This window comes from Dactylosporangium sp. CS-033363, from assembly GCF_050942475.1.
Lineage (GTDB): Bacteria > Actinomycetota > Actinomycetes > Mycobacteriales > Micromonosporaceae > Dactylosporangium.
Genome location: NZ_CP192032.1, coordinates 8,586,441 through 8,641,838 on the forward strand (window position 1 = coordinate 8,586,441; position 55,398 = coordinate 8,641,838).

The 55,398-nt window shown below is 72.1% G+C and carries 56 protein-coding genes and 1 pseudogene (2 of these 57 running past the window's edge); 25 read left to right on the forward strand and 32 right to left on the reverse strand.

Going from position 1 to position 55,398, the window contains the following annotated elements; translation table 11 throughout:
* The 5 genes and pseudogenes from ACQPZ4_RS39485 to ACQPZ4_RS39505 all read right to left on the reverse strand — a co-directional run.
* On the reverse strand, positions 1–185 hold the 5' portion of the coding sequence (locus ACQPZ4_RS39485) for a chaperone modulator CbpM (protein ID WP_433047937.1). It extends 109 nt beyond the left edge of the window; only the first 185 of its 294 coding nucleotides appear in the window; it begins with the start codon at positions 183–185; the stop codon falls past the left edge of the window.
* The gene (locus tag ACQPZ4_RS39490) at positions 182–1,009 is read right to left on the reverse strand and encodes a DnaJ C-terminal domain-containing protein (RefSeq protein ID WP_433047938.1); all 828 of its coding nucleotides are present in this window, start codon (positions 1,007–1,009) and stop codon (positions 182–184) included. The genes ACQPZ4_RS39485 and ACQPZ4_RS39490 overlap by 4 nt, the downstream gene beginning before the upstream one ends.
* Complete coding sequence (locus tag ACQPZ4_RS39495; protein ID WP_433047940.1) at positions 999–1,463, reverse strand: nucleotide exchange factor GrpE; 465 nt, start codon at positions 1,461–1,463, stop codon at positions 999–1,001. The genes ACQPZ4_RS39490 and ACQPZ4_RS39495 overlap by 11 nt, the downstream gene beginning before the upstream one ends.
* Positions 1,463–3,286 (reverse strand): molecular chaperone DnaK, encoded by a 1,824-nt coding sequence (gene dnaK, locus ACQPZ4_RS39500; RefSeq protein WP_433047942.1) that lies wholly within the window; start codon positions 3,284–3,286, stop codon positions 1,463–1,465. The genes ACQPZ4_RS39495 and dnaK overlap by 1 nt, the downstream gene beginning before the upstream one ends.
* Positions 3,287–3,330: 44 nt before the next feature.
* Positions 3,331–3,567 (reverse strand): annotated as a pseudogene (locus ACQPZ4_RS39505) (hypothetical protein); the annotation flags it as partial.
* A 1,025-nt stretch (positions 3,568–4,592) separates the two neighbouring features.
* Here ACQPZ4_RS39505 and ACQPZ4_RS39510 point away from each other — a divergent pair.
* Complete coding sequence (locus tag ACQPZ4_RS39510) at positions 4,593–4,919, forward strand: class I SAM-dependent methyltransferase (protein WP_433047945.1); 327 nt, start codon at positions 4,593–4,595, stop codon at positions 4,917–4,919.
* Here ACQPZ4_RS39510 and ACQPZ4_RS39515 read toward each other — a convergent pair.
* Genes ACQPZ4_RS39515 through ACQPZ4_RS39525 form a run of 3 tightly spaced genes read right to left on the reverse strand, consistent with a single transcriptional unit; the run spans position 4,916 to position 8,592 of the window.
* Entirely contained in the window at positions 4,916–6,169 is a 1,254-nt protein-coding gene (locus ACQPZ4_RS39515) for a glycoside hydrolase family 3 N-terminal domain-containing protein (protein WP_433047948.1), read from the reverse strand. The two genes, ACQPZ4_RS39510 and ACQPZ4_RS39515, sit on opposite strands and share 4 nt — an antisense overlap.
* Before the next feature lie 48 nt (positions 6,170–6,217).
* Positions 6,218–7,882 carry a sulfatase-like hydrolase/transferase gene (locus tag ACQPZ4_RS39520; protein WP_433047951.1) on the reverse strand — a complete coding sequence of 555 codons (1,665 nt, stop codon included), beginning with the start codon at positions 7,880–7,882 and terminating at the stop codon, positions 6,218–6,220.
* The gene (locus ACQPZ4_RS39525; RefSeq protein WP_433047954.1) at positions 7,882–8,592 is read right to left on the reverse strand and encodes a CDP-alcohol phosphatidyltransferase family protein; all 711 of its coding nucleotides are present in this window, start codon (positions 8,590–8,592) and stop codon (positions 7,882–7,884) included. The genes ACQPZ4_RS39520 and ACQPZ4_RS39525 overlap by 1 nt, the downstream gene beginning before the upstream one ends.
* A gap of 107 nt (positions 8,593–8,699) precedes the next feature.
* Here ACQPZ4_RS39525 and ACQPZ4_RS39530 point away from each other — a divergent pair, with 107 nt between their 5' ends.
* The 7 genes from ACQPZ4_RS39530 (at position 8,700) to ACQPZ4_RS39560 (ending at position 15,023) form a co-directional block, all read left to right on the forward strand.
* On the forward strand, positions 8,700–9,668 hold the full coding sequence (locus ACQPZ4_RS39530; RefSeq protein ID WP_433047957.1) for a dehydrogenase: 969 nt from the start codon (positions 8,700–8,702) through the stop codon (positions 9,666–9,668).
* A gap of 123 nt (positions 9,669–9,791) precedes the next feature.
* Positions 9,792–10,190 carry a 6-pyruvoyl trahydropterin synthase family protein gene (locus ACQPZ4_RS39535; protein ID WP_433047960.1) on the forward strand — a complete coding sequence of 133 codons (399 nt, stop codon included), beginning with the start codon at positions 9,792–9,794 and terminating at the stop codon, positions 10,188–10,190.
* A gap of 58 nt (positions 10,191–10,248) precedes the next feature.
* The gene (locus tag ACQPZ4_RS39540) at positions 10,249–11,262 is read left to right on the forward strand and encodes a glycosyltransferase family 4 protein (protein WP_433047963.1); all 1,014 of its coding nucleotides are present in this window, start codon (positions 10,249–10,251) and stop codon (positions 11,260–11,262) included.
* Between the two features lie 55 nt (positions 11,263–11,317).
* Complete coding sequence (locus ACQPZ4_RS39545; RefSeq protein ID WP_433047966.1) at positions 11,318–12,253, forward strand: lysylphosphatidylglycerol synthase transmembrane domain-containing protein; 936 nt, start codon at positions 11,318–11,320, stop codon at positions 12,251–12,253.
* Between the two features lie 19 nt (positions 12,254–12,272).
* Positions 12,273–12,905: a GTP cyclohydrolase II gene (locus ACQPZ4_RS39550; RefSeq protein WP_433047969.1), complete on the forward strand. Its 633-nt coding sequence runs from the start codon at positions 12,273–12,275 to the stop codon at positions 12,903–12,905.
* Positions 12,906–12,984: 79 nt separating this feature from the next.
* Complete coding sequence (locus ACQPZ4_RS39555; protein ID WP_433066835.1) at positions 12,985–13,641, forward strand: RibD family protein; 657 nt, start codon at positions 12,985–12,987, stop codon at positions 13,639–13,641.
* Positions 13,638–15,023 (forward strand): ferredoxin reductase family protein, encoded by a 1,386-nt coding sequence (locus ACQPZ4_RS39560; protein ID WP_433047972.1) that lies wholly within the window; start codon positions 13,638–13,640, stop codon positions 15,021–15,023. Before ACQPZ4_RS39555 ends, ACQPZ4_RS39560 begins: the two co-directional genes overlap by 4 nt.
* Here ACQPZ4_RS39560 and ACQPZ4_RS39565 read toward each other — a convergent pair.
* The 3 genes from ACQPZ4_RS39565 to ACQPZ4_RS39575 form a co-directional block, all read right to left on the reverse strand.
* Positions 15,020–18,925 (reverse strand): UvrB/UvrC motif-containing protein, encoded by a 3,906-nt coding sequence (locus ACQPZ4_RS39565; RefSeq protein WP_433047978.1) that lies wholly within the window; start codon positions 18,923–18,925, stop codon positions 15,020–15,022. The two genes, ACQPZ4_RS39560 and ACQPZ4_RS39565, sit on opposite strands and share 4 nt — an antisense overlap.
* 86 nt (positions 18,926–19,011) lie before the next feature.
* Positions 19,012–19,470: a chromosome partitioning protein gene (locus ACQPZ4_RS39570; protein WP_433047981.1), complete on the reverse strand. Its 459-nt coding sequence runs from the start codon at positions 19,468–19,470 to the stop codon at positions 19,012–19,014.
* 748 nt (positions 19,471–20,218) lie between these two features.
* Complete coding sequence (locus ACQPZ4_RS39575; RefSeq protein WP_433047984.1) at positions 20,219–21,130, reverse strand: ATP-grasp domain-containing protein; 912 nt, start codon at positions 21,128–21,130, stop codon at positions 20,219–20,221.
* A 125-nt stretch (positions 21,131–21,255) separates the two neighbouring features.
* Here ACQPZ4_RS39575 and ACQPZ4_RS39580 point away from each other — a divergent pair, with 125 nt between their 5' ends.
* On the forward strand, positions 21,256–21,561 hold the full coding sequence (locus ACQPZ4_RS39580) for a hypothetical protein (protein ID WP_433047987.1): 306 nt from the start codon (positions 21,256–21,258) through the stop codon (positions 21,559–21,561).
* Here the strand turns inward: ACQPZ4_RS39580 and der are convergent.
* The 3 genes from der to ACQPZ4_RS39595 form a co-directional block, all read right to left on the reverse strand.
* A complete protein-coding gene (gene der, locus ACQPZ4_RS39585; RefSeq protein WP_433066838.1) occupies positions 21,527–22,867 on the reverse strand; it encodes a ribosome biogenesis GTPase Der in 1,341 nt (446 codons plus the stop codon). The genes ACQPZ4_RS39580 and der overlap by 35 nt on opposite strands.
* Before the next feature lie 38 nt (positions 22,868–22,905).
* Positions 22,906–23,577, reverse strand: coding sequence for a (d)CMP kinase (gene cmk / locus ACQPZ4_RS39590; RefSeq protein ID WP_433047990.1), 672 nt, complete (start codon positions 23,575–23,577; stop codon positions 22,906–22,908).
* 72 nt (positions 23,578–23,649) lie between these two features.
* Positions 23,650–24,189 (reverse strand): MarR family winged helix-turn-helix transcriptional regulator, encoded by a 540-nt coding sequence (locus tag ACQPZ4_RS39595; RefSeq protein WP_433047993.1) that lies wholly within the window; start codon positions 24,187–24,189, stop codon positions 23,650–23,652.
* 89 nt (positions 24,190–24,278) lie between these two features.
* Between ACQPZ4_RS39595 and ACQPZ4_RS39600 the strand changes: the two genes are divergently transcribed.
* Positions 24,279–24,842, forward strand: coding sequence for an NADPH-dependent FMN reductase (locus ACQPZ4_RS39600; RefSeq protein WP_433047996.1), 564 nt, complete (start codon positions 24,279–24,281; stop codon positions 24,840–24,842).
* Here the strand turns inward: ACQPZ4_RS39600 and ACQPZ4_RS39605 are convergent.
* Positions 24,839–25,816 carry a helix-turn-helix transcriptional regulator gene (locus tag ACQPZ4_RS39605; RefSeq protein ID WP_433047999.1) on the reverse strand — a complete coding sequence of 326 codons (978 nt, stop codon included), beginning with the start codon at positions 25,814–25,816 and terminating at the stop codon, positions 24,839–24,841. The genes ACQPZ4_RS39600 and ACQPZ4_RS39605 overlap by 4 nt on opposite strands.
* A gap of 61 nt (positions 25,817–25,877) precedes the next feature.
* Here ACQPZ4_RS39605 and ACQPZ4_RS39610 point away from each other — a divergent pair, with 61 nt between their 5' ends.
* A complete protein-coding gene (locus ACQPZ4_RS39610) occupies positions 25,878–26,810 on the forward strand; it encodes an ATP-binding cassette domain-containing protein (protein ID WP_433048002.1) in 933 nt (310 codons plus the stop codon).
* Positions 26,811–26,819: 9 nt separating this feature from the next.
* Positions 26,820–27,554, forward strand: coding sequence for an ABC transporter permease (locus tag ACQPZ4_RS39615; protein ID WP_433048005.1), 735 nt, complete (start codon positions 26,820–26,822; stop codon positions 27,552–27,554).
* Positions 27,555–27,597: 43 nt separating this feature from the next.
* Here the strand turns inward: ACQPZ4_RS39615 and ACQPZ4_RS39620 are convergent, their stop codons facing one another.
* The 4 genes from ACQPZ4_RS39620 to ACQPZ4_RS39635 all read right to left on the reverse strand — a co-directional run bounded on the left by ACQPZ4_RS39620 (position 27,598) and on the right by ACQPZ4_RS39635 (position 31,465).
* Entirely contained in the window at positions 27,598–28,392 is a 795-nt protein-coding gene (locus tag ACQPZ4_RS39620) for a pseudouridine synthase (protein ID WP_433048008.1), read from the reverse strand.
* Entirely contained in the window at positions 28,379–29,503 is a 1,125-nt protein-coding gene (gene scpB, locus ACQPZ4_RS39625; RefSeq protein WP_433048010.1) for an SMC-Scp complex subunit ScpB, read from the reverse strand. The genes ACQPZ4_RS39620 and scpB overlap by 14 nt, the downstream gene beginning before the upstream one ends.
* Positions 29,500–30,444, reverse strand: coding sequence for a segregation and condensation protein A (locus ACQPZ4_RS39630; RefSeq protein ID WP_433066841.1), 945 nt, complete (start codon positions 30,442–30,444; stop codon positions 29,500–29,502). Before ACQPZ4_RS39630 ends, scpB begins: the two co-directional genes overlap by 4 nt.
* A gap of 85 nt (positions 30,445–30,529) precedes the next feature.
* Positions 30,530–31,465 carry a ParA family protein gene (locus ACQPZ4_RS39635; protein WP_350621314.1) on the reverse strand — a complete coding sequence of 312 codons (936 nt, stop codon included), beginning with the start codon at positions 31,463–31,465 and terminating at the stop codon, positions 30,530–30,532.
* Between the two features lie 165 nt (positions 31,466–31,630).
* Here ACQPZ4_RS39635 and ACQPZ4_RS39640 point away from each other — a divergent pair, with 165 nt between their 5' ends.
* From ACQPZ4_RS39640 to ACQPZ4_RS39655, 4 genes are all read left to right on the forward strand, one after another.
* Complete coding sequence (locus ACQPZ4_RS39640; RefSeq protein WP_433048013.1) at positions 31,631–32,938, forward strand: protein kinase domain-containing protein; 1,308 nt, start codon at positions 31,631–31,633, stop codon at positions 32,936–32,938.
* 173 nt (positions 32,939–33,111) lie between these two features.
* A complete protein-coding gene (locus ACQPZ4_RS39645; protein ID WP_433048016.1) occupies positions 33,112–33,756 on the forward strand; it encodes a SigE family RNA polymerase sigma factor in 645 nt (214 codons plus the stop codon).
* Positions 33,686–34,867, forward strand: a complete 1,182-nt coding sequence (locus ACQPZ4_RS39650) for a hypothetical protein (protein WP_433048019.1) — start codon at positions 33,686–33,688, stop codon at positions 34,865–34,867. The genes ACQPZ4_RS39645 and ACQPZ4_RS39650 overlap by 71 nt, the downstream gene beginning before the upstream one ends.
* Before the next feature lie 226 nt (positions 34,868–35,093).
* Positions 35,094–35,312 (forward strand): hypothetical protein, encoded by a 219-nt coding sequence (locus tag ACQPZ4_RS39655; protein ID WP_433048022.1) that lies wholly within the window; start codon positions 35,094–35,096, stop codon positions 35,310–35,312.
* Between the two features lie 6 nt (positions 35,313–35,318).
* Here ACQPZ4_RS39655 and ACQPZ4_RS39660 read toward each other — a convergent pair whose 3' ends face one another.
* The 4 genes from ACQPZ4_RS39660 to ald form a co-directional block, all read right to left on the reverse strand.
* Complete coding sequence (locus tag ACQPZ4_RS39660; protein ID WP_433048025.1) at positions 35,319–36,029, reverse strand: hypothetical protein; 711 nt, start codon at positions 36,027–36,029, stop codon at positions 35,319–35,321.
* Between the two features lie 54 nt (positions 36,030–36,083).
* Entirely contained in the window at positions 36,084–36,653 is a 570-nt protein-coding gene (locus tag ACQPZ4_RS39665) for a TetR family transcriptional regulator (RefSeq protein WP_433048028.1), read from the reverse strand.
* 134 nt (positions 36,654–36,787) lie between these two features.
* Positions 36,788–37,729 carry a site-specific tyrosine recombinase XerD gene (locus ACQPZ4_RS39670; protein WP_433048031.1) on the reverse strand — a complete coding sequence of 314 codons (942 nt, stop codon included), beginning with the start codon at positions 37,727–37,729 and terminating at the stop codon, positions 36,788–36,790.
* 6 nt (positions 37,730–37,735) lie between these two features.
* Positions 37,736–38,851, reverse strand: a complete 1,116-nt coding sequence (gene ald / locus ACQPZ4_RS39675) for an alanine dehydrogenase (RefSeq protein ID WP_433048034.1) — start codon at positions 38,849–38,851, stop codon at positions 37,736–37,738.
* Positions 38,852–39,004: 153 nt separating this feature from the next.
* Between ald and ACQPZ4_RS39680 the strand changes: the two genes are divergently transcribed.
* Positions 39,005–39,715, forward strand: coding sequence for an RICIN domain-containing protein (locus ACQPZ4_RS39680; RefSeq protein ID WP_433048037.1), 711 nt, complete (start codon positions 39,005–39,007; stop codon positions 39,713–39,715).
* Between the two features lie 52 nt (positions 39,716–39,767).
* On the opposite strand, the gene ACQPZ4_RS39685 is transcribed toward ACQPZ4_RS39680, so the two are convergent.
* Positions 39,768–40,244, reverse strand: a complete 477-nt coding sequence (locus ACQPZ4_RS39685) for a DUF1772 domain-containing protein (protein WP_433048040.1) — start codon at positions 40,242–40,244, stop codon at positions 39,768–39,770.
* An 81-nt stretch (positions 40,245–40,325) separates the two neighbouring features.
* Between ACQPZ4_RS39685 and ACQPZ4_RS39690 the strand changes: the two genes are divergently transcribed.
* Complete coding sequence (locus tag ACQPZ4_RS39690) at positions 40,326–41,264, forward strand: AraC family transcriptional regulator (RefSeq protein ID WP_433048043.1); 939 nt, start codon at positions 40,326–40,328, stop codon at positions 41,262–41,264.
* The gene (locus tag ACQPZ4_RS39695; protein WP_433048046.1) at positions 41,261–41,638 is read left to right on the forward strand and encodes a YchJ family protein; all 378 of its coding nucleotides are present in this window, start codon (positions 41,261–41,263) and stop codon (positions 41,636–41,638) included. Before ACQPZ4_RS39690 ends, ACQPZ4_RS39695 begins: the two co-directional genes overlap by 4 nt.
* Here the strand turns inward: ACQPZ4_RS39695 and ACQPZ4_RS39700 are convergent.
* Positions 41,620–42,198: a GNAT family N-acetyltransferase gene (locus tag ACQPZ4_RS39700; protein WP_433048049.1), complete on the reverse strand. Its 579-nt coding sequence runs from the start codon at positions 42,196–42,198 to the stop codon at positions 41,620–41,622. The genes ACQPZ4_RS39695 and ACQPZ4_RS39700 overlap by 19 nt on opposite strands.
* Before the next feature lie 9 nt (positions 42,199–42,207).
* Entirely contained in the window at positions 42,208–42,618 is a 411-nt protein-coding gene (locus tag ACQPZ4_RS39705) for an ATP-binding protein (protein ID WP_433048052.1), read from the reverse strand.
* A gap of 115 nt (positions 42,619–42,733) precedes the next feature.
* Here ACQPZ4_RS39705 and arfB point away from each other — a divergent pair, with 115 nt between their 5' ends.
* From arfB to paaI, 6 genes are all read left to right on the forward strand, one after another.
* The gene (gene arfB, locus ACQPZ4_RS39710) at positions 42,734–43,159 is read left to right on the forward strand and encodes an alternative ribosome rescue aminoacyl-tRNA hydrolase ArfB (RefSeq protein ID WP_433048055.1); all 426 of its coding nucleotides are present in this window, start codon (positions 42,734–42,736) and stop codon (positions 43,157–43,159) included.
* Positions 43,160–43,169: 10 nt separating this feature from the next.
* The gene (locus ACQPZ4_RS39715; protein WP_433048058.1) at positions 43,170–43,880 is read left to right on the forward strand and encodes a hypothetical protein; all 711 of its coding nucleotides are present in this window, start codon (positions 43,170–43,172) and stop codon (positions 43,878–43,880) included.
* A 17-nt stretch (positions 43,881–43,897) separates the two neighbouring features.
* Positions 43,898–44,545, forward strand: a complete 648-nt coding sequence (locus tag ACQPZ4_RS39720) for an epimerase (RefSeq protein WP_433048060.1) — start codon at positions 43,898–43,900, stop codon at positions 44,543–44,545.
* 122 nt (positions 44,546–44,667) lie between these two features.
* Positions 44,668–46,374: a CTP synthase gene (locus ACQPZ4_RS39725; protein WP_433048063.1), complete on the forward strand. Its 1,707-nt coding sequence runs from the start codon at positions 44,668–44,670 to the stop codon at positions 46,372–46,374.
* A complete protein-coding gene (locus tag ACQPZ4_RS39730) occupies positions 46,371–46,958 on the forward strand; it encodes an NUDIX domain-containing protein (protein WP_433048066.1) in 588 nt (195 codons plus the stop codon). Before ACQPZ4_RS39725 ends, ACQPZ4_RS39730 begins: the two co-directional genes overlap by 4 nt.
* A gap of 737 nt (positions 46,959–47,695) precedes the next feature.
* On the forward strand, positions 47,696–48,085 hold the full coding sequence (paaI, locus tag ACQPZ4_RS39735) for a hydroxyphenylacetyl-CoA thioesterase PaaI (RefSeq protein ID WP_433066843.1): 390 nt from the start codon (positions 47,696–47,698) through the stop codon (positions 48,083–48,085).
* 89 nt (positions 48,086–48,174) lie between these two features.
* On the opposite strand, the gene ACQPZ4_RS39740 is transcribed toward paaI, so the two are convergent.
* The 6 genes in view from ACQPZ4_RS39740 to steA are tightly spaced (at most 16 nt apart) and all read right to left on the reverse strand, a layout consistent with a single transcriptional unit that may run on beyond the window.
* Positions 48,175–50,301: a hypothetical protein gene (locus tag ACQPZ4_RS39740; protein ID WP_433048069.1), complete on the reverse strand. Its 2,127-nt coding sequence runs from the start codon at positions 50,299–50,301 to the stop codon at positions 48,175–48,177.
* On the reverse strand, positions 50,301–51,398 hold the full coding sequence (locus tag ACQPZ4_RS39745) for a glycosyltransferase family 4 protein (protein WP_433048072.1): 1,098 nt from the start codon (positions 51,396–51,398) through the stop codon (positions 50,301–50,303). Before ACQPZ4_RS39745 ends, ACQPZ4_RS39740 begins: the two co-directional genes overlap by 1 nt.
* Entirely contained in the window at positions 51,398–53,005 is a 1,608-nt protein-coding gene (gene murJ / locus ACQPZ4_RS39750) for a murein biosynthesis integral membrane protein MurJ (protein WP_433048075.1), read from the reverse strand. The genes ACQPZ4_RS39745 and murJ overlap by 1 nt, the downstream gene beginning before the upstream one ends.
* Positions 52,960–53,769, reverse strand: a complete 810-nt coding sequence (locus tag ACQPZ4_RS39755) for a hypothetical protein (RefSeq protein WP_433048078.1) — start codon at positions 53,767–53,769, stop codon at positions 52,960–52,962. The genes murJ and ACQPZ4_RS39755 overlap by 46 nt, the downstream gene beginning before the upstream one ends.
* Positions 53,759–54,709, reverse strand: a complete 951-nt coding sequence (locus ACQPZ4_RS39760; RefSeq protein WP_433048081.1) for a copper transporter — start codon at positions 54,707–54,709, stop codon at positions 53,759–53,761. Before ACQPZ4_RS39760 ends, ACQPZ4_RS39755 begins: the two co-directional genes overlap by 11 nt.
* Before the next feature lie 16 nt (positions 54,710–54,725).
* On the reverse strand, positions 54,726–55,398 hold the 3' portion of the coding sequence (gene steA, locus ACQPZ4_RS39765) for a putative cytokinetic ring protein SteA (protein ID WP_433048083.1). 500 nt of this gene lie beyond the right edge of the window; the window shows 673 of its 1,173 coding nt (coding positions 501–1,173); its start codon lies beyond the right edge, outside the window — the gene reads right to left on this strand; it ends in the stop codon at positions 54,726–54,728.

Consider the following 55,398-nt stretch of genomic DNA (forward strand, 5'->3'; position numbering starts at 1 on the left):
AGCCGCTGCACCCGGGCCAGCCGCGCGAGCTGCGCCGCCGGGAACTCGGGCTCGCCCCCGGCCCCCGCGACCGGGTCGAGCAGGCCCAGCGCCACGAACCGCGTGACCAGCACGGGGTGCACGCCACCCGCGGCCGCGAAGGCGTCCAGGGTCAGGACATGGCGGTGGACGAGGGCCAGGGTCATACCGCGCTCCGGGGGTTGTAGCTCGATGTACGGGCCAGTTCCTCGAACAGCCGCCGTTCGTCGGCCGTCGGGTGTGGCGGGACCATGACCCGGACCTCGGCGAAGAGGTCGCCCGGCGGCTGCCCCGGCAGGCCCTGACCGCGCAGCCGCAGCCGGCGGCCGGACGGGGAGCCGGCCGGGATGTCCACGCGGCGGGTCTCGCCGCCCGGCGTGCGCAGCGGGACCTTCGCCCCGAGCGTCGCCTCCCACGGCGTGACCGGCAGCCGGACGGTCACGTCCCGGCCGTCCACGGTGTACCGCGGGTCGGCCGCGAACTTCACCACCAGCTGCAGGTCGCCGCGCGGGCCGCCGCCGAGGCCGCCGGAGCCCTGGCCGGCCAGCCGCAGCCGCTGCCCCTCGGTGACGCCGCGCGGGATGGTCACGCCGAGCCGGGTGCCGTCGGAGAGCGTGACGGTGCGGTGGCCGCCGCGGTACGCGTCCTCCAGCGGGATCGTGATGACCGCCTCGCTGTCGGCCCCGCGCACCGGCCCGAACCCGAACAGGTCCCCCAGATCCCCCAGGTCCGCGAACCCGCCCGGCCCGCCCTGGAAGCCTTGGAAACCGCCGCTGGGGGGCACCGTCGCGCGGGCGTCGTACTCCCGGCGGCGCGCGGGGTCGGACAGCACGTGGTACGCCTCGGTGATCTCCTTGAAGCGGTCCTCCGCGCCCGGCTCCTTGTTGACGTCGGGGTGGCTGCGCCGGGCGAGGGTGCGGTACGCCCGCTGGATCTCCTCGCCCGTCGCGCCCTTCGCCACCCCGAGCACCTCGTAGTAGTCACGCGCCATCGGCGGTCCGCTCGTCCGGTCCGACCGCCACGGCGACCGCGGCCGGGCGCAGCAGCCCGTCGGGGCCCTCGTAGCCGGGCCGGATCACCTGCGCGACGGTGCCCGGCCCGCCCTCGCCCGCGGCGACCGAGGTGACCGCCTCGTGCCGCGCCGGGTCGAACGCCTCGCCCGGCTCCCCCACCGGCGCGAAGCCGAGCCGGCCCAGGATCGCCAGCGCCTCCGCGCGCACGTGCTCGACGCCCTGCACGATCGCGGCGGGGTCGGCGGCGGCGTGCGCGAGGGCCAGGTCGAGGTGGTCGAGCAGCGGCAGCCAGGCGGCCGTGCACCGCGACCGCTCGGCCGCGGTGCGCTCGGCGACCAGCCGCTCGCACCGCTTCCGCGCGTTGTCGGCGTCGGCCTCGGCCCGCCGCCACCGCTCCTCCCAGTCCGTGCCCTCCATCGAGCCGTCCTCCATCACGAGAACTCGGCGTCGACAACGTCCTCGTCGGCGGGCGTCGACGCGGCGGCCCCGGTCAGCGCGTACGCCAGCTGCCGCAGGTCCTCGGTCAGCGGCCGGACCTGGTCGTCCCGCGCCGACTTGGCCTGCTCCAGCAGCATCTCCGCGCGGCCGCGCTCATGCTCCGGAATCTGGCTCCCGCGCTCTTCCAGCAACCGCCGCACCTGGTACGCCGCGCCGTCGAGCTCGTTGCGCGCCTCGACCGAGCGGCGGGTGGCCTCGTCCTCGTTGCGGTACCGCTCCGCCTCCTGCACCATCCGCTCGACGTCGGCCTTGTCCAGCGTGCCGCTCTCGGTGATGGTGATCTGCTGCTCCCCGCCGGTGTCCCGGTCCCGCGCGGACACGTTGAGGATGCCGTTGGCGTCGATGTCGTAGGTGACCTCGATCTGCGGCCCGCCCCGCGGCGCCGGCCGGATGTGCTCCAGCCGCAGCCGGCCCAGCACCCGGTTGTCCGCCGCCCGCTCGCGCTCGCCCTGCAGCACCACGACCTCCACGGCCGGCTGGTTGTCCTCGGCCGTCGTGAACGTCTCGGTGCGCCGTGTCGGGATCGTCGTGTTCCGCTCGATGACCCGCGTCATCAGCCCGCCCAGCGTCTCGACGCCGAGCGAGAGGGGCGTGACATCGAGGAGTACGACATCGCGCACATCGCCCTTCAAAACCCCGGCCTGGATCGCCGCTCCGAGCGCGACCACCTCGTCCGGGTTGACGCTCATGTTGGGGTCCTTGCCGCCGGTGAGCCGCCGCACCAGCGCCTGCACCGCGGGCATGCGCGTCGCCCCGCCGACGAGAATCACCTCGTCGAGGTCGCCCTCCCCGACCTTGGCATCGCTCATCGCCTGCCGCACCGGCGCCAGCGTCCGCTCGAGCAGGTCGTGCGTGAGATCCTCGAACACGGCCCGCGTCACGGTGCTGGTCAAATGCTTCGGCCCGTTCGCGTCCGCCGTGATGAAGGGCAGATTCACAGTCGTCTGCGGTACCGTCGACAGCTCGATCTTCGCCCGCTCGGCCGCCTCGATCAGCCGCTGCAGCGCCTGCGGATCCTTGCGCAGGTCGATCCCCTCGTCCCGCTTGAACTCCTCGGCGAGATGGTCGACCAGCCGATGGTCGAAGTTGTCGCCGCCCAGATGCGTATCGCCCGCCGTGGCCCGCACCTCGACGACCCCGTCCCCGACGTCGAGAATGCTGACGTCGAAGGTCCCGCCCCCGAGGTCGAACACGAGCACCGTCTCGTGCCCCTGCTTGTCCAACCCATACGCCAGCGCCGCGGCCGTAGGCTCGTTGATGATACGAAGGACCTCGAGCCCGGCAATCCGCCCGGCGTCCTTGGTGGCCTGCCGCTGCGCATCGTTGAAGTACGCGGGCACCGTGATGACCGCCTCGGTCACCTTCTCGCCAAGGTACTTCGCGGCGTCGTCGGCGAGCTTGCGCAGTACCTGCGCGGAAACCTCCTCGGGCGAAATCTGCCGCCCGCGCACATCGAACCGAACGGCCCCCTCCGGCCCGGGCGCCACCGCGTAGGTGACGGTGGCCGCTTCTTCGGCAATCTCATCGAACCGCCGCCCGATGAACCGCTTGGCGGACGTAATGGTCCCCTCAGGATTGAGCGCCGCCTGCCGCCGCGCGAGATGCCCGACAAGCCGCTCCCCACCAGCCGTATACGCCACAACGGACGGGGTGGTCCGACTCCCCTCAGCGTTGGGAATCACCGTCGGCGAACCACCCTCGAACGCGGCGATCACCGAGTTGGTCGTGCCGAGGTCAATACCAACTGCCCTGGCCATGGCCGATCCTTCCGACGCGGGTGACGTCCTGCCGGATCCAGCCTTCAGCGGATGCAGGGCATGAGCGTCCTGCCCACCGGATGACTGACCCGACCCAGCGTTTTGCCGACGTCCCCGCCCGGCCCCACTCGGGCAATCACGCCGGCCAGATGAAGCCCATCCGGCAAGGCGGCCCCGTCGAACACCACGTCCCCCGCGAAGCCCACCTGCGCGAACCCGGACTTCCCCCAGAACGTGGCCCCTTCGAAGTGCGCCGCGTCGAAGCGCGCGTCCACGAACCACGCATCGCCCGCGAAGTGGCAGTCCCGGAAACGAGCTGCTCGGCCGACTTCACGTGCAGCTCGGCGACCCGCTTCTCGGCCGCGTCATGCTCAATGCCCACGGCAGCCGCATCCCCACCCGGGTCGCACCGCCCAGCCGCCGTCCCTTCCAGCACTTCGACAGCTACGGGTGCGCCCAGTTCCGGCACGGCGGGCTCCGGCACGGCGGGCTCTGGCTCCACGGATGCGACCGGCTCAGGTTCGACCACGGCGGCCGCGCGCTCCAATGCCAACCGCCGCAACTTCTCAGCATGCCGCCGAGCAAGTCCTCAATCCCGATGCCGCTTGTGCTCGCGACGAAATGCCTCGTTCGTGGGCGAGTAATTCCGCCGCCGAGTCGTATCCCGCATAGAAGCCAATTCCGCCCGACCAAACAATGACATCTGCCCCACCCAACAATTGTCCCACCAGTCCCGCATAAACCCCAGACGACTCCATATAAAGCAAATTCCTGAGTTGTACCACCGATCGTCGACCACGACGAACCCGGCAGTCCCCAACGGTCTGGACCACCTCCCCGTAAGCAGCGTCGAACCGCGCCCACTTAACCCCGTGGGCCGCCGACAGGCGGGCCGAACCATCGGCCGAGCGCACTGCTGCGGTGCCCATCGGTCCGGCGCACGCTTTTTTCCACCCGACCGATGGGCAACCACATATGTGCCCTCGTCCGATGGTCCCCGGCCGCCTGCGGCGGCCGGAATGTATAAGCGTGGTCCCGGAGACGACTTTGGTCACCGTTCGGTGGTCCAGACCGTAAATGAAGGAGTCGGATCCGCCGTGGTCGACGTTCGGTGGTCCAGGAGGAGAATTTTGGAAAGAATGGGAAGCTGAATGACGGAGACCTCGCGGCGGACCCGGACGCCGTTCGCTGATCTGGGCGAGGACCTCGATGCCTTCCGGGCGGCGCTGCCGGCGGGAGCGCTCGTGGCGGACATCGGGTGCGGATGCTGCTGCTCGGCGATCGATCCAGCGCCACGCTAGCCGACATGCGCGCGCTGCCCTTCCAGGCCGGCAGCCTGGACGGCGTATGGTGTCAGGCCGCGCTGCTGCACGTGCCGCTCGGTGGCGTGCCCGCCGTCCTCGCCGAGTTCGGGCGGGTCGTCCGGGCCGGCGGGCCGTGGCAGCTCACGGTCGCGGAGGGCGACGGCGAGGGCTGGCAGTCGGAGCTGTACGACGGGAACCCCCGCTGGTTCGCACACCATCGCGCCGATTCCCTCACCGCGATGCTGGCCGACGCCGGCTTCGCCGCCGGACGGGTGCGGCGGCGGTCGGCGAACCGGGAGTGGCTCGCCGTGCGGGCCCGCAAGCGCTAGCCGCAGGTTGCCAGGCCGGCGTTCACCTTGCTGCGCACGACCCGGGTCGCCGACTGGGTCACGCGCTTGGCGAAGTTCGGGTCCGCCTTCGCCGCTGCGACCAAGGCGTCCGTCATCGGCTGGGCGTCGGCCAGCCGGACGCTCAGCGGCATGTCCCCGCCGGCCTGGACGAACTTCACGGCGCGCTGGCCTACCGGGACCGAGCCGACCGCGACCGCGGCGCCCAGGTCGTCGGACATGACCAGGCCGTCGAAGCCGAGTTTGCCGCGCAGGAGGTCGGTGATGATCGGGGAGGAGAAGGCGGCCACGTTGTGGGAGTCGAGCTTCGGGTACGTGGCCGACGAGATCATCACCGCCGTCGAGCCGGCCTTGATGCCGCTTGCGAAGGGCTTCAAGTAGGCGTCGTCGGCGGTCATCACGGTGTCCTGGGCGCCGGTTGACGTGTCGGTGTTCACGCGGACCCGGCCCAGGCCCGGGAAGTGTTTCAGGGTGGTCTGCACACCGGCGCCCTGGATCGCGGTCACCACCGTCGTGATGTCCTCGGCCACCGGGTCGGGGGTCGAGCCGTACTGGCGCTCGAAGCCGCCGATCGGCGGGTTGCTCTTGCCGATGTCCGCCGGGACGACATCCGCGACCGGGGCCAGGTCGATCGTGATGCCGACGTTCTTCAGGCGGCCGGCCCACTCGGCCGTGCGGGCCTTCAACGTTGCCGCATCCAGTTTGCCCTGGTTCACGGCGGTCGGGATGGCGGGGAAGTCGTCGCCCTTCAGGGTCTGGACCTGGCCGCCCTCCTGGTCGATGCCGATCTGCAGGGCCAGGCCGCCGTTCTGCTTGGCCGCGTCCTGCAACTGGGCGATCTGGCTCCGCAGCGCTGCCGCCGAGGTCGAGGAGCGACCTGCCAGGAAGAGCCCACCCAGCTTGTACTTCCCCAGCGTCGACGTCGCGCCCAGCGGGGAGCTCAGCGGGGTGCCGATCATGAGCAACTGGGCCGCCTGCGCTTCGAGCGGCAGCTTGGCGACCAGCGACTCGGCGCAGCCCACCGAAGCGGACGGCGCGGCACCCGCGGTCGGGCGTGCCGAACCACCGGGAGCCGCCGCGCCGTCGCCGGTAGAACCAGAGGAGCCGGAGGAACCCGAAGAGCCGGAGAAGCCCGCGTACGCGACCCCGGCCCCGACGAGCACCACGACGACCACCGCGACGATCGCCCACACCCGCCACGGCTCGGCGTTCCGGCGCGATCCTCGCGGCATCCGCTGTGCTCCCTCCAAAGGCCCCGTCCGGACCCGAGGATACGGCGTCTAGCGGTACGCGGTCAGGAACCGGTCGCGGAACTGATCCATCCGCCACACCGGCGCGCCGTCGGCCGGACGCAGCCCGTCCTGCCAGCCCCACCCGGAGATCTTCGCGAGGACGGCGGGATCGCGAGCCACGATCGTGATGGGCACGTCGTGGCTGGCGGTGTCGCCGACGATGACCGGGGACGGCTGGTGGTCGCCGAGGAAGACGACCACGAGATTGTCGTCGCCGTACGTCTCGATGTAGGAGATGAGCGAGCTGAGCGAGTAGACGATCGAGTTCCGGTACGCCGTGCGAATCTTGTCCGACGTGCGGATGACCGAGTCCGGCGGGTCGCCCTCGGTGCTCATGGTCTGATAGACGGTACCGTCGCCGATGTCTTTCCAGTCGACCAGCTGCGGGATCGGCGTCCACGGCGCGTGGCTCGACACGAGCGGGATCTCGGTGAAGCCCGGCTGGTGGCCCGGCTGGCGCTCCAGGCGCTGGTACGCCGCGAGCGTGAACTGGTCCGGCACGGGGACGTAGCTGAACTTCGGGCCCTTGTAGCCCATGTTCCGCGAGTCGTACAGGTCGTGGTACTGGAAGAACTTGCCCTCGGGCCAGTCGCGGTCGTTGGCCGGCATGATCCCGCCGACGTGCCAGCCGCCGCGGCGGAACGCGGCGTTGAGCGTGAACCGGTCGCCGGCCAGCAGCGACGAGCTGCGCTGGTTGTTGTCGACCCACAGGCCGGACAGCAGCGTCTCGTGCGCCATCCAGCTGCCGCCGCCGGTGATCGGGGAGGTCAGGAAGGCGGAGCGGGCCGAGAAGCCGGCCGCGGCGAGGCGCTTCGTGCCGTCGTCGAGCACCGCGCTGACCTGCGGCGCGTACTGCGGATTCTGCACCGCGTCCCGCCCGTAGCTCTCCACGAAGGTGAGCAGCACGTCCTTGCCCCGCAGCGCGGTCAGCAGCTGCGAGCCGGGCACGTCGCGGAACGCGTCGATCTGGGCCTGCTGGCCGAACTTCTCGCCGTCGTTGATGTCCCGCCGGACCAGCCCGACCTGGTCGCCGAGCGCGGCCACGGCCCCGTCGGAGGCGACGAGCAGGCCGCCGGTCTGCACGCTGAACACCGCGCACACGGCCCACACCCCGGCCAGCACGGCGGTCCCGCGGGTGGTGGCGACCTGGTGGCGCACGGCGAGCCGGGCGAGCCGGCGCAGCGCGAGCGTCATGACCACCGGCACCGACAGCACGACCAGCCCGAGGATGACCGTGAGCACGACCGCGGCCGTCTTGCCCAGCGAGGACTCGACCAGCCCGAACGCCGGGTCGAGCAGCACCCAGTCGAGCACCGGGTCGAACGGGCGGGACAGCGCGGTGTAGAAGCCCAGGTTGAACAGCCGGATGATCAGCAGCAGGCCGAGGACGACCCCCGCCACGCTCAGCACGACGGTCCGGGCGCGGCCCCGCACGGCCAGGAACACCGCGACCAGCAGGAGCCCCTCGATCGGAATGCGCAGAAACGCCATCCAGGTGTACTGCGTGAGCGAATCGGGCGTCACCAGCGTGAACAGCACCACGGCGGCGCCGAGCAGTGTGCCCAGCCAGACGAACCCGGTGCGCAGCCAGTGCCGGCGCGGCTTCGCAGGAACAGCGGCGGGGGCCTCCGCGGGTGGGGACAGGACCGCCATCAGGAGGACACCGCCACTCGCAGCGACTGCCGCCGCCAGCGCCACAGCACCTCGGAGCCGAACGACTCGACGAGGAACAGCAGCGCGATCGCCACGAGCGCGGTGGTCACGGCGAGCGGCAGCAGCCCCGTCGCGGCCACGGCCAGGGTCACGCCCTGCATCGCGGCGACCACCTTCCGCCAGTACCGTGGCGGCACCGGACCTCGCAGCCAGGGCACCAGCCACCCGGCGAAGCCGATCACGTAGCGCATGAGCCCGATCGCGAGCACCCACGGCCCGACGGACTCGGCCACGTAGACGCTCAGCACCAGGATGAGCCAGGCGTCGGCCTCCATGTCGAACCGCGCCCCGAGCGGCGTGCAGCCCCCGGTGCGCCGGGCGATCTGGCCGTCGACCGCGTCCAGCGCGAGCGCGACGGCGGCGAGCACGCACAGCACCGCGATCGGCGCCGGCCGGGTGAACGAGTCGGCGGTGAGCGCCGCGACCCCGCCGGCCAGCGCGGCCCGGGTCTGCGTCACCCAGTTGGCCGCCCCGAACGCCGCGGCGCCGGAGCGCTGCAGCCCGTACTCGAGGGCGACGTACGTGACGAGGCCGCTGACCAGACCGATCGCCCATCCCGCCGTACCCAGCCCGACCGTCCCCGACAGGACGGCGAGCACGGCAACATGGAAGATCAGTCCAGTGACCGGACCGGTTCGAACCTTCGGCATCGTCACTCCGTGTACGAGGCTGTGCTAGCTGACCATGAACCCGACAGTGGTGCATACGCGCATTCGGCGTTCACGGTTCGATCCTCACCATTTCAAGGAGCGGCCCCATGCGCACGGCGAACGCGTTCTGGACCACCGGCGCCGGAGGTGAGCTCCGCCGCGCCGAGGTGCCCGCGCCGGGTGACGACGAGGTGCTGGTCCGCACGCTGTACTCCGCTGTGAGCCGCGGCACGGAAACCCTCGTCTTCGCCGGGAAGGTGCCGCCCGACCAGCACGACGTCATGCGCGCGCCGTTCCAGGAGGGTGATTTCCCGTTCCCGGTGAAGTACGGCTACCTCAACGTCGGCGTGGTCGAGGAGGGGCCGGAGGACCTGCGCGGCCGGGCGGTGTTCTGCCTGTACCCGCACCAGACCGAGTACGTCGTGCCGCGCTCGGCCGTGGTGCCGCTGCCGGACGGCCTCCCGCCGCGCCGGGCCGTGCTCGCCGGCACCGTGGAGACCGCGGTCAACGCGCTGTGGGACGCCGCCCCGCTGATCGGCGACCGGGTCAGCGTGATCGGCGCGGGCATGGTCGGCTGCAGCGTGGCCGCCCTGCTGGCCCGGCTCCCAGGTGCCGAGGTCGAGCTGATCGACGTCGACCCGGCGCGCGCCGCGGTCGCGGAGGCGCTCGGCGTCCCGTTCCGCGCGCCGCAGGAGGCGGAGGGCGGCCGCGACCTGGTCATCCACGCCAGCGCGACCGAGCGCGGGCTGCGGCGCGCGCTCGAGCTGCTCCGGCCCGAGGGCACGGCGATCGAGCTCAGCTGGTACGGCGACCGCCCCGTCACCCTCGCGCTCGGCGGCACGTTCCACTCGGGCCGCCTGACCATCCGCAGCAGCCAGGTCGGTACCGTGTCGCCGGCCCGCAGCTCGTCGCGGACCTACGCCGACCGCCTGGCCCTCGCCCTGCGCCTGCTGCGCGACCCGGCCTTCGACGCGCTCATCACCGGCGAGTCCCCGTTCGACCAGCTGCCGGCGGTGCTCCCACGGCTCGCCGACGGCTCACTCCCAGCGCTGTGCCACCTGATCACCTACGCCTGATCGCCTGCCTCTGATCGCCTGCCTCAGGTCGCCTGCCTCAGTTCGCCTGCCTCAGTTCGCCTGCCTCAGTTCGCCTGCCTCTGATCGCCTGCCTCAGTTCGCCTACCGCAAGGAGTATGAAGCGTGTTCAGCCTCACCGTCCGTGACCACATGATGATCGCCCACAGCTTCCGCGGCGAGGTCTTCGGACCCGCCCAGCGGCTGCACGGCGCCACGTACGTGGTGGACGTGACGTTCTTCCGCCGCGACCTCGACGCCGACAACCTGGTCGTCGACATCGGCCTGGCATCGCAGGAGCTCAAGGACGTCCTGGCCGCGTTCAACTACCGCAACCTCGACGACGAGCCCGACTTCAGCGGGATCAACACCTCGACCGAGATGCTCGCCGCGGTGGTCGCCGACCGGCTGGCCGATCGGATCACCGCCGGCGGCCTCGGTCCGGGCGCGTCCGGCCTGGAGCGGCTGTCGGTGACGCTGCGCGAGTCCCACGTGGCCTGGGCAACCTACGAGCGCACGCTGTGATCGACGTTCACGCGCTCGCCGAAAGCAACCTACGAGCGTTCACGCTGATCGCTGTCCCGTGATCTTCGTCCTCCCGAATGACATCGATGATCCGGCCGCGCCGAGCGGCGGCAACCGGTACGACCGCGAGGTCTGCGCCCGGCTGAACGCCGACGAGCGGCCGGCGTTCGGGGCGTGGCCCACCCCGGCCGCCGAGGAGCTCGCGGCGCTCGACGCCCTCCTCGCGGACGTCGCCGACGGCGCGCCGGTGGTGATCGACGGCCTGATCGCCTCCTGCGCGCCGGCCGTGCTCGAGACCCACGCGGCCCGGCTGCGGCTCGTGGTGCTCGTGCACATGCCGTTCGGCGACGACGACCCGGCGGCCCGGCCGGCGGAGGCGAGGGCACTGCGTGCGGCTCGCAGTGTCATCGCCACCAGCGACTGGACCGGTCGCCGTCTGCACCAGTTGTACGCCCTGCCCCCGGACCGGATCCACGTCGCTACTCCCGGTGTCGATCAAGCCCCGCTCGCGCCCGGCTCGGGCGGGTCCGGGGCGCTGCTCACGGTCGCCGTCCTCGGCCCCCACAAGGGCCAGGACGTGCTGGTCGAGGCCCTCGCCCAGGTCGCCGACCGGGACTGGACGATGACCTGCGCCGGCGCCAAAGACCGCGATCCGGCGTTTGTCAAGGCCGTCACCGAGCGTATCGACACCCTCGGCCTCGGCGGCCGCATCCACCTTGTCGGCCCCAAAACCGGCCCCGCCCTCGACGCGCTCTACGCGGGCGCCGACCTGCTGGTCCACCCGTCGCGGGGCGAGACCTACGGGATGGTGGCGGCGGAGGCGCTCGCGCGCGGGGTACCGGTGCTGGGAACGACCGCCAAGGGACTCCCGGACGCCGTGGGCAACGCCGGGACGCTCGTGCCGCCGGGCGATCCCGATGCGCTCGCGCACGCGTTGAGGCGATGGTTCGACGAGCCCGAACTGCGGTATGAGCTGCGGACGGCCGCCCGCGCGCGGCGGGACATGCTCACGGGGTGGGACGGCACCGCCCGTACCGTGGAAGCGGTTTTCCGGAAGGTGATCACGGACTGAACCCGATCGCATTCGGCGGCGTATGTCTTAAGAGATCGTCCGGAAAGGATTCGTCATGTCGAGCGTCGCCGCGCCGCGCCGGGCCGTGAACTGGGGCCTCGTGCGCACCGTCGCGGGCATCGCCGTGCTCGCGCTGCTGGTCTGGCGCGTCGGCAGCGGCCCGTTCCTGGCCGGCCTGCGCATGATCGACGCCTGGGCGATCCTGGCCGCGGTCGGCGTCGGGGCGGCCACCATCGTCGCCTGCGCGTGGCGGTGGCAGCTGGTCGCGCGCGGCCTCGGCATGCGCCTGTCCCTGCGCACCGCGATCGCCGAGTTGTACCGTGCGGTGCTCATCAACTCCACCCTGCCCGGCGGCGTGCTGGGCGACGTGGACCGGGCCGTCGGGCACGGCAAGGCCGACGGCGACCTGGGCCGCGGCATCCGCGCCGTGGTCTGGGAGCGCACCGCCGGCCAGGTCGTGCAGATCGCCCTCGCCGTCGCCCTGCTCTGGGCGCTGCCCTCGCCCGTGCGGCCGTACGTGCCGCGCGTCGCCGCCGCCGTCGCCCTGTTCGCGCTGGTCGTGGTGGTGCTGGCGCTGGTCGCCGGCCGGCGCGGGCCGCAGTGGTGGCGCCGGGCCGTGGACACGCTGCGCGCCGACGTGCGCGAGGTGCTGCTCACCCGGCGGATCTGGCCCGGGGTGGTGTTCTTCTCCGCCGTCGCCGTGGCCGGTCACCTGATCACGTTCCTGGTCGCCGCGCGGACCGCCGGCCTGACCGCGCCGGCCTCCCAGCTCCTGCCGCTGACGCTGCTGGCCCTGCTCGCCATGGGGGTGCCGGCCAACATCGGCGGGTTCGGGCCGCGCGAGGGCGTCGCCGCCTGGGCGTTCGCCGCCGCCGGCCTGACCGCCGCACAAGGGGTCGCGACGGCGACCGTCTACGGGGTACTGGTGTTGGTGTCCAGCCTCCCCGGCGTCGCGGTCCTGCTCTTCCGCCGCCGCGCCGTGGCGGGTTGACCCGAGACAAAGGAGCGGAATGTTCGAAACACTGCCCGGGGCAACGATGCGCACGCAGGTGACCGTGCCGCTGCGGCTCCTCGACGGGTACTCCACCACCGCCCGCCTGTTCTCGTTCAACGGCCTGGTCGACGGCCGCGAGCACGTCGCCTTCGGCCTCGGCGACTGGGCGGACGCGGCCCGGCGCAGCGCCGGCGACGGCGCCGCGCCACTGGTCCGCCTGCACAGCGAGTGCCTGACCGGGGACATCTTCGGCAGTGAACGCTGCGACTGCGGGCCGCAGCTGCGCGAGGCGATCGAGCGGATCTCCGACGCCGGGGGATTTGTTTTGTACCTGCGGCAGGAGGGGCGGGGCATCGGCCTGTACTCGAAGCTCGACGCCTACGCCCTGCAGGACACCGGCCTGGACACCTTCGAGGCCAACCTGGCCCTCGGGCACGCCGAGGACGAGCGGGACTACTCCGCGGCGGCCCAGATGCTCGACGCGCTCGGCGTCCCCCGCATCCGGCTGCTGACCAACAACCCGGACAAGGCCGACCAGCTCGGCAAGCTCGGGGTGACGGTCGACAGCGTGGTACCGACGGGGGTATTTCTGAGCAAGGCGAACGCGGGCTATCTCGCGGCAAAGGCGAGCCGTGCCGCCGCGAGGTGAGGCAAGCACGCTCGCCCCTTGGGACAATGCGGCCGTGCAGTCTCCCCGCCCCCGGCCCTACGTGCTGCTGAGCTGCGCGATGTCCCTGGACGGGTACCTCGACGACGCCAGCGACGAGCGCCTGGTCCTCTCCAACAGCGAGGACCTCGACCGCGTCGACGCCATGCGGGCCGGCTGCGACGCGATCCTCGTCGGGGCCAACACGATCCGCCGGGACAACCCCCGCCTCATGGTGCGCGCCCCCGAGCGGCGCGAGCGGCGGGCCGAGAACGGTCTCCCGCCGCTGCCGGCCAAGGTCGCCATCTTCGGCCACGGCGACGTCGACCCCGACTCGCGCTTCTTCACCGACGGCGACACCGCGAAGATCGTGTACTGCGCGACGACCACCGCCCGCCGCCACCGCGCCCGCATCGGCGAACGGGCCGAGGTCGTCGACGGCGGCGAGCCCGTCGACCTCGGACTGGCGCTGGCGGATCTCGCGGCTCGGGGAGTACGACGGCTGCTTGTGGAAGGCGGCAGTCAGATCCACACCATGTTCCTCACCGCCGGCCTCGTCGATGAGCTGCAGCTCGTGATCGCCCCGTTCTTCGTGGGCGACGGCCGCGCCCCGCGCTTCGTCGGCGACGGCGACTTCCCCTGGCACCCGGGGCATCGTGCCACGGTGGTGGATGTACGCCAGATGGACGACGTGGTACTCCTGCGCTACGCCCTCTCCGACCGATTCGAGGCCACATGATCGACGCGCCCTTCCACGTCCCGGACGCGCGGGCCGCCGTCTCGGAACGCGTCCAGCGCCACAGACGCCCGCGCGGCGGCAACGGCCCCCAGCGCGCGACGTTCGCGCTGCTGGCGATCGCCCTCGTCAACGCCGCGATCGTCGAGGTCCTGTTCTGGACGGCGTCGGACGCCCCCAACACGATGCTGTCGGTCGGGCGCTTCCTGGGCCTGCACGCGGCGGTACTGCTGGCGCTGCAGCTGGTGCTGGTGGCCCGGGTCCCCTGGCTGGACCGCCGGCTGGGCATGGGCCAGCTGACCGCCTGGCACCGCTGGGTCGGCATCGGCCTCGCCTGGACCATCGTCGTGCACGCCACCCTGGCCTCGTGGGCCTACGCGATGATCAACAACTGGCCGTTCAGCACCCTGGCGTCGAAGTGGCTGGGCTCGCTGGGCACGCTCGCCGGCATCATCTCCGGCACCGTGCTGCTGCTCGTCGTCCTGTTCTCGACCCGCGCGATGCGCCGCCGCCTGCCGTACGAGCTGTGGCACCTGATCCACCTCGGGACGTACGCGACGGTGGCCTTCGCGATCGTCCACCAGACCATCGAGAACCCCATCTCCCAGCCGGCCACCTGGGCCAAGCTCTACTGGTGGCTCCTGTGGACGGTCGCCATCGGCCTGTTCGTCTTCGGCCGGATGCTGCTGCCGATCTACCGCAACCTCCGCCACAACCTCCGCGTCTCGGCCGTGGTCCCGGAAGCCGACAACGTGGTGTCCGTCTACGTCACCGGCCGCGCCCTGCACACCCTCCCGGCCGAGGCCGGCCAGTTCTTCCTGTGGCGCTTCCTCACCCCGACGAGGTGGTGGCAGGCGAACCCGTGGTCGCTGTCGAAGGCCCCCGACGGCCAGGCCCTGCGCCTGACCGCAAAGGCCGTGGGCGGGGGCAGCGCGGGTTTGCGGAACCTGCGAGTCGGCACCCGCGTGATCGTCGAGGGCCCTTACGGCTCCTTCACGAGCAAGCACCGCACCAAGTCGGCCACCCTGCTCATCGCCGGCGGCGTGGGCATCACGCCGATCCGGTCGCTGCTGGAGGAGCTTTCCGGTTCGATCATTCTCTTGTACCGCGTCCGCTCCGAATCCGAGGCAACCCTCCAATCCGAACTCCGCGACCTGGCCCGCGCGAAGGGCGCACAACTCATGCTGGTCGTCGGCCGCACCCGCGACTCGAACCCACCGCCGCTGAGCGCGGAGCACCTGCTGAAGATCGTCCCGGACATCAAGCAGCGCGACGTCTACGTCTGCGGCCCGACGGCGATGACGAACGCGGTCCTCGCTTCACTGCGCAAGCTCGGCGTTCCGAAAACCCAGCAGCACGCCGAAATCTTCGCGATGGCCGACTAGCCTTCCTCCAGCGCCCGATCGAGGTCGGCTCCGAGGGCCGTGACGGCCTCGGGCGCGATCCGCACGACGACGTCGAGGTAGTCGGTCCACCGCGAGGTGGTCAGCGCCAGAGCCACGAGCCGCCCGACGGACGTGGCCGTCGCCTGATCCAGCCGCCGGGCGATCGCCCGGCTGAGGTCCTCGTGCAGGCCGCTCCTGCGGTCGGCCTCCACGGCGGTCATTGCGTCGAGGAACACCCGGTCGCTGCGTGTCCACTGCCGTGCGTGCGCCAGGGCCACGGCCACCGCGCCGGCCGCGATCGCGCGGTCCGGCACATCCTCGATCCGGCCAACGGCGGCCTCGGCCCGGTTGAGGATCTTGCTGGCGAGGCCCGAATGCCCCACCGCCGTGGCCAGCTCGGCCAGGCACTCGACGGCCTGCGAAGTGCGGGTGTCGATCTCCGCGGCGACGCGTTCGGCGTCCTCGATCTCCCCGGTCTCAGCGATCCGCTGGGCGAGCGCGGCGAGGATGCGCGGCCTCGTCCCGCCGTCGCCATCGGCGGCGAGCATGCCGCATCGCGCGAAGACGCGCACGGCGTGCACGGTGTTGCCGGCGTGCGCCAGATGCCGGGCGACGAGGGCGAGAGCGCGGGCCCGGTGGAGTTCGTCGTCGATCGAAAGGGCGGCCCGCTCGGCCTCGGCGAGGCCGGCGGGGTGCTCGGCGAGGCCGGCGACGAACGCGTACTGCGCCCGGCCGCGGTGCCCGGGGTCAGCCACGGACCGCCACAGCACGTCGGCCGTGGCCAGGTCGCCGGCGTTGCTGTACCCGATGGCGAGATCCGCCGTGGCCGCATCGCGGTGAAGTCCATCCGGGATGGCGGCCAACACTCGGCCCGCCACATCCAACCGGCCCTGCTCGACCGCCGCCGTGACGATCTCGGCCAGGACGCTGTTCCTGGAATGGAGACGATCCCCGTGGGTGAAGAGGTAGACCGAGTGCGATTCGTCGGGGACCGACCTCGCCACCGTCTCGGCGTCGCCGAGCGCGCCCGCCTGCGCCAGCGCGATGGCCGCGATCGTCGGCAATCCGTCGGTGTTCTTGCCGAGCCGTTCGATGTATCCGGTCAGAACCTCCAACTCGCCGGCCCGGGCGTAGGCGATGGCGAGCCACCCGTTGACGGTGAGCCTGTGGGCAGGGAAGTTGATCAGCTTGGCGAGCCGGGCCGGCCGCTCGAGATCGCCCGTTCCGGCCAGCGCGATGGCGATCGGCCCGAGCGCGGCGAGCTGACGGGTGCGGCCCTCGGTCCGGGCGGCGAGATCCAACTCCTCCACGATCGCTCGGGCCCGCGCCGCCAGACCGGCGTCGAGGCATCCGTGGGCGACGCGGACCAGGTAGGGGGCCCAATTCCACTCCGCGGTCGACCGGACCAGATGCTCCGCCTCGGTCAGCAGCGCGCCGGAGCGCTCCCGATCGGCGTCGGCGACGGTGCTCGCGACCGCCACCAGCGCCCAGGCCGACAGCAACGGCACGGCCACCGCCCGCGCGGACTGCTCCGCCTCCGACAGCGCCGCGCCGGCCTGATCCGGCGCGGCGGCCGCGAACCAGGCCTGAGCCACCGCGACCAGGTGAACTGCCAGCGCGAACGGATCCGTGAACGCGTTCCGGACCTGCTCGTCGGCGAGCAGCACGCGCGCGTGATGGACGAAGCCGGCGCGGGCGAGGTCGCGCGCCGTGGCCACCAGACCGGGTGTGTCGCCGAGCCGGCGCAGCGCCGCCTCGGCCGAGGCCAGCTGCCGGGCCGCGGGGCCGGCATCAAGCAGTGGCGCGGCCGCCGCCAGGGCACGGGCCGTGCGTTGTTCGTCCTCGTCCTCGGCCTGGCGCGCTGCATGCATGGCGCCCACGAGCGGTGCGACCCACCGCGCGCGGTCGGGCTCGGGCCATTGACGGATGGTCTCCGCGAGCGCATCGACGCGATCGGCGCCGCCGGCGATGGTCCCGGCGAGCTTCTGCGCGTCTCGCATGAGCGCCTCGGCCCCGTCCCGTGCTCCGGCCGCGGCCATCCGGGCGCCGGCGAAGGCCATGGCCCGGGCGAGCGAGCCCGTCGCGAGCCGGTCCCAGCGCTGATCTGCGGACGGCTGCCGGTCCACCAGGCGCTTCTCCTCGTCGCGCAGCTTCGCGGCGAGCTCGAACTCTTGTGCGTCGATAGCCGATTCCTTCAGCGTCCGGACCTCGACGAGCCGGTCGTCGACGCCGAAGAGCTCCGACGGCCGGACCATGGCTTCGATCTGGACGCGGACGCCGGTTTCCGCAGGCCGGCCGAGGACCTGCTCGAAGTCGTGGTCCGGTAGGCGGTCGGCGCCGGAACGCAGGAGAGCCTCGGCGCGGGCCGGGTCGCCCGCCCCGGCATGACCGACCGCGACCACCGCGAGCGCCACGGTTCGCTGCGGCCGGTCCGAGATCCGCGGGATGAGGCTCTCGGCCCAGCCCAGCTTGCCGTCGCACACGAGGCAGGCGACGATCCGCAGCATCTCGGCCCTGGTGGGACTCGCCGGCGAGGCCCCGGCCAGCCCCTCGGCGCGCACGTGATTACCGAGACGGGCCCACAGCACCGGGAGTTCGTCCGGCACGGTCGAGTTGCGGTCCTGCAGCTGTTGGGCCCGCAGGGCGATCCTGACCAGCGCCGTGAGATCCCGGTGCTCGTCGCCGAGCAGGTGGCGCTGCACGGCGACGATCTCCGCCAGTGCGGCCGAGTCGCCGTCGGTGACATCCAGCATGCGGTCGTGGCGGGCCGCGTCCAGGGCGAGGCCGAGCAGGCGGGGCGTGTCGGCGGTGGCGAGGACCATCCGGAAGTAGCCGCTCAGCAGGTACTCCGAGGTGCCCGGCGGCCACCCCCGCTCCCGGGTGCGCTGCGCCCAGGCGTGCAGGGTCTCGCGGTAGGCCGGCAACCGGTCGCCCAGGTACTCGCCCGCGGCGACCTGGAGCTGCTCGTGGGCCAGCAGATAGAGCGCCGATCCGCCGTCGGGGTCCCATCGGCTGCCGCGCCGGGAGAAGGTCCGGCCCGCCGGGCCGTGGAGGATCTCCTCGACCTCCCACAGCGGGCGGTCGGTGAGCTCCGCCAGGTCGTTGCCGCTGAGGCCGCCACCGGCCGCGACGAGGAGGCCGACGAGCGCCGCCTGCACCGGGGTTCCGTGCAGCAGGTGCCGGAGCTCCTGCTGGGCCATCACCCGGACGCGCTGGGCGCGGTCCGAGGGCGGCAGGGCGCGCACGATCGCCGGGTCGCGCAGCGGGTGCCAGGGCGGCACGTCGTCCGGGATCGGCGGGTCCGGCCGGCCGGCCACGATCACGCGCATTCCGGCCGGCGGCTCGGCCGGGAGGAGTGCCGCGATGCTGTGCGAGGCGGGTCCGGTGGTGACACCCCGGTCCTCGTCCAGGCCGTCGACGACGAGGACAAGTCGCTGTCCGCGGTCGCGGCAGGTTCGGGCGGCCCGGTCGAGCAGGTCGAGCAGGTGGGCGTCGCGGGTGGCGTCGGTGAGCAGGCGAGGCGGCTCCTCGTCGAGCAGGGCCACGAGTTGCTCGATCACCACGTCGGCGAAGGCGCGGCGGTCGTCCTGCGCGGCCAGCCGGGCGGTGATGCAGAACGCGATGACGACGACGCCCGGCGGAGGGCGTAGCGCGAAGGTGGACATCAGCGCCGTCTTGCCGGCCCAGGCCCCGGCCCGCCACCAGACGTAGGCGGCGCCGTCCGGGGCCGCGCAGAACTCGGCCAGCTCGGCGAGCTCGGCGTCGCGGTCGACGAGCTGGGGCGGCGCGATGCGCTGGAGCTGCCGGCGGTACGCCGAGCGGATCGCCACCCGTCCGGCCCCGAGGTGCATGATGTTGATCGAGCCGACCGCGATGCCGCCGCTGTGGGCGGAGACCTGCACGCCCGCCACGTTGGGCGGGTCTTGCGCGTCCGGTCTGGACGACGTTGCCTCGCCGCCGGGTGCGGCCCGCCGCGTCTCCGCCCCGGCTACGAAGGGTCCACCGGTGGCCGGGGGCCGACGGTGCCGATGGACCAGGCCGCGACGCCGCCGGTCTCGGCACGGATCTCGACGTTGCCGGCGATGGCGGCCCCGTCGCGACCGACCACGGCCGACCGCTCGCCCGCACCCTGCAGCCGCCGCACCTCGTCGAGCAGCGACGTGAGGCGGGCGGCGAACTCGGCGTCCTCCTCGATCGCCTCCTCCAGCGAGAGCTCGACGCGGCGGCGGGTCCGCTCGTTGACCTCGGCCCGCTCGCCGGCCTCCCGCTGCAGCGCGACCAGCGCGGTGTCGTCGCCCAGCTTGCCGGTGACCGCCTCGTGCAGCCGCTCCAGGCCATGGTCCAGCGCGGTGTCGAGGTCGGCGTCGACCGCGCGGCCGACCCGCTTGGCCTTGCCGACGACCCAGGCGACCAGATACCCGACCACGACGCCAGTCTCGATGACCACGACCACACCTCTTCGACATGGACAGCAGCGCGAAGCACGGACAGCAGCGAAAGTCTGCACGGGCGAACGACACCACGACATCGGCTGCGCAGCCGACCGCCGATCGACCCAAACGACGAGGCGTTCCGATCACGCGCCAAGCGGGTCACCCAAGCGGCGACCCATTCTTGCTTTCTGTCCTTCTTTCCGAACTCCTCGCCCCGGCGGCCGGGGACCATCGGACGAGGGCGCATATGTGGTTGCCCATCGGGCGGGTGGGAAAAAGCGTGCGCCGGACCGATGGCCAACCGCTCAGTGCCCTCGTCCGATGGTTCGGCCCGCCTGTCGGCGGCCCACGGGGTTAAGTGGGCGCGGTTCGACGCTGCTTGCGGGGAGGTCGTCCAGACCGCTGGGGGCTGCCGGGTTCGTCGTGGTCGACGATCGGTGGTACAACTCAGGAATTTGCTTTATATGGAGTCGTCTGGGGTTTATGCGGACCTGGTGGGACAATTGTTGTGTGGGGCAGATGTCATTGTTCGGCCGGGCCGAATTGACCGCCATGCGAGATACCACTAGGCGTCGGAATTACTCGCCTACCAACGAGGCATTTCGTCGGGAGCACAAGCGGCACCGTGATTGGGGACTTGCTCAGCGGCATGCTGAGAAGTTGCGGCTGTTGGCGTTGGAACGCGCGGCCGCCGAGATCGAACCTGAGCCGGTCGAACGCGTCGTGCCGGAGCCGGTCGCACCCGAGGTGTTCGGGGATCGGTCATCGTGCGATGCCGACCCGCGCGAGGATGGCGCGGGCGTAGCGGTCGCACTCGTCGGGGAAGGACGCGAAGAACTTCACCGGCGCGACCGCCTCGATCTCCAGCAGGGACATCCCCCGCGGCGCGTCCGGGTCCAGGATGAAGTCCAGCCGCACCGACAGCGGCGGCGCGCTGTCCGCCGGCAGCAGCGACAGCAACGCCGCATACGTCTCCGCGACGACCGTACGCTGCTCGTCGGACAGCGGCCCGTACGCCCGCGGATCCGGATGAAAGAGCCGCTCGGACGTGCCGGGCCGCAGAATCGCCGCCTTCGTGATCGCGTGCGAGACAGCACCGTCGAGGGTCAGCACCGCCAGCTCCCGATGCACGTCGATGGCGGATTGATACGGCTGCACCAGCGCCGTCCCGACGCCGCTCAGATGCGCGGCCAGTCCGGAAAGGTCGTCGAGCCCGAACTCCACCGCACCCAGGGCGCCACCCGACGACAACGGCTTCGCGACCACGGTCCGCCGCGGCGAGCCGGGCGGTGGAAAGAGCGAACGCAGCGCGTCCAGGTCTGGCGCCCCCGAGCTCAAGAACGTCGGCACCGTCGGAACACCTAAAGCGGCCAGCCGCAGCAGGTAGGTCTTGTCCGAACCCAGCTCCACCACCGAAGGCGGATTGAGGACCAGCGCGCCCTCCAGAACCCGCGCGTGCAGCCAGGTCTGGAACTGGGACAGCTTCGGCCACATGCTCCACGGGGACTGCAGGACCAGCACGTCGTACGCGGTCCAGTCGTGTGCGGGGCCGTCCCACGCGGGCTGGGCGGTCTCGGCGCCGAGCGCCTGCAGCCGGGCGGCGACGAGTGGGGAGTCGGAGTCCTTCCACAGCGGCTCCGGGAAGCCGGCCGAGGTCACCAGGGCCACGCGCATGCAGCGACGGTGTCATGGGGTGCGGGAAGGGTCAACCAGGTGCGGGTCGGTGGCCGGGGCTCACAAAACGAGGACGAGGGCCGAAGTCAGGCGCGGACCGGTTGGACATTCGTTGGGAGCGCGCCTTGGGACTCACCGTTTTCGTGGTACTCGTGGTGCTCGCCGCGGGTGCCGAAGCGTTGCTCCCCCGGCGCAATCGCGTGCGGCCCGAGGCGGCCGAGAGTCACGCCGACGTGAGTGAGGACCTGTCGTTCGTGCTGCGGTCCGGACTGGCTCCGATCCGCGGGTACGCCGAGATCCTCGGGGACCGCATGGACGGCGACGACGACCGGCGCATGATCAAGGCGATCGAGCACCACGCCGACCGCCTGACGGATCTGGCGGATCGGCTGAACGCTACTTCTTATTCTTCTTCCGCGGCTTCACGGTGATGTGGATCGGCGTACCAGTGAAGTCGAACTCCTCGCGCAGCTTGCGCTCCACGAAGCGGACGTAGCCCGGGTCCAGCACGCCCGTCGTGAACAGGACGAACTTCGGCGGGCTGACGCCGGCCTGGGTCGCGAACAGCACGCGCGGGGCGCGGCCGCCGCGGACCGGGTGCGGGGTCTGCTGGACGAGCGCCGTCAGCCACTGGTTGAGCTGGCCGGTCGGGACCCGGCGCTCCCAGTTGGCCAGGGCGGTGTTCAGGGCGGGGGCGAGCTTGTCCACGGCGCGGCCGGTGAGCGCCGACACGTTGACCCGCACGGCCCACGGGACGCGGCGGAGTTCGCGTTCGATTTCCTTGCCCAGTTGGTACCGGCGGTCCTCGTCCACGAGGTCCCACTTGTTGAACGCGATGACCAGGGCGCGGCCGGACTCGATCACCATCGTGATGATGCGCTGGTCCTGCTCGGAGATGACCTCGCTCGCGTCGAGCAGGACGATCGCGACCTCGGCGGCCTCGATGGCGGCGTTGGTGCGCAGCGAGGCGTAGTACTCCGTGCCGGAGGCGTGCGCGACGCGCTTGCGCAGGCCTGCGGTGTCGACCAGGTGCCACGTCTCCCCGCCGAACTCGACGAGGCTGTCGACCGGGTCGACCGTGGTGCCGGCGACCGAGTCGACGACCGCGCGCTCCTCCTTGGCCAGCTTGTTGAGCAGGCTGGACTTGCCGACGTTGGGGCGGCCGACGAGGGCGATGCGGCGCGGGCCGGCCTCGCGGGGCTCGGCCGCGCGGGCCTCGGGGAGGTGCTCCAGGATCTTGTCGAGCAGGTCGCCGGCGCCGCGGCCGTGCAGGGCCGAGACCGGGAACGGCTCGCCCAGGCCGAGGCCCCACAGGCTGGAGGTCTCGCCCTCGATGCGGGCGTTGTCGACCTTGTTGGCGACCAGGATGACCTTGCTGGCGCTGCGCCGCAGCATGCGGACGGCGGCCTCGTCGTCGGCGGTCGGCGGGATGGTCGCGTCGACCACGAACAGCACGACGTCGGCGGTCTGGGCGGCGATCTCGGCCTGGGTGGCGATGGCCTTGGCGCGCTCGCGGGCGTCGGGCAGCCAGCCGCCGGTGTCCACGACGGTGAAGTTCCGGCCGGTCCACTCGGCGTCGTAGGCGACCCGGTCGCGGGTCACCCCGGCGACGTCCTCCACGACCGCCTGGCGGCGCCCGAGGATGCGGTTGACCAGGGTGGACTTGCCGACGTTGGGCCGCCCGACGACGGCCACGATGGGCAGGCTCAGATCGACGTCCGACTCGCCCGACCCGATGCCGGGGGCGTCGCGGTCGACGTCCGCGGGCGGTTGGTTCACGCCGTCACCTTGTCGAGCATGCGTCGCAGCCGCTCGACCACCTCGTCGATGCCGAGCGCGGTGGTGTCCAGGACCACGGCGTCGTCGGCCTGGCGCAGCGGGTCGGCCGCGCGGGTCGAGTCGAGGCGGTCGCGGCGGGCGAGGTCGGCGGCGGTCGCGGCGCGGTCGCTGGCGTTCTCGCTGCTGCGGCGGCGGGCCCGCTCCTCGGCGTCCGCGGTCAGGTAGACCTTCAGGTCGGCGGCGGGCGCCACGACGGTACCGATGTCACGTCCTTCGACCACGATCCGCTCGGCCGCGGCGATGATCTCGCGCTGGCGGGCGACCAGGAGCGCGCGCACGGCCGGGACTGCCGAAACAGCCGACACCGCCCGGGTGACCTCGGGCCCGCGGATCTCACGGTCGACCCCGACGCCGTCCACGCTGATGTGCGGCGCGGCGGGGTCGGTGGTGATCGCCAGCTCCACGTCCTCGGCGACCGCGGCGATCTTGTCGGCGTCGGCCAGGTCGACGTTGTCGCGCAGCACCGCGTAGGTCACGGCGCGGTACATCGCCCCGGTGTCCAGGTAGCGCGCGTTCATCGCCTGGGCGACCCGGCGGGAGATGGTGGACTTGCCGGAGCCGGACGGCCCGTCGACGGCAATCACCAGTTGCCGGCCCTCGTCGTGCACGCCCGTCTCCTCTGACTCGATGAAGCCCTTCAAAACAGTACTTGACCCGCCGATGACGACCACCCACGGGAGTCAGCAACGAGACGGGCCACCGCACGGGTCCGACAAATCCGAAATGTCCGGTCCCACATCTGGGCCCATAGTTTCGTCGGCCTCCGGCAACCTGGCCAGCACCGAGTCGGCGATGTCCAGCAGGGCGTCGACCTGCGCGGGGCTGAGCGCGTCGAAGAACCAGTGGCGTACGTGCGCAACGTGCCGGGGCGCCGCCGTGGTGACCGCCTCCCAGCCGGCGTCGGTCAGCACCACGAACGCGCCGCGCGGGTCGTCCGCGCAGGGCTCGCGGGCCACCAGGCCGCGGGCCGTCATGCGGGTGATCTGGTGCGTCAGGCGGGTCTTCTCCCAGTCGGCCGCGACGCGCAGCTGGAACACGCGCAACCGGCCACCCGGCGCCTCGGACAGGCTGACGAGCACGGCGTACTCGGCCATCGTGAGCCCGGTCTCACGCAGCAGCTGACGGGCAGCCCGGCGCTGCACCTCGGCGTTGAGCGCGAGATAAGCGCGCCAGGCCCGCTGCTCGCGCTCGTCCAGCCAGGGCGGCTCCGGGTTCGTCACACCGAAAGTCTACGGGCATAGGTGACACGTCACCGTTGTTGTCGGCTACTGTCGTCGGTGACACGTCACCCTAAGCGTGAGGAACCAACATGACGAAGGTCGGGATCATCCTCGGCAGCACCCGCCCGGGCCGCAACGGCGAGGCCGTGGCCAAGTGGGTGTACGACATCGCGAGCCGGCGCTCCGACGCCGAGTTCGAGCTGGTGGACCTGCTCGACTACAACCTGCCGCACCTGGACGAGGCGATGCCGCCGTCCTTCGGGCAGTACGCCAACGAGCACACCAAGCAGTGGGCCGCCAAGGTCGCCGAGTTCGACGCCTACATCTTCGTGACGCCCGAGTACAACCACTCGACCAGCGGCGCCCTGAAGAACGCGATCGACTTCCTGTACGCCGAGTGGAACAACAAGGCCGCCGGTTTCGTGAGCTACGGCTCGGTCGGCGGCACCCGCGCCGTCGAGCACCTGCGGCTCATCGCGGCCGAGCTGCAGATCGCCGACGTGCGGGCGCAGGTGGCGCTGTCGCTGTTCCACGACTTCGAGAACTTCAGCGTGTTCAAGCCGGGCCCGCAGCACGAGACCTCGCTCACCACGGTGCTCGACCAGACCATCGCGTGGGGCAAGGCCCTGGCGACGGTACGCAAGGCCGCCTAACCCGCGGTCGCCCTGGAGAAGCGCGCGGCCAGCTCAGCCCCGGCCGCGCGCAGCTCCGGCGGGCCCACCAGCTCGAACTCGACCCCGAACATCCCGAACCAGGCGGCCAGGCCGGTCCACGACCACGAGCCGGCCGTCACCCGGCAGCGGTCCGGCCCGGCGTCCTCGACCACGCCCTGCCCGCGAATCCAGTCGTTCGCGGCCGCGGCGGGTGCGTGCAGGATCGCGGTACCGCGCCAAGGCCAGGGATCGTGCCGCTCGAACTTCTCCGCGACGAACGCGGCCACGTCCGCCGCCGGCAGTTGCCGGGGCGCGAACCGCGGCCCGTTCGGCGTGCGCGGGGACATGCGGTCGACGCGGTACGTGCGCCAGTCCGCCCGATCCAGGTCGTAGCCGACGAGGTACCAGCGGCCGCCCCATGTCACCAGGCTGTGCGGCTCGGCCCGGCGCGGCGGGCGCTGCTCCCCCGGGCCCTCGGCCATCTCGCGCCGCCCGGCGTAGTCGAAGCGCAGCACCTCGTGGGCCCGCACGGCGGCGCCGATGGTGAGCAGGTCCTCGGCGTCGATGTCGCCCTCCCGCCACGTGCTCTTGGGCACCCGTGTGACGCGCAGCGCGTCGACCCGGTGCCGCAGCCGCGCCGGCATGACCTGGCGCACCGTGGCGAGCGCCCGCAGCGCCGCCTCCTCCACGCCCTGGACCGACATGGTGGCCGTCTGCAGCGCCACCGCCACGGCCACCGCCTGGTCGTCGTCGAACAGCAGCGGCGGCAGCTCCGAGCCGGCGTCGAGCCGATAGCCGCCCTCGGGCCCGCGGGTGGCCTGGACGGGATAGCCGAGCTCGCGGAGGCGGTCGACGTCCCGGCGTACCGTCCGCGGGCTCACTTCGAGCCGGTCGGCGAGCGTCTGCCCGGGCCAGTCGCGCCGGGCCTGCAGCAGGGACAGGAGCGCGAGCAGCCGGGCCGAGGTTTCGAGCATGGGTTCAGTATGGCCGCAGTACAGGACAGGGGCTGTCCGCATCCACTGCGAGGCTGCTCGCATGATTCGAACTCGGGGATTGACCAAGGACTTCGCCACCGGCCGCAAGACCAAGGTGCACGCGGTACGCGGGATCAGCCTGGACATCGAGCCCGGCGAGCTGGTCGCGGTGCTCGGCCCGAACGGCGCCGGCAAGACCACCACGATGCGCATGCTCACCACGCTGATCCAGCCGACCGCGGGCACCGCCGTCGTCGCCGGGCACGACGTGGTCGAGGAGCCGCAACGGGTGCGCCGCCGCATCGGGTACGTCGGGCAGGGCAACGGCGCCGCCCACACCCAGCGCGTCGGCGACGAGCTGCGCGTCCAGGGCCGCATCTACGGGCTGGACCGGCGGGAGGCCAAGCGCCGGGCGGACGAGCTGCTGGAGGCGCTCGACCTCGCCGAGCTCGGCGAGCGCAAGGTCACCGACCTCTCGGGCGGCCAGCAGCGCCGCCTCGACGTGGCCATCGGCCTGGTCCACGCACCCGAGCTGCTGTTCCTCGACGAGCCCTCGACCGGCCTCGATCCGCAGAACCGGGCCAACCTGTGGTCGCACATCGCCCGGATGCGCGCCGAGCTCGGCATGACGATCGTGCTGACCACGCACTACCTGGACGAGGCCGACTCGATGGCCGAGCGCGTGGTGGTGGTCGACCACGGCGAGGTGATCGCCGACGACTCCCCGGACCAGCTGAAGGCGAAGCTGGCCGGCGACCGGCTGCTCGCGACCGGCGACGGGCCGGCCCTGGCGGCGATCGCGGCCGAGCTGCCGGGCGCCCGCGACCTGGCGGTCCGCCCCGGCGGCATCGAGCTGCGGGTGAGCGACGGCCCGGCCGCCCTGCCCGAGCTGATCACCGCCGCGGCGGGTTCCGTCCGTACCGCCGAGGTGCGCCGCCCCACGCTCGACGACGTCTTCCTGGCCCTGACCGGCCGCAACCTGCGCGACGCCTGAGGAGTAGCCATGTCCGACATCGCCATCGTCGCGGGCCGCGAACTGCGCCCGCTGCTGCGCTCCCCGTTCTCGCTGATCTTCGGGATGATCCAGCCGCTGGTGTTTCTCGCCCTGTTCGGCCCGCTGCTCAAGAGCACGTTCGGCGGCGACGTGTGGCAGTGGTTCGTACCGTCGATCCTGGTCATGACCACGCTGTTCAGCACGTCGACGGTGGGCGCGAACCTGCTGCAGGAGTTCCTGACCGGCGCCCACGAGCGGATGCTCGTCACGCCCCTGTCCCGCCCGTCGCTGCTCATGGGGCGGGCGGTCAAGGAGATGGTCCCGCTCGCCGGGCAGGCCCTGGTGATCGTGCTCGTGATGCTGCCGTTCGGCTTCAGGCTGTACACCGGCGGCGCTCTTCTCGGCCTGGTGCTGCTGGCGCTGTTCGGCGTGGGGCTGGGGTCGCTGAGCTATGCCCTCGCGGTCGCGGTGCGGCGCACGGACTGGATGTTCTGGGCCGTCCACCAGACGCTGCTGTTCCCGCTCATGATCCTGTCCGGGATGCTGCTGCCGCTGGAGTCGGGGCCGGCCTGGATGCGCACCGCGGCCCACGTCAACCCGCTGGCGCACATGGTCGCCGCCGAGCGCGACCTGTTCGCCGGCCACGTCGCGACGTCGACGGTGGCCTGGGGCTTCGTGGCCGCGGCGCTCACCGCGGCCGTCGGCCTGGCGGTCGGCATCCGCGCGATGCGGCGCTCGACCTGAGGCCTTGAACAGCGCCCCAAACTCGACCTGAGCCGGGGGGGGGTTACTCCCCGACGGCCTTGAACAGCGCGCCGATCTCGGCCTGCGACAGGTGCCGCGTGCGGCCCGGTCGCAGGTCGCCGAGGCGGATCGGGCCGATCTGGGTGCGGATGAGCCGCACCACCGGGTGCCCGACGGCGTCGAACATGCGCCGGACGATGTGGTTGCGGCCCTCGTGCAGGACCACCTCGACCAGCGCGACCTTGCCGTACGCGTCGACGACCTTGAACGCGTCGACCTTGACCGGCCCGTCCTCGAGCGTCACCCCGGACTTGAGCTCGCGCCCCATCGCGCGCGGCACCGGTCCGGGGATCTCGGCCTGGTAGGTCTTGGACACCTCGTACGACGGGTGCATCAGCTTGTGCGCCAGCCCGCCGTCGTTGGTCAGCAGGATCAGGCCCTCGCTGTCCTGGTCGAGGCGCCCGACGTGGTACACCCGGGTCTCGATGTTCGGCACGAGGTCCGAGATCGCGTTGCGCCCCTTGTCGTCCTCCATCGTGGAGACGACGCCGCGGGGCTTGTTGAGCGCGATGTACACCATCCGCGTGTCGGTCACCAGCCGCGACCCGTCGACGTGGATCGCGTCCTGGACGGCGTCGGCCTTGTCGCCGAGCGTCGCCTCCTTGCCGTTGACCGTGACCCGGCCCTCGTCGATCAGGCGCTCGCAGGCCCGCCGCGACCCGAGCCCGGCGGCGGCCAGGATCTTCTGCAGGCGCTCCTCGTTGCGCGGGCGCACCGCGTCGGGCGGGGCATCGAAGGCGGAACCGGAGAATTCGGCGGCGGACTCAGCGCTGGGCATCGGCGATCTCATCTATGTCGTCGGGCAGGAACGGGGCGAGCGGGGGCAGCTGCTCGACGCTTTCCAGGCCGAGCTTCTCCAGGAAGAGCGTCGTCGTGCGGTACAGGAAGGCACCGCTGTCGGGCTCGCTGCCGACCTCTTCGATCAGCCCCCGGGTCACCAGCGTACGGACCACACCGTCACAGTTCACACCACGGATGGCGGAGATGCGCGATCTGGTCACCGGCTGCTTGTACGCGATCACGGCCAGTGTTTCCAGGGCGGCCTGGGTGAGCCGGATCTGCTGCCCGTCGAGGACGAACTTCTCGACGTAGGCGGCATACTCGGGCCGGGTGTAGAGCCGCCAGCCCCCGGCCACCTTGCGCAGATCAAAGCCGAAACCCATGCTCGTGTACTGCGCTGCCGCCGCTTCCAGGGCCGCCTGCACCCGCTCGACGGGCTGGTCGAGCACCTGGGCGAGGGTGATTTCGCTGGTCGGCTCGTCGACTACCAGGAGGATGGCCTCGACGGCGGCCTTGAGCTCGCCCTCGCCGAGTTCGGGCCTCGGCTCCTCCTCGACGACGACGGGCGCTTCGGCGACGGCCTCTTCGACGGCCTCTTCGACGGCCTCTTCGACGGGCTCTTCGACGGGCTCTTCGGGGGCGGGCGCCTCGAGTCCCGGCAGCGCCGTCTCGACGACGGCCTCGGGCTCTGGTTCCGGCTCCTCGACCGCGGCCTCGGGTTCGGCCTCAGGTTCCGGCTCGTCGGTGATGGCCTCGGGCTCGGCCTCGGGCTCGGCCTCGGGTTCCGGCTCCTCGGCCTCGACAAGCTCCTCGGGTTCGGGCTCGACCGCAGCCTCGACCTCGGCTGCAGCCTCAACCTCAGGCTCAGCTTCAGCCTCAACCTCAGCTACAGGCTCAGGCTCCGGCTCCGCGGAAGGCTCCTCGAAAGGCTCCGAGGAGGGCTCCTCGGACGGCTCCGCGGCAGGCTCAGGCTCTTCCTCGTCGGACTGCCACTGCAGCTCGGGAAACGCGGGCGCGGCAGCAGGATCGGGCTTCGGACGCGCCCACGGCGGAACCCAGTTCGCGGCCTGATCGGCCAGCGACCCCGTCGGCTTGTCGTCCTCGTTCACTCGTCCACCTCATCGTTCCCGACCGCCGCGCCCTCAAGCGACTCCGAAGCATCCAACGAACCACCGGTTTCCGCCAATTCGGGAGCCGGCGTCGCGGGTGCGGCCGACCCGTCGTACTCCTCGACCTCGATCTCCACGGCGGCGTCGTCGGCGGCCGTCCAGCGCACGAGCAGCTCCCCGAGCGCCTGGACCTGCTCGAATTCGATGAGATTCTCGCGGTACAACTCGAGGAGGGCGAGGAAGCGGGCCACCACTTCGAGGGTCGTCTCGCAGTCGACGCACAGCGCCGCGAACGTGGCCTCGCGCTGCTCGAACAGCCGGTCCCGCAGGATGTTGGCGTGCTCCCGGACGCTGACGCGCACCTGGTGGATGTGGGCGACGGAGACGACCGGCGGCACCTTGGGGGTGAACGCGCGCACCGCCAGCTTGAGCAGGCGCGCCGGCCCGATGCCGAGCACGAGGTCGGGCAGGGCCTCGGCGTACTGCGCCTCGAGCGACACCGACCGCGGGTACCGCCGCGAGCCGACCGCCTCCAGGCCCTGGATGTGCGCCGCCGCCTCCTTGAACGCCTTGTACTGCAGCAGCCGCGCGAACAGCAGGTCCCGCGCCTCGAGCAGCGCCAGGTCCTCCTCGTTCTCGACCGTGGCCGACGGCAGCAGCCGGGCCGCCTTCAGGTCGAGCAGGGTGGCCGCGACCAGGAGGAACTCGGAGGCCTCGTCGAGGTCCCAGTCGTCGCCCATGGCGCGGATGTACGCGATGAAGTCGTCGGTCACCGTGTGCAGGGCGACCTCGGTGACGTCGAGCTTGTGCTTGCCGATCAGCTGCAGCAGCAGGTCGAACGGCCCCTCGAAGTTGGACAGCTTGACCTGGAACCCGGAGGGCGCCGCGAGCGGGAGAGCCGGGTCCGGGGACACCTCCGAAGCGTCCGCCGCGACCGACAAATCGGTCACGGCAGAGATGTCCGGAGCGTCACGTGGCGACGACTCCACAACCGGCTCAGTCACGCGACGAAACTAGCAGCAAAAACTAGAGTCGACGCTCGGCCTGCTGGGCGATGACCTCGCGGGCCAGCTGCCGGTAGTTGCGCGCCCCGGACGAGGCCGGGTCGAGCGTCGTGATCGGCGCCCCGGCGACCGTCGACTCCGGGAACTTGACCGTCTTGGTGATGACGGTCTGGTACACCTTGTCGCCGAACGCCTCCACGACCCGCTGCAGCACCTGGCGGCAGTGGGTGGTGCGGCTGTCGTACATGGTGGCGAGGATGCCCTCGAGCTCCAGGTCGAAGTTGAGCCGCTCGCGCACCTTGTCGATGGTGTCCAGCAGCAGCGCGACACCGCGGAGCGAGAAGAACTCGCACTCCAGCGGGATCATCACGCCGTGCGCGACGGTGAGCGCGTTGATCGCCAGCAGGCCCAGCGAGGGCTGGCAGTCGATCAGGATGAAGTCGTACTCCTTGAGCACCGGCCGCAGCACCCGCGCGAGCGCCATCTCGCGGGCGACCTCGGTGACGAGCTGGATCTCGGCCGCCGACAGGTCGATGTTGGCGGGCAGCAGGTGCAGCCCGGCGATGTCCGTCTTGATCCGGATGTCCTCGACCGTCACGTCGGAGTCCATCAGGATGTTGTAGATCGTGAGATCGAGGTTGTGGGGGTTGACGCCGAGGCCGACCGAGAGCGCGCCCTGGGGGTCGAAGTCGACGAGCAGCACCCGCCGCCCGTACTCCGCGAGCGCCGCGCCGAGGTTGATGGTCGACGTCGTCTTGCCGACGCCGCCCTTCTGGTTGGCCATGGCGATGATCCGCGCCGGCCCGTGCCGGTCCATCGGCATCGGTTCGGGGATCGGTTTGCGCATCGTGTACGCGGTCGGGTCCGCCGGCCCGAGCTCCGCACCGAGGTCAAGCGAGGCCTGCTCGGCGCGCATCGTGGTGGTCCACGACTCCGCCTGGTCGCCCATGCCTGTCATCGCTGTCTGCGCCCCTCCCGGCGGCATTGACTCCACCCCGGGGACCGACTCGGGCGTCGGCTTTCGGGGGGAGCGAGTCAGCCGTTGCCCGACTCTACCGTCCCTGCAGGGTACAGACCGCTGCGCGCGCCCGGCGTGTCGCGAAGCTCATCGTTGGGTACGGTCATGTCCGTGTTGGGACCAGGGGACGTGCTCGGCGACCGGTACCGCCTCGACGAGTTCGTCGCCAGCGGTGGCATGGGACAGGTGTTCCGCGCCACCGACAAGACCCTGGGCCGCACCGTGGCCGTGAAGGTCCTGCTGCCCGGCCACACCGCCAACGCCGAGTTCGGCGCCCGGTTCCGCTCCGAGGCCCGGATCATGGCCTCGCTGGGCCACCCCGGCGTCGTCGGCGTGTACGACTACGGCGAGACCCCCGAGGGCACGCTCTTCCTCGTCATGGCCTTCGTCGACGGCCGCCCCCTCGGCGAGCGGATCACGGCCGAGGGCACCCTGAGCGTCGACGAGACCCTGGCCATCGTGGCCCAGGCCGCCGACGCCCTGCACGCCGCCCACGAGAAGGGCATCATCCACCGCGACGTGAAGCCCGGGAACCTCCTGGTGAGCGAGCACGGCGCGGTGACCCTGGTCGACTTCGGCGTGGCCCGCTCGACGTCGGTCACGTCGGTGACCAAGGTCAACGCGGTCATCGGCACCGCGCTCTACATGTCCCCGGAACAGGCCTCGGGCAAGCCGATCTCCCCCTCGGCGGACATCTACGCGCTGGGCGTCGTGGCCTACCACTGCGTGACCGGCGCCCCGCCCTTCACCGGCAACTCGCCGCTGGAAATCGCCATCAAGCACCTGCAGGACGAGCCCCCGCCCCTGCCGGACGACCTGCCCCCCGCCGCCCGGGCCCTGATCGAGCGCGCGATGGCCAAGGACCCCGACGACCGCTTCCCCACGGCGGCCGCGATGGCCGCGGCAGCCCGAGCCGCCCGGGACGGAACCGCGACAGACCCGGCTCTGGTACCGCCTGTGCGCACCTCCGCCCCCACCACGATCATCACCCCACCCGCCGGCGACACCCCCGACGACGACCGCCCGGGCCGCCCGGTCTGGGTCCCGATCGTCGCCACCCTGGCCGTCCTGGCCCTGGTGACCGGCGTGGTCCTGGCGGTCGTCGCGCTGACCCGCAAGGTCCTCGAACCCAACAGCCCGGGCGCCCAGCCCTCGGCCTCGACCACGGTGACCGTCTCGACCACCGGCAAGGGCCCGGCCGCCCCGCCCGCCTCTCACAACCCGACCCCGGGCACCTCGGCGGGCAACAGCAGCGCCCCGAACACGGCCCCGCCCAGCTCCCCCGCCCCGGGCACCCAGGCCCCGGCCTCGCCCACCCCGACGGCGACCAAGACCACCGCCCCGCCGCCCACCACCGAGGCCCCGACCCCACCCCCGGCCTCAGTCGAAGCCACCCTCGGCAACGGCGGCTGACGGGCGCGGGGACTCGGCGGTGCCCGATGCGGGCACAGGCGGTACCAGAGCCGGGTCTTCGGTATTTTTCGCCCGTTTGCCGTAGTCCACTTGGGCGACGAAAAATCCCCCGACCGTGTGCAACCCTTCCCCGGGAGCTTCCGTCTCCCCCCGGACGAAGGGAGCCCGAACGGGTGAATCAAGACGACGAGGCGCACTTCCGCGAATTCGTCACCGCGCGATTCGACGGGCTGCGCTCGCTCGCCTACCTGACGTGCGGGGACTGGCACGCCGCCGAGGACGCCGTCGCGGCGTCGCTGGCGAAGCTCTATGTGCGCTGGAACAAGGTGGACACCCCGCTGGCGTACGTGCGCCGGGCGATCGTGCACGCGCTGGTCGACGAGTCGCGGCGGCCCTGGCGGCGCCGGGAGCGCTCGGCCGGCTATGCGCTGCCGGAGCTGCCCGGGCCCGATCACGCCGATCAGGTCGACGAGCGGCTCCGGATTCGCGCCGCGCTCGCCCGTATGGCCCCCGGCCAGCGCGCGGTGCTGGTGCTGCGGTACTACGAGGGGCTGAGCGTTGAGGAGACCGCCGAGGTGCTCGGCCGCCAGCCGGGGACCGTCAAGAGTCAGACCGCCCGGGGGCTCACCGCACTCCGCGCCCTCCTCGGCACGGAGGAGCTCCGTGTCCGCGACGACGTTGCGGAGAGCGCTGCAGCGGGTGGTGTCGGGATCGGTATCGGCCGCGACCAGGATGGGAGGGAAGGGCATGGAACGGGATCTGCACACGCTGCTGACGTCGGTCCGGGACGACGCGCCGCCACCGCGGCTCAGCGTTGACGACATCACCGCCGCGGGCCGGCACCTGGTGCGCCGCCGGCGGCGACTGGCCATGGTCTCCTCGGTCGGCGGCGGCGCGGTCACGGCGATCGCGGTGGTGGCCGCGGCCCTGATGCTCGGCGGTTCGCCGCGCCCCCTGACGCCCGCGGTCGACCCGAGCTCGCTGCCGAGCGCCGCGTCGGCGGTCCCGACCGCGTTCGCCGACGCGGCCGCGTTCACCACGACGTACCGCGGCTACCAGACCGAGGGCTATCAGGTCAGCGACCCCGAGGTGGTGACCGTCGCCTACCAGCAGTCGGCGATCCTGCCGGGCTCCGGCCCGCGGGCGGCTCAGCCGAGCGCGGTGGACTCCATCGCGGCCGATCCGACCCCGTCGGCGACGCCCGCGCGCAAGCCGGGCCTGGTGACGGGCGGTTCCCTCGTCGTGTACCGCCCGGACGCCTTCGAACCCGCCGTGTTCGAGAAGGGCGGCGAGAAGGTCACGATGCCCACCGGCGACGGACTGCTCGCCTACTCCGGGGTGAACAACCCGTCGGAGCCGCCGGACAAGGCGATCTACGGCCGCGACGCGATGGTCCCGACGCTCGCCTGGCAGTACGCGGACAACGCCTGGGCCGCGATCTACTGGTCCGCCTGGGAGTCCGTGCCCGACCGCGACCACCTGATCGCGATCGCCGAAGGACTCTCGCCCTCGGCGCCGCAGCCGTTCCCGGTCGCGTTCAGGGCGGCGGTGGTGCCGAAGGGCTACCAGCTGCTGTCGGCGAGCTACGGCAGCGACCTGATGCCGATGGGCATGTCGGTCTCGTCGGCGGTCCGGCTCACGGCCAAGGCGCCGCAGCTGCCGATCTACGAGCCGTACCCGTTCGAGGACCTGCCGACGCTGACCCTGTCGACCGGCCGCTCCGACGCGGGCCGGAAGCTGGCCGGCAACCTCAGCTGCGACGGGCAGGTCCGGTGCACGCGGATCCTCGACACCGGCGACGTGTACGTCACCGCCGAGGTCAACAACGCGAAGCTCTCGACCACGCTGACCCAGGTCACGCTGAGCATCCGGCCGCAGAGCCTCGACGACACCGGCGCCTGGCTGCCGGTCGCCAAGGTGTTCCCGTAACGAACGACAAACAGCACCCCGGCCGAAATTCACGCGTGCGTGAGCGGCCGGGGTGCTGTTACCGTTGTCGCATGCGTTTCTGAGCCCATTGACGCCGCGCGTGCCACCGCCCACCGCTGAACCGGTGCCGGCGGGTCGGCCCCCGTTGTGGGTTGCTTTCTCCCGCTTCGTGCCCTCGCGCGGCCGCAGTCTGTCACCCAGCCCGCCGTCCGCGAAGGAGACGCTCATGCCTGCCGTGAACCACGAACCGGAAGACACCACCGAGTCCTCGCCCGAGTCCTCGCCCGAGTCCTCGCCCGAGAACGAGCCCGTCAACCCGCTCGAGGCGGTTCGCCGCGCCCAGGCCAACCGGACGTATCCGGGCAGCCACGGCTCGGGCGGCCGCGGCGGCGTGGGCAAGGGCGGCAACCCGAAGGCGCCCAAGATGTACAACCGCCACAAGTGAGCGGCATCAAGGTCTGTTGTTGATCTGCACGGCCCGGCCATGGTCACCGACGATGGCCGGGCCGTGCACGGTCGCGGCGGGCGTCGAGAACTGGAAGTCGGTCAGGATCCGCGCGAGATCGCCCGGCGCGCACCCGGGCACCGAGATCCAGGCGGCCTGGTCGAACTCCTTGTCCGGCACCTCGATCCGCACCCGCGTGAACGCGTCCGGCGCCATGTCCTCGTAGCGCTGCGCCACGACGTCGTCGAAGACCTGCTCGGACAGGATCAGCGCGGCCCCGGCGGCCGGAAACGCGGCGAGCGCGAGCTTCACCGGCTTGGCGCCGACCAGGCGGCTGACGGTGACGGCCGCCGCGCCCGGAAAGCCGTTGGCGCCATCCAAATGCACCAGCCCCACGTGTACGGCCACCCGCACCCGAATCCGCCGCTCCCCCGGCAACCCGCCGTTCCGCTCGCGCAACAGCCCGTCGAGCACGGGCACGAGATGCGCGACGACCCGCGGCTCGGAGGCGGCCGCGGGCAGCACCGCCAGCTCCCCGTCCCCGGCGGCCTGGACGACCCAGCCGCTCCGGTCGAGCCCGAGCCGGTCGGCGGCCTCCCGCAGGACGAGCCGGAAGTCCTCCCGGATGCGGTACTGCTGCAGATGCTCCCGCCGCGAGTACTTCTCGACGTCGACCGCGACGAGGATGCGACGCTGCGGTTCCGGTGATGCGGTCATGCCCTTACAAGTAGTGCAGGCGGAACCGGAAACCAGTCGACAAACGGTCACATTTCACAGCGTGCCCACGAGATACCGCTGCGCGGTCGCCCCGACCCGCTCCACGACACGCTCGGTCGACATGGCGGCGACAGGCGGAATCCGCAGGATGTGCCGGCACATCGCGAGCCCGAGCATCTGCGTGGCGAGCAGCCCGGCCCGCTCGGCCGCCTCGCCGTCGTCGCCCCCGGAAAGGCGCCGCACAACAGGCAGTATCTGCTCGAGGAACACGGTCCGCACCCGCTCGGCCACGGTGTCATCGGTGGCGGCGGACCGCAGCAGGGTCAGCAGAACGTCCCCGGTCGGATCGTCCTCCCACCGCCGAACCCAGTGCCGCACAAGGGTGGGCCCGATCTGATCCCGCGGCACCCCCGACAGGTCAGGCATCCGCAGATCGATGTCGACGGCGGCCGCGAACAGCCGCTCCTTGCTCCCGTAGTACCGCATCACCATCGACGGATCGATCGCCGCATCGGCCGCGATGGCCCGAATCGTGGCCCGCTGATACCCGTCCTCGGCGAACCGCACCCGAGCGGCCTGCAAAATCGCGGCCCGGGTGCCATCGGAACGTCGCACGGCGGTCATGCCGCGACTCTAGTCAACAAGCGTTGGCGAACGAAATGCCGGACACTCCGTGATCCGACATTCTCGCATTTATCGCCTGACGGGGCATAAATCCGAAAAGTCGTGGCGCGGAGCGCCCGACTTTTCGAACAAGATCAGCGAGCCCGGGGATGCGCCGTCGCGTAGACCTCGCGGAGGCGGTCGACAGTCACCAGGGTGTACACCTGCGTGGTCGTCACGGAGGCGTGGCCCAGCAACTCCTGCACGACCCGGATGTCCGCGCCCCCGTCGAGCAGGTGCGTCGCGAACGAATGGCGCAAGGTGTGCGGCGAGACCCCCGACGGCCCGTCGACCGGCAGCCCCGCGCGATCCGCCGCCTTGCGCAGGATCGTCCACGCGCTCTGCCGCGACAGCGCCCCGCCCCGGGCGTTCAAAAAGACGTTGGCCGCGCCGGTACCGTGCGCAGCCAGCGCCGGCCGCGCCCGCACCAGGTAGGCGTCCAGCGACGAGCGCGCGTAGCTGCCCATCGGCACCAGGCGGGTCTTGCCGCCCTTGCCGTGCAGGGTCGCCATGCCCGGGCGGGCGTCGAGGTCGAGGTCGTCCACGGCGATCCCGACCGCCTCCGAGATGCGGGCGCCGGTGCCGTACAGGAACTCCAGCAGCGCCGCGTCGCGCAGGTCCAGCGGGCCGCCCTGGGCCGCGCCGGGCACCGCCAGCAGCCGGGAGACCTGGTCCACGTCCAGCGCCTTGGGCAGCCGCTTGGGCAGGGCCGGCGGCTTCACCTCGCGCGACGGGTCGGTCGGGGCCAGGCCCTCCAGCAGGGCGAAGCGGTGCAGGCCCCGCACGGCCGAAGCGGCGCGGGCGGCCGAGGAGGCGGACAGCGGCGCGGCGTCCCCGGCCGGCGCGCGCAGGTCGGCGACGTGCGCCGCGATGTCCCGCGTCGTCACGTCGGCGAGGTCGGCGATGCCCGCCGCGACCAGCCAGTCCAGATACCGGTCCAGGTCGCGGCGGTACGACGCCAGGGTGTTGGCGGCCAGCGCCCGCTCCACCGTGAGGTGGTCGAGGTACGAGTCGACGGCGCGGCGCAGGTCCACCATGGTGTTCTAGGCCAGCACGTCGTCCAGGGCAAGGTGGTGCATGCCGTGGGCCTCGGCGACCGGGCCGTACGTGACGTGCCCGTCGTGCGTGTTGAGGCCCAGGGCGAGCGCCTTGTCGCGCCGCAGGGCCTCGCGCCAGCCGCGGTTGGCCAGCTCCAGGGCGTACGGCAGGGTGACGTTCGTCAGCGCGTAGGTGCTGGTGTGCGGCACCGCGCCGGGCATGTTGGCCACGCAGTAGAAGATCGAGTCGTGCACCCGGTAGGTCGGATCGGCGTGCGTGGTCGGCCGGGAGTCCTCGAAGCAGCCACCCTGGTCGATCGAGATGTCGACCAGCACGCTGCCCGGCTTCATGCGCTTGACCAGGTCGTTGCTGATGAGCTTGGGGGCCTTCGCGCCCGGCACGAGCACCGCGCCGATCACCAGGTCGGCGTCGAGGACCGCCTTCTCGATCTCGTACCCGTTCGACGCGATCGTCTGCAGATGTCCCTGGTAGATCGCGTCGGCCGCGCGCAGGCGGGCGATGTTCTTGTCCAGCAGCAGCACCTCGCCCTGCATGCCGATCGCGATCGCGGCGGCGCTGAGCCCGGAGACGCCGGCGCCGATGACGACGACCTTGGCCGCGTACACGCCGGAGACCCCGCCGAGCAGGATGCCGCGGCCGCCGCCGGCCCGCATCAGGTGGTACGCGCCGACCTGCGGAGCCAGCCGCCCGGCGACCTCGGACATCGGGGCGAGCAGCGGCAGCGAGCGGTCCGGCAGCTCGACGGTCTCGTACGCGATGCCGGTGACCTTCCGGTCGACCAGGGCCTGCGTGCAGTCGCGGGACGCGGCCAGGTGCAGGTAGGTGAACAGGACCTGCCCGGCGCGCATCCGGTGGTACTCCTCGGCGATCGGCTCCTTGACCTTGAGGATCAGCTCGCCCTCGCCCCAGACGTCGTCGGCGGTCGGCAGGATGGTGGCGCCGGCCTCGCGGTACTCCTGGTCGTTGATCGATGAGCCGGCACCGGCGCCGGCCTCGACGAAGACCTCGTGCCCGTTCGCGGCGAGCTCGTGGACGCCGGCGGGTGTGATCGCCACGCGGTACTCGTGGTTTTTGACCTCGCGCGGAATTGCGACCTTCACGTTGGACCCCTCTCCACTCAGCGCGCCATTACGCTGTGTGTACAAGCCGGAGTTTATGGCTCAGTGAAGGTGCCCGCTGGCAGCACAGTGTGAACTCCTGAGCAGCGAGATTGACAGGTTGTCCAGGACATGGGTGATCTATGCTCTGCGGCCATGACCGTCTACGGCGGCCCCCGCCCCTCGCTGCCTGCGCCGAAGCCCGACAAGCTGCTCATCGGCGCGGCCGCGTTCGCCGTGCTCGCGGTCGTCGCGGGCATCATCTTCGGGGTCCAGGCGTTCATGTCCAGCGATTCCGGGTCGACCAGCGCACCGCAGGCCCCGGCCGGCTCGGCCCCGGCGTCCTCGGCCCCGCCCGCCGCTCCCCCGCCGACCTCGGCCGCCGCGTCGGCGAGCCCCACCCCGAGCCCGACGCCGCCGGCGAAGAAGGCCCCGATCCTGGCCGCGAAGCCGACCCTGATCCGCCCGGCCCACTCCGGGCTGTGCCTGCAGGCCAACGGCGGCAACGGCGGCAACGCGACCCAGCAGGGCTGCGACGGCAACAACCCCACGGAGATGTGGGTGCCGCAGCAGATCGGCGACGCCGGCGACACGTTCCAGTTCGTCAACGCCGCCGACAACCGCTGCCTGAGCGTGAGCAACAACTCGAAGGACCAGGGCGCCCAGGTCTGGCTGTGGGACTGCCACGCCGACACCGGCCAGCTGTTCAAGCTCGTGCCGGACAATGGCGGCTACCGCATGTACAACGCGAACAGCAACCGCTGCACGAGCATCCAGGCCGGCAACCCCGCCCCGGGCACCATCATGGTGATCTGGGACTGCAACGGCGCCGCGGACGAGCGCTGGGGCTTCCAGCCGCTCGGCTAGGGCTGCCGGAACACGGTCCCGGCCAGCCCGTCCAACCGGGCCAAGCGCGCCATCACGCTCTGAGCAGCGCGATCGCCACGGTCAGCAGGGAGCTGGCCGAGGCCACGGTGCGGACCAGGTTCCAGCCGACCCACGGGCCCTCGAACGCCGCGCGCACCGCGGCCGGGTCGGCGATCGAGGCCACCGGGCCGGCGGCGTCGAGGGTGTTGTTCATCGGCACGTTGAGCGCGGCGGTGACGATGAAGACGATGCCGTACAGCACGAGCGCCGCCAGGAGCCACGGCAGCGGGGCGCGGTGCCCGGCCGACAGGTGCAGCAGCACCGCGACGATGGCCAGCAGCAGGGCCCCGACGTACACGGTCAGGAACCAGCCGTTGAGTATCGCGGAGTTGATCTTCTGCATGACGTCGATGAAGGTGCGGTCGTCGAGCTTGTGCAACGCCAGCATGACCGAGGTCGAGTAGGCGAAGAAGACGCCGGCGGAGAGGCCGACGAGCAGTGTGGTGGCGGCGAGGACGACGGTTCTCATGCATCTCAGTGAATCGGTTGTACCGTAGACGCACCATGGCCGAGGCGCGCGAACGCATACGTCACCGTCTACGGTGAAGGGGTGGACGCGCTCACGGCACTGCTCGACGGGCCCCGGGCGCGCGGCGCCTTCCTGCTGCGCTCGGTGCTCACCCCGCCGTGGTCGCTGCGCATCCGCGACGAGGCCGCGCTCGCCGTCGCGGCGGTGGTGCGCGGCGCGGCGTACTACGTCGGCGACGACGGCGAGACGGTCGCCGCGCGGCCCGGGGACGTGATGGTGATCCGCGGGCCGGAGCCGTACACGGTGGCCGAGCCGCCCGGGACCGCCCCGCAAATCGTGATCCATCCGGGGCAGCGCTGCACCACGCCGGACGGCCAGGACCTCGCCGAGTTGATGCACCTTGGTGTGCGCACGTGGGGTACCGACGCTGAAGGTCCGACGCTCATCCTGACCGGCGCCTATCAGCTGGCCGGCGAGGTGAGCCGGCGGCTGCTCACCGCGCTGCCGCGGGTCCTCGTCGTGCGGCGGGAGGAGTGGGACACGCCGCTGGTCGGGCTCCTCGCCGACGAGATCGCCAAGGACCGGCCCGGGCAGGAGGCGGTGCTCGACCGGCTGCTGGACCTGATGCTCATCACCGCGCTGCGGACGTTCCTGGCCCGGCCGGCGTCCGGGGCCCCGGGCTGGTACCGCGCCCAGTCCGACCCGGTCGTCGGGCCCGCCCTGCAGCTGCTGCACCACAACCCGGCGCTGCCCTGGACCGTCGCCGAGCTGGCCGCGAAGGTCGGGGTGTCCCGGGCGCTGCTGGCCCGGCGCTTCGGCGAGCTGGTCGGCGAGCCGCCGATGGCCTACCTGGCCGGCTGGCGCCTCGCGCTCGCCGCCGACCTGCTGCTGGAGCCGGACGCCACGCTCGCCGCGGTCGCCCGCCGGGTGGGCTACGGCAGCGCGTTCGCGCTCAGCGCCGCGTTCAAGCGTGTCCGCGGGGTGTCGCCCCAGGCCCATCGGGAACAATGCACGACATGACCTTGCCCGACACCTGCCCCTGCGGCCTCGGCGAGCCCTACGACGAGTGCTGCGGGAAGTACCACCGCGGTGCCGAGCCGCCGAGCGCCGAGCTGCTGATGCGGGCGCGGTACTCGGCCTACGTCGTCGGCGACCGCAAGTTCCTGCTGCGGACCTGGCACGACAAGACCAAGCCGCGGGCGCTGACCCTGGAGGCCGACCAGAACTGGCAGGGGCTGACGATCCTGGCCAGCGAGGGCGGCGGCCTGTTCGACGGCGAGGGGGTCGTGGAGTTCCAGGCCCGGTTCGTCACCGACGGCCGCTCCGGCAGGATGCACGACCGCAGCCGGTTCCTCAAGGTCGGCGGGGCCTGGCGCTACGTGGACGAGGTCTGACGCTTCGTCCACTCGCGGTCGAGCATGGCGTAGATGTACTGGTCGCCGTACTCCCCCTTGAAGATCTCGTCCTCGACGAAGTGCGCCTCGCGCCGCATGCCCAGCCGGGTCAGCAGTCCCCACGAGGGCGCGTTGCGGGTGTCGCAGGCGGCGTAGATGCGGTGCAGGCCGAACTGCTCGAAGCCCACGCGGAGCATCGCCTCGGCCGCCTCGCGGGCGTAGCCGCGGCCCTGGAAGGCCGGGCTCATGGTGAAGCCGAGCTCGCCCTGCCGGTGCACGGCGCTGGCCCAGCGCAGCACCACCTGCCCGACCACCCGCGGCTCCCCCTCGGGCTCGGCCTGCATGGCGAGGACCAGCCACTGGCCCTCCCCGGTCAGCTCGGTCTGGCCGATCCGCCGCTGCAGCGCGGCGCGGGTCTCGTCCGGGCTGTGGACCTCGGCGTAGAGGTACCGCACGACCTCGGGGTCGCCGGTCATCAGGTGCAGGTCGGCGTAGTCGTCCTCGGCGAAGGGGCGCAGCGTCAGCCGCTCGGTCCGGATCGGGTACTCGGGTCGCAGCACGCCCGGATGCTAGTCCTCCACCGCACTGCTCAGCCGCACAATTGTTCCGGCCTCGCCGGTCGTCACGGTCACGTCGTCGACCAGGTGCCGGGCCAGCCACAGGCCGCGCCCGCTGATCGCGCTGCTGGGCGGCAGGGCGCCGTCGCCGTTGAGCCGCTCGGTCGGGATGCCGGCGCCCTTGTCCACGACCTCGCAGTGCAGCGTGCCCTCGGAGGTCCACAGCCGCAGCGTCCCGCCGCCGCCCGCGTGCCGGACCGCGTTGGTGACGATCTCGTTCACGGCGAGCACGAAGTCCTCGAGCCGCTGGCCCTCGAGTCCCGCAACGGCGGCCCCCCGGCTCACCGCGTGGCGGATCGGGGTGATGAGTGCGACGTCGAAATCCTCGACCAGCAGCGCCGTCGTCTGAACGGCTTCAGCCACGGTGTCACCTTTCCGCTGCGTCTCGCCTCGCTGAGCGTACATCGAGGTTTCCCCGAGCCGTCGCCAAGTCACCCTGGGGTGCAAACTGCATTCCGCGCCCCGCATCCTTGACCCCATGGATGACGACCTGCCGGTGACCGCGGACCTCGCCCTGCCGCGGGCCGAACTGAGCTGGCGGTTCAGCCGCTCCGGCGGCCCCGGCGGGCAGTCGGTCAACACCTCCGACTCGCGCGTCGAACTGCGGTTCGACCTGCTCGCGACGGCCGCGCTGCCGGAGGAGCTCAAGGACCGGGCCCTGGAGCGGCTCGCGGGCCGGCTCGTCGACGGGGTCCTGTCGATCACGGCGTCGGAGCACCGGTCGCAGCTGCAGAACCGGCGGGCGGCCGAGCTGCGGCTCGCCGCGGTCATCGCGGCGGCGATCGCCCCGCCACCCCGGCCGCGGAAAAGGACGAAACCCTCAAAGGGTGCGGTGGAGCGGCGCCTGGAGTCCAAACGGCACACGGCTCGGCGGAAGCAGGAACGCCGACGCCCGGACGAGTGATACTTCGTATATGTCGCGTTTCGTCCTGACTCTGGCCACCGCGCTGGTCCTGGCAGCCTGTGGCGGCGACGACACGCCACCCGCGGCCCAGGTCAGCGAGACCCCCGGTCACCCACCCGGGACCGGGGCCTATCCCGGCTCCGCGACGCCGCCGATTCCCCAGGTCACGGGCAAGGTCGTCGAGCTCGCCGGGTGGGAGGTCACCGTCTACTACACGGCGGTCCAGAGCCTGCACACCGACAAGAGCACCGAGGTCACCGGCTGCCCCACGATCGACTGCGGCAAGAACCGCAACCAGCAGAGGCTCGGCAGCTTCCCGGCCTCGTTCGTCAAGGCGGTCAAGGACGAGGGCACCGGCAAGACCACCGACGGCCGGTACCTGAACTGGTCCTACGACACCGGCTACTGGATGGACACGGCACCCCGCGACACCGACGGCCGCCCGCTGCGCCCGTGGATCTCGGCCGCCGCCGACGCCGGCGCGCTCGGGGCCGGCAGCCGGTTCACCATCCAGCGCTGCGGCACGGCCGAGGTGACGGCCGAGGTGTGCGCGAAGCTCAAGGCGCCGACGTGGACGATCGTCGACGAGTTCACCCCGGGGCTCGGCGGGAACAAGCACGTCGACGTGTACATCGGGGAGGAGACGGGCGCGAACTTCACGGATTCGGACCTGTACACGACGCTGGAGAACGCGACGCTGAGCGCCGTCAGAGCCCAGTAGGCAGCACAATGACACCCATGAAGGTCATCGTCTTCGGGGCCACCGGCATGGTCGGCCAAGGTGTGCTGCGCGAGTGCCTGCTCGCATCCGACGTGACCGAGGTGCTGGTGGTGACCCGCACCCCGACCGGCGTGTCCGACCCCAAGGTCCGCGAGGTCGTCCACGGCGACTTCGGCGATTTCTCGGCGGTCGACTTCGGCGGGTACGACGCCTGCTTCTTCTGCCTCGGCGTGAGCTCCGTCGGCATGAGCGAGGCCGACTACACCCGGATCACCTACGACTTCACCCTGGCCGCGGCCCGCCGGATGGCCGAGCAGAGCCCCGGCATGGTCTTCGTCTACGTCTCCGGGACCGGCACCAACCGCTCCGGCCGGCAGATGTGGCAGCGGGTCAAGGGCCGCACGGAGGATGACGTGATCGCGCTTGACCTGGCCGGATACGCGTTCCGGCCGGGCTTCATCCGCCCGCTGCACGGGGTGCGGACCAGGGTCCGCTGGTACCGCATCGCCTACACCGCCCTCAGCCCGCTCGCCGCGCTCCTGGTGCGGTTCGCACCCGGCTGGGCCACGACCACCGAGCAGCTGGGCCGGGCCATGCTGATCGTGGCGCGCACCCGCCCCGAGCGCCTGACCTGGGAAAGTCGCGATATCGCCACCATTCGGTGACACTCAGTCGTGTGACGCGTGTGACGCTCGGTGCGTCTTCTGCACCGCCGTTTACCTGGTGTTAGGCTGGACTCCCGTGGATCGCTGACTCGGCAGCGTGACGAACCCCACGGGAGCAGGCTTTGTCCTCTGAAGTACGGACCGGTGCGCGCCGGCAGGCCAAGCACATCTTCGTCACCGGGGGCGTCGCGTCCTCACTCGGCAAGGGCCTCACCGGCTCCAGCCTCGGCAGCCTGCTCAGCGCACGCGGGCTGCGGGTCGTCATGCAGAAGCTCGACCCCTACCTCAACGTCGACCCCGGCACGATGAACCCCTTCCAGCACGGCGAGGTGTTCGTCACCGAAGACGGTGCCGAGACCGACCTGGACATCGGGCACTACGAGCGCTTCCTCGACCAGGACCTCTCGCGCAACGCGAACGTGACGACGGGCCAGATCTACTCGGCCGTCATCGCCAAGGAGCGGCGCGGCGAGTACCTCGGCGACACCGTCCAGGTCATCCCGCACGTCACCAACGAGATCAAGGCGCGGATCCGGGCCATGTCGGCCCCGGACGCCGACGGCGTGGCCCCGGATGTGGTGATCACGGAGGTCGGCGGCACCGTCGGCGACATCGAGTCGCTGCCGTTCCTCGAGGCGATCCGCCAGGTCCGCCACGACATCGGCCGCGACAACTGCTTCTTCCTGCACGTCTCCCTGGTGCCCTACCTGGCCCCGAGCGGCGAGCTGAAGACCAAGCCGACCCAGCACTCGGTCGCGGCCCTGCGCAGCATCGGCATCCAGCCCGACGCGCTGGTCTGCCGCTCCGACCGCGAGATCCCGGAAAAAACCAAGAACAAGCTCGGTTTGTACTGCGACGTCGACGCGGAAGCCGTGGTGTCCGCGCCGGACGCACCGTCCATCTACGACATCCCCCGGGTCCTGCACGAGGAGGGCCTGGACGCCTACGTCGTGCGCCGCCTCGGCCTCTCCTTCCGCGACGTGGCCTGGAAGAAGTGGGACGACCTGCTCGAGCGCGTGCACCACCCGCGCCAGACGGTCACCGTGGCGATCGTCGGCAAGTACGTCGACCTGCCCGACGCGTACCTGTCGGTGACGGAGGCCGTCCGCGCCGCCGGCTTCGCCCACCGCGCCCGGGTCGAGATCCGCTGGGTCCCCAGCGACGCCTGCACCACCCCGGCGGGTGCCGCCCAGGCCCTGGCCGGCGTGGACGGCGTCATCATCCCCGGCGGCTTCGGCGTCCGCGGCATCGAAGGCAAGATCGGAGCCGCCCAGTACACCCGCGAGCGCGGCATCCCGACCCTCGGCCTGTGCCTGGGCCTGCAGTGCATGACGATCGAGGTCCTGCGCCACGTGGCCGGCATCAAGGGCGCCAACTCGCTGGAGTTCGACCCGGAGGCCACGGAGCCGGTCATCTCCACGATGGCCGACCAGCACGACATCGTGGCCGGCAAGGGCGACCTGGGCGGCACGATGCGCCTGGGCGCGTACCCCGCGGTCCTGACCCCCGGCACCCTGACCGCCGACGCCTACGGCGAGACCGAGGTCTCGGAGCGCCACCGCCACCGCTACGAGGTCAACAACGCCTACCGCGAGGCGATGACCGGCGCCGGCCTGCAGATCTCGGGCACGTCCCCGGACGGCCGCCTGGTCGAGTTCGTCGAGCTGGACCGCGAGCAGCACCCGTTCTTCGTGGCGACCCAGGCCCACCCGGAGCTCAAGAGCCGCCCGACCCGGGCCCACCCCCTGTTCGCCGCCTTCGTGGGCGCCGCGGTGGCCTACAACGCCGCCGACCGCCTGCCCGTGGAACTGGAAACGGTGGACGCATGAGCACGTACGAGGTGCGCTCCCACACGGAGCGCATGCGCAACCGCGTCTTCTCCATCGTCACGGACGCGGTCGAGATGCCCGGCGGCGAGGTCGTGGACCGCGACTACATGGTCCACGTCGGAGCCGTCGGCGTGGTGGCCTTGGACGGCGAGGGGCGGGTCGCGCTGGTACGCCAGTACCGCCCCGCCGTCCGCCAGGTCCTCTGGGAACTCCCGGCCGGCCTGATCGACGTCCCCGGCGAGTCCCTGGTCGACGCGGCCGCCCGCGAACTGGCCGAGGAGGCCGACCTGGCCGCGGCCCGCTGGGACCTGCTGGCCGAGGTCCACACGACTCCCGGCTGCTCGAACGAGAAGATCCGCCTCTTCCTGGCCCGCGAGGTGGGCCCGGTCACGTCCGACGAACCGTACGAGCGCACCCACGAGGAAGCCGACCTCGAACTGCACTGGATCGCCCTGGACGAGGCCGTGGGGATGGCCCTGTCCGGCGAGATCACCAACGCGGCCTGCGTCATCGGCGTCCTGGCCGCCGCCCAGGCCAAGGCCCAGAACTGGAAGACCCTCCGCCCGGCGGCTTCCGCCGAGTGACAACGCCCACCCCAGCCGACGAAGGCCGCGCGGCCCCCCAGCCGCCGGCCGACCGAGGCCGCACCGCTCCCCAGGCAACAGCCAGCCGCGGCAGCGCCGTTCCTCAGGCAACGGCCAACCGAGGCAGCGCCGTTTCCCAGACTGCGGCCAACCGGGACCACGCAACCCCGATCGAACCGGCCGCGCAAGGCAGCGCACCCCCGGGCGAACCGGCCGGCCACAGCGCCACAGCGCCAGGCGCACGGTTCGACCGCGGTAACGCAATCCCGGCAGGACCCGTCGACCGCAGCGCCGCAACCCCGGCCGAACCGGTCAGCCACAGCGCCGCAACCCCGGCCGAACCGGTCAGCCACAGCGCCGCGACCCCGGCTGGACCGGCCGACCGCGCCAGCGCAGCCCCGCGCGGACCGGCCGACCGCGCCAGCGCAGCCCCGCGCGGACCGGCCGACCGCGAAGGCGCAACCCCCGGCGAACCGGACAGCCGCAGCGCCCTAACCTCGGGCGGACCGGTCGACCGCGACGGCGCAACCCGGGCTGGCCCGGCCGGACCGGCCGACCGAGGCAGCGCCGCTCCCCAGGCAACAGCCAACCGAGGCGGCGCCGTTCCCCAGACTGCGGCCAACCGGGACTTCGCAACCCCGATCGAACCGGTCGAGCAAGGCCGCGCAGCCCCAGCCGGACCGGTCGTCCGCGGCGAGCTCACCCCGCAGGAGCTCGCCGAGGCCTGCGCGAAGACCATGTATGCAAACGACACCGCCTCTCAAGCGCTCGGCATCTCGATTCACGACGTGGTTCCGGGTCGGGCCGAGGCTCGGATGACGGTGACCGCCGCCATGCTCAACGGCCACGCCATCGGCCACGGCGGGTACGTCTTCCTGCTGGCCGACACCGCCTTCGCCTTCGCCTGCAACACCTACGGACGCGTCACCGTCGCCGCGGGTGCCGATGTCTCGTTCCTCGAAGCGGCCCGCGCCGGGGACGAGCTCTCGGCCACCGCGGTGGAACGCTCCCGCCGCGGTCGATCCGGCCTCTACGACGTCACCGTCCGCCGTTCCGATGGCGTCGTGCTGGCCGAGTTCCGCGGCCGATCCCGAACCCTGGAAGCCCCGATCCTCACCACCCCCTGATCCCCGATCCATGAGCCGCCGCGCAAAAACAATTCCATCCCACCGCGCCACCCACGACCAGGGTGCAGGCACCTCAATGCACCCGGAGATCAGCTCTCCAAAACCGCCTCAGAAACCCGAGGCGCCGGCGTCCGGTCGTCCGCATGCTCCAACACCCGCAAGCAGGACAGGATCACCAGCGGCAAAGCGGTCGCCAACGCCGCCCCCAGCACGTTGAACGAAACCCCCTCAACAACCCCCGCCAGCAGGCAGGCCACCACCATCCCGGACAGCGCCGCCCGCACCGGCGGGAACACCCCCAGCAACCGCCGCAACCCACCCCAGTCCCGCAACAGCACGAACGTCGCGTACACCAGCGTTCCCAGAACCAGAACCGTCAACGGCGACGTCACCGTCGTGACGACATCCGCCTCCGCGATCCGCCGGGCGATGAACCCAGCCGTCCCGTCCTGCGTCCGCACCAGCAGCCGCCCGACAGAACTCCGCTGCTCCTCCGGCCGGAAGAGATCGAGAATCGCAAACCCGGAGCTCACGAACAAAGCCGCCCCAGCCGCCCACAACAACCGGGTGATCGTCAGCCACCCGCCCACCGCCATGGCCGCCGCCACACACATCCCCGCGGTCAGCGCCACCGCCCCGGAGGCGTCGGCCCCGAGATAGGGGCTCCCGATCACCACGATCCCGACGGCCCCGATCACCGCCATCACGAACGGCCGCCACCGCCGCTCGAACCGCTGCGCCAGCGCCGCCCCGCCCAGCAACGCCCCGGCGACGAGCAGCCCAAGCCCGATGACCCCCACTCCGGCGTACCGCCCCCCGAGGACAGCCGAGTACCCGGCCACCCCGTTGAGCTGCAGCCGCGACCCGGTCAGCACATCGAACGCCACGGCCAGCGCCGCCACCGCCGACACACCCCCGAGCGGCGCGATCGCCCGGCTCCGCCGCGTCAGAAACGCAATGGCGAACGTCGCGACGCCGGTGACCGCAAGCGTGATACCCCCGAAGCCAAGACCGGGACCGGACCACCGCCACCACGGCAGGAGGTCCGCGACCAACGCCGCCGGCACGGCCAGCGACGCGGCGATCAGCAACACCTCCGCCGCCCGCACCACCGAGCGCGGAATCGGCCGCCGGGTGAGCGGCCCGGCCGGGCGGCGGGCGCGATGCAGCAGCGGTACGACAGCGACGAACAACAGCAGCTGAGCCACCACCAGCGTGGTGAAGAAATTGGTCCCCACGCGCCGCTGCACGCTCGCCTCGCGGTCGGCGTCGGCCAGCCGGCTCACCGCCGCCGCCACATCCGTGGGACGGCCGCTCGCGATCGTGGAGGCCGCCCCGCCGGCGAAGAGCCGCCCCGGCATCGGGCGGTCCAGCGCCGCGAGCGCGGTCGGGGCGAGATCGACGACCTGGATGTACCCCGGCCGCGACGTCGACGGCGAGGTCAGCCAGCCGCCCGTGAACCCGGGCCCCTGCGCGATCGCCACGTGCAGCCGGCTCGTCGCGTCGAGGTCCGACAGCCCGGCCAGGACCACCACCGAGTGCTCGGGCCGCGCGGCCAGCACCGAGGCGAGCGCGGCGTCGGCCCGGCGCGCGTCGGCGGCCCGCGAGACCGGGTCGTCCCCCGCGATCTCGCCGAGGTCGACGAGCGTCAGGGCGCAGGCGTCGAGCAGGCTGTCGTCGAGGCCCTCGGAGTACTTGTCCACCCGCCCGTACGGCCGCGCCGCCGCGATCGCCGCCCCCGGCCCGATCGCCGTCGTGCACCGCACGCCCTCGGCCAGCGCACCCGGCTGCGCGCCCCAGTGCAGGCCCCGCTGCCGGTTCACGAGGTCGCTCTGGTCGGGCAGCGTGGCCGCGGAGCCGTCCTGCTTGATCGGCACCTCGAGCCCGGGGCAGACCGGGGTGACCGCGCCCGGCGTGTACACCGCGAAGTTCCCCGACCCCAGCGTCAGCCAGCCGTCCCCGGCGCAGGTGATCCGCCGGGCCGAGCGCACCGACAGCGCACCGATCGCGCCGCCCTGCGCCATCTGCCACATCGCCGGGGTGTCGGAGGCGTTCACGTCGTCCCAGCGCAGCCCGGCGACGCCCACGATGATCACGTAGTCGGCGGTCGGCTGGGCCGGGACCGCGGCCGGGCGCGGGATGAGCCCGGCCACCCCCATGAGGCCGGCGAGCAGCGCCAGCAGTGCCGGGGAGAACCGATGCAGCCAGTGGCGCATCAGCGCGTCCCGCGGGCGGCGCGCAGCTGGGCGTACACCGCCTCGGCCTGGTCGACGGCGTCCTGCTCGGTGGGCCAGGTGGCGGCCCGCTCCAGGCCGAGGCGCGCGAGCTCGGCGCGGGCGTCGGAGTCGTCGAGCAGCCCGACGACGGCGTCGTGCACGGCGTCGACGTCGGCCGGCGGGACCAGCCGCGCCGCCGCCCCGACGACCTCGGGCACGCCGCCGACGGCGGTCGACACAAGCGGTACACCCGCGGCGAGAGTCTCCTGCACGAACAGGGGCTGGCCCTCCCACACGCTGGTGGCCACGACGAGGTCGGCCGCCCCGAGCAGGTCGGGCACGTCGGCGCGGTGGCCGAGCAGGTGGACCGCGGCGTGCTCGACGGAGATGCGCTGGGCCAGCGACATGTAGGACGGGCCGGAGCCGGCGATCGCGGTGAACGGCTCCGGGTCCCGGTCGCGCCACCGGGCGGCCGCGGAGACCAGCGTCTCGAAGCCCTTCTGCGGGTGCAGCCGGCCGACGGCGAGGACGAGCGGCTGGCCGGGTTCGGCGCCGAGCTCGGTGCGGACCTGCTCGCGGGTGCGCTGTCTGGGGCGGAGCAGCGGCGCCGGCACCTTCGCCAGCCGCACATCCCGCGCCCCCAGCTCGCCCGCCCGGGCGGCCAGGTCGCTGGACACGGCGAGGGTCACGTCGGCGGTCCGCGCGACCCGGCGCTCCAGCGGGTTGTAGATCCGGGCCCGCAGGCCGCTCGCGAGCACCAGGTTGTGCCAGGTCACGACGAGCGGGGTGCCGTCGACGCGGGCGAGGGCGGCGACGAGCCCGGCGCGCAGGCTGTGGGCGTGGATCACGTCGGCGTCGCGGACGGACCGGCGCAGGGCGCGCACCGCGAGCACGTCGCCGGGCTGCGGGCTGGCCGGGATCTCCACGGGCACGAACCGGGCGCCCCGGGCGTCGAAGCCGAACTGCTGCTCGGTGGCCGCGGGCCCGTGCACGCTGACCTCGTGGCCGCGCGCGACCAGGCCCTCGGCGAGCATGGCGACGTGCCGGCCGATGCCGCCCGTGCTGGAGGCCAGGACCAACGCGATGCGGGCGCCCACTATCCGTCCCTTCTCCCGACGAGCCGCTGCAGGGTCCCGCGGTCCGCGACCGCCGCCCCGGCGAGAAACACCACCGCCACCACGACTCCGCACAGCATGCCCTGCGCGACGGCCCCGCCGACACCCGGGGTTGCCAGCTGTGTGCGCACCGCCAGGCCCGCGGCGGTGGCGACGAGCGCGGACGTGACGCAGATGACGGTCGTTCGCACGGTACCCCGCAGCGCCTCGCCCCCCGCCCGCCGCCCGACGGCCACGAGCAGGGCGCCACCCAGCACCAGCATGCCGATCGAGTTCGCGGCGGCCACGGCGGCGACCCGGTCCCCGATCGGCAGCGCGTTGGCGAGGCTCAGCGCGGCGACCGCGGCCGCGGCCCAGCCGGTGGCGACGGCGACGGCGGCCGCGTACGCGTTCCCGCCGGCGTAGAGGGCGCGCGAGAGCAGGGCGAACAGGCCGTAGCCGAGCAGCCCGGGCGCGAACCAGGCGATCCCGGCGGCGAGCGGCCCGACCGCCGGCGGATGCGAGGACGCGGCGGCGAGCAGGGCCGCGATCGGCCGGGCCAGCACGACCAGCGCGGCGGCGCCGAGGCAGCACAGCAGCACCACGGCCCGCACGGCCGGCGCGAGCGCGGCGGCGAACCCGGCCCGGTCCTTCGCCGCACCGTGCTCGGCCAGCGCGGGATAAGCCGTGGTCGCCACCGGTACCGCGAGCACCGCCCACGGCAGCAGGAAGATCGTCTGGGCCAGGTTGTACACCACGATCGCGCCGTCGTCCGGGCTGTAGCTGACCAGGTTGATCGCGAGCCCGAGCACGAGCTGCTGGGTGCCGACGGTCACGATCCCGGCGACGACCAGGGGTTTCAGGGTCGCCATGGCCCCGACGTCGAGCCGCGCGGCCGGCCGCACCCGCAGCCCGAGCCGGCTCACCGGCGCGATGAGACAGAGCGAAAGAACCGCAACCGCCGCCGTTGTACCGCCTGAGAGCAGCAACAATTCCCCGCCGCTCACACTGTCCAGGGCCGCCCCGCGCCCGGCGACGACCCCGAAGGCGATGTACACGGCCATCACCGTGAGACTCGACAGCAGCGGCGCGATGACCGGCCAGGCGAACCGCCGGTACGTCTGCAGCGCCCCGGTCAGCACGATCCCGATCCCGTACAGCGGCAGCTGCGGCGCGAACACCCGCAGCATCCTGGCCCCGGCATCGGTGACCTCCGCCGGCTGCCCGCTGGTGAGCAGGCCGACCAGCGGGTGCGCGAACAGGGCCACGAGCAGCGCGATCGGCGTCAGGATGAGCACGACCCAGGTCAGGAGCGCGCCGACGGTACGCCCGACGCTCGCTTTGTCCCGGCCCGCCAGCAGCGGCACGACCAGGCTCGCCAGCGCACCCCCGGCGACCAGCTCGAAGATGATGTTCGGGATGGTGTTGGCGGCCTGGTAGGCGTCACCCAGCCGGGTCGGGCCGACCGACGAGTTGAACACCAGAATGCGAGCAAATCCGGCAATCCGGCTCAGCAGGGTGAGCGCCGCGACGAGCGCCGCCGCACCGAAAAGCCGGCTCTTCGTCACCCGCGCGGTCGCGGATAGGGCGACGGTTTGCGCCGGCCCCACTGGTCGATCTTGTTCAGGACCGGGTTGCCCTCGATGACCTTGGTGAAGCTGACCTTCTCGCTGGCCGCGGTGAGCGCCACGATCCCGGCGAGGGCGGCGAGCCGGCCGGCGGTGCCGGTGCGGGCCGTGTACGCGACGCCGAGCAGCGCACCCAGCGCGTTCGCCCCGGCGTCGCCGAGCATGATCTCCTCGTCGAGGTCCGCGGGCAGCAGCGCGCCGGCGGCGCCGAGCGGGCCCGACGCGCCCAGGGGGGTACCGACGGCGATTCCCGCTTTGAGGGCACGCCCGGGGCGCAGGTCGAGCAGGTTGAACAGGTTGGCCGCGCCCGCGATCACGCCGGCGCCGAGGACCACGTCGACGGCCCGCTTGCGGGGCAGCAGCGCGGCGGCGACCAGCCCGGCCGCACCGACCCCGGCGATCTTGACGAGGCCGCTGGTCACCCGGCCCTCGCGCAGCGCGCCCAGGTGGCCGCGGAAGCCCTTGGCCGCGTGCTCGGGGCGGCCGCCGACCAGGTCGTCGTAGAGCCCGACGGCCCCGGAGGCCAGGCCCGCGACGGCGCTGGCGGCGGCGTGCTCGGGGCGGTGCACGATCGCGCCGGCCGTGGCCCCGGCGGCGAGGGCGGGCCCGCCGGCCAGCGACACGGTGCGGCCGCGGAAGTTGGTGCGCTCCAGCTTCGGGTGTCCCTGCAGGGCGCGCAGCACGGCGCGGGCGACGCCGCCGCCGACCGGGCCGGCCAGGGCACCGCTGATGAACCTACGAACCATTGGTGTTCACACTCGCCGTCTTGGGCAGCAGGCTGGTCGCGCCGTCGCCGCTACCGTAGTGCCCGGCCTTGCCGGCCAGCCGCTCGGTCAGCGCCATGACCGCGGCGACCTGGCCGTACGCGGTGACGGCGTTGTCGACGGTCGAGATGGACTTGGCCACCGAGGCGTCGCCCATGACCGAGGACACCAGGCCGTTGGCCGACAGCCCGGCCACGACCACCCGGGCGCTGATGTCGAAGCGGGTGGCGATGGTCAGCACGGCGGTGTTGCGGTCCTTGGCGTCCTTGCCGCTGGCCGGGGCGCCGGCCACGATGATCGCCGCCTCGGCCGGGGTCTTGAAGTCGCCGTCCAGGGCGATGTAGCCGCTGCTCTCGTAGGCCGACAGCACCGTACGGGTGCCCTCGACCTGCGGGGTGCCGGCCTTGCCGAACAGCACCGAGGCGAGCAGGGCGGCCGAGGTGTCCACGCCGTTGGCCTGGTTGGGCAGGGCGCCGCTGACGCCCGCCGGGGCCGAGGACTCGGCCAGGTCGAGCAGGTTGGCGCTGCTGGCCGGGGCGGTGAACTTGTCCTTGACGGTGAGCGTGCCGACGACCTTGGCGCCGGCGGTGCCGAGCATCGTGGCCACCCCGTCGGTGGCGGTGTTCACGTCGCCGCTGTCGCTGCCCTCGAGCTTGACCAGCAGGATGTTCTTGTTCGCGAGCTTGCCGGCCAGCAGCACCGGGGCGACCTCGGAGGCGAAGTCGGCGTTCTTCTTGAGCTCCGCCCGGGACTGCTCGAGGTCGTCGCGCAGCTGCTGCTTGTCGTCGGTGAGCGTGTTGACCTGCTCGTTGAGGTTCTCGGTGAGCGGGCCGTTGGCCGCCGCGGTGCCGACGACGAGGCCGATCGCCAGGGCCAGGAACACCGCGGCCAGCGACACCACGTGGTACCGGAAGTTGATCACAGTCGTTGCGGCCCGTCTACGAGAACAGCGTGAAGATCAGGTTGTCCCACCACTCGGCGATGACGCTCAGATACGCCCGGCCGATCGTGGTCACCGCGAGCGCGGCGGCCATGGCGGCGATCGCCGAGGCGAGCAGCAGGACGAGCGAGGAGCCGGAGAGGCTCTGGCGGTACAGCCGGGAGACCCCCTTCGCGTCGACGAGCTTGCCGCCGAGCTTCAGCCTGGTCAGGAACGTCGACGCCATCCCGCCGCGGCCCTTGTCGAGGAACTCGATCAGGGTGTTGTGGGTGCCCACCGCGACCAGCAGGGAGGCGCCCTTCTCGTCGGCCAGCAGCATCGCGATGTCCTCGCTGGTCGCCGCGGCCGGGAAGGTGATCGCCTCGACCCCGAGCCGCTGGACCCGGGCCAGCCCCGGGGCGCGCCCGTCGGGATACGCGTGCACGACGATCTCGGCCCCGCAGCGCAGCACGTCGTCGCTGACCGAGTCCATGTCGCCGATGATCATGTCCGGCGTGTACCCGGCCTCGACCAGCGCGTCCGCTCCCCCGTCGACCCCGATGAGGACGGGTTTGTACTCCCGGATGTAAGGCCGCAGCACGTCGATGTCGGCCTTGTAGTCATAGCCGCGGACGACGATGAGGCAGTGCCGCCCGGCGATCTGGGTCTGCACCTCCGGCACGCCGACACCG

Bases quoted from the DNA above. Each gene is read 5' to 3' on its own strand.
- ACQPZ4_RS39490 (WP_433047938.1), bottom strand. From the start codon at position 1,009: ATGGCGCGTGACTACTACGAGGTGCTCGGGGTGGCGAAGGGCGCGACG.
- ACQPZ4_RS39495 (WP_433047940.1), bottom strand. From the start codon at position 1,463: ATGGAGGACGGCTCGATGGAGGGCACGGACTGGGAGGAGCGGTGGCGG.
- dnaK (WP_433047942.1), bottom strand. From the start codon at position 3,286: ATGGCCAGGGCAGTTGGTATTGACCTCGGCACGACCAACTCGGTGATC.
- ACQPZ4_RS39510 (WP_433047945.1), top strand. From the start codon at position 4,593: ATGCGCGCGCTGCCCTTCCAGGCCGGCAGCCTGGACGGCGTATGGTGT.
- ACQPZ4_RS39515 (WP_433047948.1), bottom strand. From the start codon at position 6,169: ATGCCGCGAGGATCGCGCCGGAACGCCGAGCCGTGGCGGGTGTGGGCG.
- ACQPZ4_RS39520 (WP_433047951.1), bottom strand. From the start codon at position 7,882: ATGGCGGTCCTGTCCCCACCCGCGGAGGCCCCCGCCGCTGTTCCTGCG.
- ACQPZ4_RS39525 (WP_433047954.1), bottom strand. From the start codon at position 8,592: ATGCCGAAGGTTCGAACCGGTCCGGTCACTGGACTGATCTTCCATGTT.
- ACQPZ4_RS39530 (WP_433047957.1), top strand. From the start codon at position 8,700: ATGCGCACGGCGAACGCGTTCTGGACCACCGGCGCCGGAGGTGAGCTC.
- ACQPZ4_RS39545 (WP_433047966.1), top strand. From the start codon at position 11,318: ATGTCGAGCGTCGCCGCGCCGCGCCGGGCCGTGAACTGGGGCCTCGTG.
- ACQPZ4_RS39550 (WP_433047969.1), top strand. From the start codon at position 12,273: ATGTTCGAAACACTGCCCGGGGCAACGATGCGCACGCAGGTGACCGTG.
- ACQPZ4_RS39555 (WP_433066835.1), top strand. From the start codon at position 12,985: ATGTCCCTGGACGGGTACCTCGACGACGCCAGCGACGAGCGCCTGGTC.
- ACQPZ4_RS39560 (WP_433047972.1), top strand. From the start codon at position 13,638: ATGATCGACGCGCCCTTCCACGTCCCGGACGCGCGGGCCGCCGTCTCG.
- ACQPZ4_RS39575 (WP_433047984.1), bottom strand. From the start codon at position 21,130: ATGCGCGTGGCCCTGGTGACCTCGGCCGGCTTCCCGGAGCCGCTGTGG.
- ACQPZ4_RS39600 (WP_433047996.1), top strand. From the start codon at position 24,279: ATGACGAAGGTCGGGATCATCCTCGGCAGCACCCGCCCGGGCCGCAAC.
- ACQPZ4_RS39605 (WP_433047999.1), bottom strand. From the start codon at position 25,816: ATGCTCGAAACCTCGGCCCGGCTGCTCGCGCTCCTGTCCCTGCTGCAG.
- ACQPZ4_RS39610 (WP_433048002.1), top strand. From the start codon at position 25,878: ATGATTCGAACTCGGGGATTGACCAAGGACTTCGCCACCGGCCGCAAG.
- ACQPZ4_RS39615 (WP_433048005.1), top strand. From the start codon at position 26,820: ATGTCCGACATCGCCATCGTCGCGGGCCGCGAACTGCGCCCGCTGCTG.
- ACQPZ4_RS39620 (WP_433048008.1), bottom strand. From the start codon at position 28,392: ATGCCCAGCGCTGAGTCCGCCGCCGAATTCTCCGGTTCCGCCTTCGAT.
- ACQPZ4_RS39635 (WP_350621314.1), bottom strand. From the start codon at position 31,465: ATGACAGGCATGGGCGACCAGGCGGAGTCGTGGACCACCACGATGCGC.
- ACQPZ4_RS39640 (WP_433048013.1), top strand. From the start codon at position 31,631: ATGTCCGTGTTGGGACCAGGGGACGTGCTCGGCGACCGGTACCGCCTC.
- ACQPZ4_RS39650 (WP_433048019.1), top strand. From the start codon at position 33,686: ATGGAACGGGATCTGCACACGCTGCTGACGTCGGTCCGGGACGACGCG.
- ACQPZ4_RS39655 (WP_433048022.1), top strand. From the start codon at position 35,094: ATGCCTGCCGTGAACCACGAACCGGAAGACACCACCGAGTCCTCGCCC.
- ACQPZ4_RS39660 (WP_433048025.1), bottom strand. From the start codon at position 36,029: ATGACCGCATCACCGGAACCGCAGCGTCGCATCCTCGTCGCGGTCGAC.
- ACQPZ4_RS39665 (WP_433048028.1), bottom strand. From the start codon at position 36,653: ATGACCGCCGTGCGACGTTCCGATGGCACCCGGGCCGCGATTTTGCAG.
- ACQPZ4_RS39670 (WP_433048031.1), bottom strand. From the start codon at position 37,729: ATGGTGGACCTGCGCCGCGCCGTCGACTCGTACCTCGACCACCTCACG.
- ACQPZ4_RS39680 (WP_433048037.1), top strand. From the start codon at position 39,005: ATGACCGTCTACGGCGGCCCCCGCCCCTCGCTGCCTGCGCCGAAGCCC.
- ACQPZ4_RS39685 (WP_433048040.1), bottom strand. From the start codon at position 40,244: ATGAGAACCGTCGTCCTCGCCGCCACCACACTGCTCGTCGGCCTCTCC.
- ACQPZ4_RS39695 (WP_433048046.1), top strand. From the start codon at position 41,261: ATGACCTTGCCCGACACCTGCCCCTGCGGCCTCGGCGAGCCCTACGAC.
- arfB (WP_433048055.1), top strand. From the start codon at position 42,734: ATGGATGACGACCTGCCGGTGACCGCGGACCTCGCCCTGCCGCGGGCC.
- ACQPZ4_RS39715 (WP_433048058.1), top strand. From the start codon at position 43,170: ATGTCGCGTTTCGTCCTGACTCTGGCCACCGCGCTGGTCCTGGCAGCC.
- ACQPZ4_RS39720 (WP_433048060.1), top strand. From the start codon at position 43,898: ATGAAGGTCATCGTCTTCGGGGCCACCGGCATGGTCGGCCAAGGTGTG.
- ACQPZ4_RS39730 (WP_433048066.1), top strand. From the start codon at position 46,371: ATGAGCACGTACGAGGTGCGCTCCCACACGGAGCGCATGCGCAACCGC.
- paaI (WP_433066843.1), top strand. From the start codon at position 47,696: ATGTATGCAAACGACACCGCCTCTCAAGCGCTCGGCATCTCGATTCAC.
- ACQPZ4_RS39740 (WP_433048069.1), bottom strand. From the start codon at position 50,301: ATGCGCCACTGGCTGCATCGGTTCTCCCCGGCACTGCTGGCGCTGCTC.
- ACQPZ4_RS39755 (WP_433048078.1), bottom strand. From the start codon at position 53,769: ATGGTTCGTAGGTTCATCAGCGGTGCCCTGGCCGGCCCGGTCGGCGGC.